The organism is Streptomyces sp. NPDC037100, from assembly GCF_055606225.1.
Window position 1 is genome coordinate 118420 of sequence record NZ_JBVJSX010000006.1, and the last position, 56709, is coordinate 175128.

Annotated in this window: 48 protein-coding genes, 1 tRNA gene and 1 pseudogene (1 of these 50 only partly in view); 28 read left to right on the forward strand and 22 right to left on the reverse strand. The window is 71.5% G+C overall.

All coding sequences use genetic code 11. The features are described from left to right. Window positions 1–46 precede the first annotated feature (46 nt). Both ACZ7EG_RS20835 and ACZ7EG_RS20840 read right to left on the reverse strand, forming a co-directional pair. A pseudogene (locus ACZ7EG_RS20835) lies at window positions 47–138 on the reverse strand. Window positions 139–174: 36 nt separating this feature from the next. Next, window positions 175–266, reverse strand: a tRNA-OTHER gene (locus ACZ7EG_RS20840). 176 nt (window positions 267–442) lie between these two features. On the opposite strand from ACZ7EG_RS20840, the gene ACZ7EG_RS20845 reads away from it, so the two are divergent. The 6 genes from ACZ7EG_RS20845 (at window position 443) to fabI (ending at window position 5930) form a co-directional block, all read left to right on the forward strand. Then, window positions 443–1438: a DUF2156 domain-containing protein gene (locus ACZ7EG_RS20845; protein WP_471080695.1), complete on the forward strand. Its 996-nt coding sequence runs from the start codon at window positions 443–445 to the stop codon at window positions 1436–1438. Window positions 1439–1487: 49 nt separating this feature from the next. Beyond that, entirely contained in the window at window positions 1488–1673 is a 186-nt protein-coding gene (locus tag ACZ7EG_RS20850) for a hypothetical protein (protein ID WP_471080698.1), read from the forward strand. Window positions 1674–1965: 292 nt separating this feature from the next. Beyond that, window positions 1966–3063, forward strand: coding sequence for a fatty acid desaturase family protein (locus ACZ7EG_RS20855; protein ID WP_471080701.1), 1098 nt, complete (start codon window positions 1966–1968; stop codon window positions 3061–3063). Between the two features lie 358 nt (window positions 3064–3421). After that, on the forward strand, window positions 3422–4831 hold the full coding sequence (locus ACZ7EG_RS20860) for an MFS transporter (RefSeq protein WP_471080704.1): 1410 nt from the start codon (window positions 3422–3424) through the stop codon (window positions 4829–4831). Between the two features lie 2 nt (window positions 4832–4833). Further along, window positions 4834–5160: a ferredoxin gene (gene fdxA / locus ACZ7EG_RS20865; protein ID WP_471080707.1), complete on the forward strand. Its 327-nt coding sequence runs from the start codon at window positions 4834–4836 to the stop codon at window positions 5158–5160. Next, window positions 5157–5930: an enoyl-ACP reductase FabI gene (gene fabI / locus ACZ7EG_RS20870; protein WP_471080710.1), complete on the forward strand. Its 774-nt coding sequence runs from the start codon at window positions 5157–5159 to the stop codon at window positions 5928–5930. Before fdxA ends, fabI begins: the two co-directional genes overlap by 4 nt. A gap of 66 nt (window positions 5931–5996) precedes the next feature. Here the strand turns inward: fabI and serS are convergent, their stop codons facing one another. The 11 genes from serS to ACZ7EG_RS20925 all read right to left on the reverse strand — a co-directional run bounded on the left by serS (window position 5997) and on the right by ACZ7EG_RS20925 (window position 16774). After that, window positions 5997–7274, reverse strand: coding sequence for a serine--tRNA ligase (serS, locus tag ACZ7EG_RS20875; RefSeq protein ID WP_471080713.1), 1278 nt, complete (start codon window positions 7272–7274; stop codon window positions 5997–5999). A gap of 229 nt (window positions 7275–7503) precedes the next feature. Beyond that, the gene (locus ACZ7EG_RS20880) at window positions 7504–8724 is read right to left on the reverse strand and encodes a beta-ketoacyl-[acyl-carrier-protein] synthase family protein (protein WP_471080716.1); all 1221 of its coding nucleotides are present in this window, start codon (window positions 8722–8724) and stop codon (window positions 7504–7506) included. Further along, window positions 8724–8954: a phosphopantetheine-binding protein gene (locus ACZ7EG_RS20885; protein WP_031089523.1), complete on the reverse strand. Its 231-nt coding sequence runs from the start codon at window positions 8952–8954 to the stop codon at window positions 8724–8726. Before ACZ7EG_RS20885 ends, ACZ7EG_RS20880 begins: the two co-directional genes overlap by 1 nt. Window positions 8955–9059: 105 nt before the next feature. Beyond that, a complete protein-coding gene (locus ACZ7EG_RS20890; protein ID WP_471080720.1) occupies window positions 9060–10067 on the reverse strand; it encodes a beta-ketoacyl-ACP synthase III in 1008 nt (335 codons plus the stop codon). Further along, complete coding sequence (locus tag ACZ7EG_RS20895; RefSeq protein WP_471080723.1) at window positions 10064–11047, reverse strand: ferritin family protein; 984 nt, start codon at window positions 11045–11047, stop codon at window positions 10064–10066. Before ACZ7EG_RS20895 ends, ACZ7EG_RS20890 begins: the two co-directional genes overlap by 4 nt. After that, window positions 11044–11598: a flavin reductase family protein gene (locus tag ACZ7EG_RS20900; protein ID WP_471080726.1), complete on the reverse strand. Its 555-nt coding sequence runs from the start codon at window positions 11596–11598 to the stop codon at window positions 11044–11046. Before ACZ7EG_RS20900 ends, ACZ7EG_RS20895 begins: the two co-directional genes overlap by 4 nt. Next, window positions 11595–12131: a hypothetical protein gene (locus ACZ7EG_RS20905; RefSeq protein ID WP_471080729.1), complete on the reverse strand. Its 537-nt coding sequence runs from the start codon at window positions 12129–12131 to the stop codon at window positions 11595–11597. Before ACZ7EG_RS20905 ends, ACZ7EG_RS20900 begins: the two co-directional genes overlap by 4 nt. A 21-nt stretch (window positions 12132–12152) precedes the next feature. Continuing rightward, complete coding sequence (locus ACZ7EG_RS20910; RefSeq protein ID WP_471080732.1) at window positions 12153–12635, reverse strand: type II toxin-antitoxin system RatA family toxin; 483 nt, start codon at window positions 12633–12635, stop codon at window positions 12153–12155. Between the two features lie 2 nt (window positions 12636–12637). Then, window positions 12638–13921: an aspartate aminotransferase family protein gene (locus ACZ7EG_RS20915; RefSeq protein WP_471080735.1), complete on the reverse strand. Its 1284-nt coding sequence runs from the start codon at window positions 13919–13921 to the stop codon at window positions 12638–12640. Window positions 13922–13971: 50 nt separating this feature from the next. Then, window positions 13972–15108: an acyl-CoA dehydrogenase family protein gene (locus tag ACZ7EG_RS20920; RefSeq protein WP_471080738.1), complete on the reverse strand. Its 1137-nt coding sequence runs from the start codon at window positions 15106–15108 to the stop codon at window positions 13972–13974. Between the two features lie 34 nt (window positions 15109–15142). Next, on the reverse strand, window positions 15143–16774 hold the full coding sequence (locus ACZ7EG_RS20925; RefSeq protein ID WP_471081844.1) for an aldehyde dehydrogenase family protein: 1632 nt from the start codon (window positions 16772–16774) through the stop codon (window positions 15143–15145). A 210-nt stretch (window positions 16775–16984) separates the two neighbouring features. On the opposite strand from ACZ7EG_RS20925, the gene ACZ7EG_RS20930 reads away from it, so the two are divergent. The 11 genes from ACZ7EG_RS20930 to ACZ7EG_RS20980 all read left to right on the forward strand — a co-directional run bounded on the left by ACZ7EG_RS20930 (window position 16985) and on the right by ACZ7EG_RS20980 (window position 33588). Continuing rightward, complete coding sequence (locus ACZ7EG_RS20930) at window positions 16985–17296, forward strand: acyl carrier protein (protein ID WP_471080741.1); 312 nt, start codon at window positions 16985–16987, stop codon at window positions 17294–17296. 32 nt (window positions 17297–17328) lie between these two features. Further along, entirely contained in the window at window positions 17329–23076 is a 5748-nt protein-coding gene (locus ACZ7EG_RS20935; RefSeq protein ID WP_471080744.1) for a type I polyketide synthase, read from the forward strand. 47 nt (window positions 23077–23123) lie between these two features. Next, window positions 23124–24716: a fatty acid--CoA ligase gene (locus tag ACZ7EG_RS20940; protein WP_471081847.1), complete on the forward strand. Its 1593-nt coding sequence runs from the start codon at window positions 23124–23126 to the stop codon at window positions 24714–24716. Window positions 24717–24756: 40 nt separating this feature from the next. Next, complete coding sequence (locus ACZ7EG_RS20945) at window positions 24757–25857, forward strand: LLM class flavin-dependent oxidoreductase (protein ID WP_471080747.1); 1101 nt, start codon at window positions 24757–24759, stop codon at window positions 25855–25857. Between the two features lie 20 nt (window positions 25858–25877). Further along, complete coding sequence (locus tag ACZ7EG_RS20950) at window positions 25878–26645, forward strand: thioesterase II family protein (protein WP_471081850.1); 768 nt, start codon at window positions 25878–25880, stop codon at window positions 26643–26645. 156 nt (window positions 26646–26801) lie between these two features. Next, window positions 26802–27761 (forward strand): diacylglycerol/lipid kinase family protein, encoded by a 960-nt coding sequence (locus ACZ7EG_RS20955; protein WP_471080750.1) that lies wholly within the window; start codon window positions 26802–26804, stop codon window positions 27759–27761. A gap of 98 nt (window positions 27762–27859) precedes the next feature. Further along, a complete protein-coding gene (locus tag ACZ7EG_RS20960; RefSeq protein ID WP_471080753.1) occupies window positions 27860–28228 on the forward strand; it encodes a nuclear transport factor 2 family protein in 369 nt (122 codons plus the stop codon). A 95-nt stretch (window positions 28229–28323) separates the two neighbouring features. Next, a complete protein-coding gene (locus tag ACZ7EG_RS20965) occupies window positions 28324–29883 on the forward strand; it encodes an MmgE/PrpD family protein (protein WP_471080756.1) in 1560 nt (519 codons plus the stop codon). 110 nt (window positions 29884–29993) lie between these two features. Then, complete coding sequence (locus tag ACZ7EG_RS20970; protein WP_471080759.1) at window positions 29994–31199, forward strand: cytochrome P450; 1206 nt, start codon at window positions 29994–29996, stop codon at window positions 31197–31199. 45 nt (window positions 31200–31244) lie between these two features. Continuing rightward, window positions 31245–32711 carry an MFS transporter gene (locus ACZ7EG_RS20975; RefSeq protein WP_471080761.1) on the forward strand — a complete coding sequence of 489 codons (1467 nt, stop codon included), beginning with the start codon at window positions 31245–31247 and terminating at the stop codon, window positions 32709–32711. Window positions 32712–32757: 46 nt separating this feature from the next. Next, the gene (locus tag ACZ7EG_RS20980; RefSeq protein ID WP_471080764.1) at window positions 32758–33588 is read left to right on the forward strand and encodes an alpha/beta fold hydrolase; all 831 of its coding nucleotides are present in this window, start codon (window positions 32758–32760) and stop codon (window positions 33586–33588) included. Between the two features lie 59 nt (window positions 33589–33647). Here ACZ7EG_RS20980 and ACZ7EG_RS20985 read toward each other — a convergent pair whose 3' ends face one another. Beyond that, a complete protein-coding gene (locus ACZ7EG_RS20985; protein ID WP_471080767.1) occupies window positions 33648–34295 on the reverse strand; it encodes a ScbR family autoregulator-binding transcription factor in 648 nt (215 codons plus the stop codon). A 200-nt stretch (window positions 34296–34495) separates the two neighbouring features. Between ACZ7EG_RS20985 and ACZ7EG_RS20990 the strand changes: the two genes are divergently transcribed. Then, window positions 34496–35518 carry a ScbA/BarX family gamma-butyrolactone biosynthesis protein gene (locus ACZ7EG_RS20990; protein WP_471080770.1) on the forward strand — a complete coding sequence of 341 codons (1023 nt, stop codon included), beginning with the start codon at window positions 34496–34498 and terminating at the stop codon, window positions 35516–35518. Between the two features lie 28 nt (window positions 35519–35546). Here ACZ7EG_RS20990 and ACZ7EG_RS20995 read toward each other — a convergent pair whose 3' ends face one another. Next, window positions 35547–36158 carry a TetR family transcriptional regulator gene (locus ACZ7EG_RS20995; RefSeq protein ID WP_471080773.1) on the reverse strand — a complete coding sequence of 204 codons (612 nt, stop codon included), beginning with the start codon at window positions 36156–36158 and terminating at the stop codon, window positions 35547–35549. 96 nt (window positions 36159–36254) lie between these two features. Here ACZ7EG_RS20995 and ACZ7EG_RS21000 point away from each other — a divergent pair, with 96 nt between their 5' ends. After that, complete coding sequence (locus ACZ7EG_RS21000; protein WP_471080776.1) at window positions 36255–37466, forward strand: acyl-CoA dehydrogenase family protein; 1212 nt, start codon at window positions 36255–36257, stop codon at window positions 37464–37466. Further along, the gene (locus ACZ7EG_RS21005; protein ID WP_471080779.1) at window positions 37463–38152 is read left to right on the forward strand and encodes an HAD family hydrolase; all 690 of its coding nucleotides are present in this window, start codon (window positions 37463–37465) and stop codon (window positions 38150–38152) included. The genes ACZ7EG_RS21000 and ACZ7EG_RS21005 overlap by 4 nt, the downstream gene beginning before the upstream one ends. A 98-nt stretch (window positions 38153–38250) precedes the next feature. Here the strand turns inward: ACZ7EG_RS21005 and ACZ7EG_RS21010 are convergent, their stop codons facing one another. Together ACZ7EG_RS21010 and ACZ7EG_RS21015 are read right to left on the reverse strand one after the other, a co-directional pair. Continuing rightward, on the reverse strand, window positions 38251–38523 hold the full coding sequence (locus ACZ7EG_RS21010; RefSeq protein WP_471080782.1) for a DUF3253 domain-containing protein: 273 nt from the start codon (window positions 38521–38523) through the stop codon (window positions 38251–38253). A gap of 52 nt (window positions 38524–38575) precedes the next feature. Further along, on the reverse strand, window positions 38576–42094 hold the full coding sequence (locus ACZ7EG_RS21015; RefSeq protein ID WP_471080785.1) for an AfsR/SARP family transcriptional regulator: 3519 nt from the start codon (window positions 42092–42094) through the stop codon (window positions 38576–38578). Window positions 42095–42315: 221 nt separating this feature from the next. On the opposite strand from ACZ7EG_RS21015, the gene ACZ7EG_RS21020 reads away from it, so the two are divergent. From ACZ7EG_RS21020 to ACZ7EG_RS21040, 5 genes are all read left to right on the forward strand, one after another. Continuing rightward, complete coding sequence (locus ACZ7EG_RS21020) at window positions 42316–43206, forward strand: NAD(P)-dependent oxidoreductase (RefSeq protein ID WP_471080789.1); 891 nt, start codon at window positions 42316–42318, stop codon at window positions 43204–43206. Window positions 43207–43421: 215 nt separating this feature from the next. Next, window positions 43422–44483, forward strand: coding sequence for a peptidoglycan recognition protein family protein (locus ACZ7EG_RS21025; protein ID WP_471080792.1), 1062 nt, complete (start codon window positions 43422–43424; stop codon window positions 44481–44483). A gap of 440 nt (window positions 44484–44923) precedes the next feature. Next, the gene (locus ACZ7EG_RS21030; protein ID WP_471080795.1) at window positions 44924–46045 is read left to right on the forward strand and encodes an acyltransferase family protein; all 1122 of its coding nucleotides are present in this window, start codon (window positions 44924–44926) and stop codon (window positions 46043–46045) included. A 55-nt stretch (window positions 46046–46100) separates the two neighbouring features. Further along, complete coding sequence (locus ACZ7EG_RS21035) at window positions 46101–46331, forward strand: hypervirulence associated TUDOR domain-containing protein (protein WP_471080798.1); 231 nt, start codon at window positions 46101–46103, stop codon at window positions 46329–46331. A gap of 6 nt (window positions 46332–46337) precedes the next feature. After that, a complete protein-coding gene (locus tag ACZ7EG_RS21040; protein WP_471080801.1) occupies window positions 46338–46673 on the forward strand; it encodes a DUF3140 domain-containing protein in 336 nt (111 codons plus the stop codon). Between the two features lie 57 nt (window positions 46674–46730). Here ACZ7EG_RS21040 and ACZ7EG_RS21045 read toward each other — a convergent pair whose 3' ends face one another. The 5 genes from ACZ7EG_RS21045 to ACZ7EG_RS21065 form a co-directional block, all read right to left on the reverse strand. Continuing rightward, entirely contained in the window at window positions 46731–46886 is a 156-nt protein-coding gene (locus ACZ7EG_RS21045; protein ID WP_167526520.1) for a hypothetical protein, read from the reverse strand. 248 nt (window positions 46887–47134) lie between these two features. Next, window positions 47135–47365, reverse strand: coding sequence for a hypothetical protein (locus ACZ7EG_RS21050; RefSeq protein ID WP_471080804.1), 231 nt, complete (start codon window positions 47363–47365; stop codon window positions 47135–47137). 389 nt (window positions 47366–47754) lie between these two features. After that, complete coding sequence (locus ACZ7EG_RS21055) at window positions 47755–48777, reverse strand: hemolysin family protein (RefSeq protein ID WP_471080807.1); 1023 nt, start codon at window positions 48775–48777, stop codon at window positions 47755–47757. Continuing rightward, window positions 48774–50117, reverse strand: coding sequence for a hemolysin family protein (locus tag ACZ7EG_RS21060; RefSeq protein ID WP_471080810.1), 1344 nt, complete (start codon window positions 50115–50117; stop codon window positions 48774–48776). Before ACZ7EG_RS21060 ends, ACZ7EG_RS21055 begins: the two co-directional genes overlap by 4 nt. Window positions 50118–50552: 435 nt before the next feature. Further along, window positions 50553–54572 carry a molybdopterin-dependent oxidoreductase gene (locus tag ACZ7EG_RS21065; protein ID WP_471080813.1) on the reverse strand — a complete coding sequence of 1340 codons (4020 nt, stop codon included), beginning with the start codon at window positions 54570–54572 and terminating at the stop codon, window positions 50553–50555. Between the two features lie 193 nt (window positions 54573–54765). On the opposite strand from ACZ7EG_RS21065, the gene ACZ7EG_RS21070 reads away from it, so the two are divergent. The 3 genes from ACZ7EG_RS21070 to ACZ7EG_RS21080 form a co-directional block, all read left to right on the forward strand. Then, window positions 54766–55161 (forward strand): cell division protein SepF, encoded by a 396-nt coding sequence (locus ACZ7EG_RS21070; RefSeq protein ID WP_471080816.1) that lies wholly within the window; start codon window positions 54766–54768, stop codon window positions 55159–55161. A gap of 72 nt (window positions 55162–55233) precedes the next feature. Continuing rightward, window positions 55234–56430 carry an AAA family ATPase gene (locus tag ACZ7EG_RS21075; protein WP_471080819.1) on the forward strand — a complete coding sequence of 399 codons (1197 nt, stop codon included), beginning with the start codon at window positions 55234–55236 and terminating at the stop codon, window positions 56428–56430. Then, window positions 56423–56709, forward strand: the 5' portion of a protein-coding gene (locus tag ACZ7EG_RS21080; RefSeq protein ID WP_471080822.1) for a nucleotide pyrophosphohydrolase. The gene runs 73 nt beyond the window's last position; 287 of the gene's 360 nt are visible here — the first part of the coding sequence; the start codon lies at window positions 56423–56425; its stop codon lies off the right edge, out of view. The genes ACZ7EG_RS21075 and ACZ7EG_RS21080 overlap by 8 nt, the downstream gene beginning before the upstream one ends.

Here is a 56709-nt window from a genome sequence, read left to right on the forward strand (position 1 = left end):
GCACCTCTCCTGGTGGTGACGGTGGCCGGGGGTGCCGGCCGTGTCGCGGAGAGGGCAGGATTCGAACCTGCGTGGGTTTTTAGGCCCGACCTCAAGGTGTTCTTGTGGTCCCCGATGAGCCGCTCCGGGCACCTCTCCTGGTGGTGACGGTGGCCGGGGGTGCCGGCCGTGTCGCGGAGAGGGCAGGATTCGAACCTGCGTGGGTTTTTAGGCCCGACCTCAAGATGCTCTTTCGGTCCCCGATAAGCCACTCCGGGCACCTCTCCTCGTTCCCGGCTTCCGGTTTCCCGTGCCGTTCACGAGAACAACATTGGCAGGGGGCTCTGATAAGACGCTGACATCTTCCTGACGTGGTCGCTGAATTACTTTTCGGTCTTCCCCTCGACGCGGCGTCGGTGCTCTACTCGCACCAAAAGAAACACCTTCCGAAAGGGGTACGGGCATGCCCGCAACCACTGCGGACACCTCGGTTCTCGGGGCGATCCGGACACACACGCAGAGCGAGAACCCCAGCGCGTTCCTGGCGCTCAACAGCGGCAACAGCACCTTCACCATCCCCGGCACCGACGGCGTCGTCGTCTACCGCCGCACCGGCGGTTACGCGGTCCAGTTCGGCGGTCCCTTCGCGGCCCCCGACGCCTACGACACCCTCCTCGACGGCTTCCGTCGGTACGTGAAGGAGGAGGGGCTGGAGCTCGTCGGCGTCCAACTCCAGCGTGCCGACGCCGAGCGCTACGCCCGGCACGGCTTCACCGTCAACCAGGTGGGCGCCTCCTGGGCCGTGCGGCTTCCGGAGTTCTCCCTGCGCGGCACCCGCTTCATGCAGCTGCGCAACAAGATCTCCCGAGCGCACCGCAACGGCCTCGTGATCGAGGAGGTCACCGCCGAGGACTGGCAGGGTGCGATAGCGACGATCGACGAGGCCTGGCTCGGCTCCAAGGGCGGGGCTCACCAACTCGAGTTCCTGGTGGGCCAGATCGGCGGCGAGCCGCAGGCGCACCGCCGGCTGTTCGCCGGCACCATCGAGGGCACGCCGGTGGCGTACATCTCGTACTCACCCGTCTACGGCGAGCGGGCCGGCTGGATGCACGACCTGAGCCGGCGTGTGCCCGAGGGTTCCCCGGGGCTGATGGAGGCCATCAACGCGCACGCCATCGAGGTCTTCCGCGCCGAGGGCGTGGAGTGGCTGCACTTCGGTTTCACGCCGTTCACCGGACTCGACGCGAGCCATGAACTCGATGGTCACAGCCCGGCGTTCCAGTGGCTGATGCACGCGCTCTGGGCCGAGGGAGCCGCTCTCTACCCGGCGCAGACCCAGCTCTCGTACAAGCAGAAATGGGCCCCTGACGAACTCATCCCGGAGTACGTCGCCTTCGACCGGCCGACCGCCTCGCTCGCCGGCTTCGCGCACGTCTTCCGGGCCTGCGGGGCCTTCTGACGCACCTGCAGTACACCGCCGCCATCACACGACGAGGAGAGCCGGAACAGTGAGTGACAGCAACGAGACCACGACCCCCGACGCCACGGCCACCGAAGCCCTCCAGCATGCCATGGTCGGGCAGCTCATGGCCATCATCGGAGCCCCCGACGACAAGGACGTGGCCCGTGCCGCGGACGACATCGTCCAGGAGCTCGACGTCAAACTTCGCGCTGCCCAGGCCGCCGCGGCCTGAGCGGAGGAAACAAGGCCCGGGCCCCAGGTCCCCAGGGCATCAACTGCCCTGTGGCCGGGTCCGATCAGCCCAGTATCAGTGACACATCAGCGGCGCACGGAACGCTGGACACACGTTCGCCCGGCGACCCGGTCCGAAGTACCGCGCTGTTGAAGCGGTCCTGGCCGACGGGCGGGCGGCGCCCGCCTTCCGGCACCGCCCACGGAAGCACTGTCGACCCCGGCGCAGCCACGTCCCGCAGGGCAGCGGCGCCGCCGCCCGGTTCGGGCACTTCTCCCAAGGAGAGCAACGCATGCAGCGTCCGCACGTCCAAGAAGCCCAGGTCATCGCCGTTCCTCAGCAGCGCGTCGGCGCTTCGGCCACGTTCGCCGAACTCCTCAAACGCGTCAAGGCAGAGGGTCTCCTCGACCTCGATCCGCGCTACTACATAGGCCGCCTGGCGCTGAACACCACGCTCCTGCTGCTCGGGTTCGCCGCGTTCTTCGCGCTCGGCGACTCGTGGTGGCAGCTGACGGTTGCGCTGTGGATGGGCCTGTGCGGCGGCCAGTCCGCCTTCATGTGGCACGACGCGGGCCACAAGGCCATGTTCCGCAGCAAGAAGGCCGCCTCCGCCATCGGCTACTTCCACGCCAACCTGGTCAACGGGGTCAGCTTCGGATGGTGGGTCAACCACCACAACCGGCACCACAGCAACCCCAACCACCTGGACATGGACCCGGACATCGGCCGGCGCACCGCCATCTTCGACATCAAGCAGTACCCCACCCGGCGCGGCACGCAGAAGTTCGTGGTGCGCTACCAGAGCGTGCTGTTCTTCGCGCTGCTGGTCCTGGAGTCCTTCAAGATGCTGAAGACGGCCGTGCTGTCCATCGCCCAGGGCAAGACCAAGCGCCCCGTGCTGGAGACGTTCCTGCTCGTCGCGCGGACGGCCATCTATCTGACGCTGGTGTTCACCGTCCTCTCGCCCGTCCTCGCGGTCGTCTTCATCCTGGTCCAGCAGGCGGTCCTGGGCTTCTACTTCGGCATGATCTTCGCTCCCAACCACAAGGGCATGGCGATCCGCGACGGCGAGGAGGAGACCCTGGACTGGCTGGAGCGCCAGGTACTCACCTCCCGGAACATCCGCCCGTCCCTGCTGGTCGACTTCCTCTACGGCGGACTCAACTACCAGGTCGAGCACCACCTGTTCCCGGCCATGCCGCAGAAGAACCTGGCACGCGCACGTGAGCTCACCCGGGACTACTGCGCCGAGCGCGGTGTGCCCTACCACGAGGTGGGCTTCTGGGCCTCGTACCGCGAGGTCGCCTCGTTCCTGCACGAGGTCAGCGCACCGGTGCGACGCGGCGACGTCGAGGAGCAGATCCGCCGGAACGCGGACCAGGCCGCCTGACCGGCGCCCGCCCCTCATCCACCGTCTCCCGGCCTCCACCGGTCCTCAGCACCGTCCCGGCGCTCCGGGGTCCCGCGCACCGCACCGCCGTCAGCCGGCGGCGGCCCCCGGGATCAGGGAGTTCTTCAGGAGCGAGTAGAGGCCCTCACGTGTCCGGGGCCGGGGGCCGGGGCCCCGGGCGGCCCTCTACTCCCAGGGCCTCCCGCCCGGATCCTGCCGGGCCCGTGCGGCGGGGCACCCGACCTCGCGGGGCGCCGTCACCCGCCGTGCCCCGCCCCTCCGCCTCGCGTTCCGGGACACCGGGCCGCGCTCCCCGACCCCGGCCCGCCCCACCCGAAGCCCCCTAGGAGCCACGCGCATGTCCCAGACCACCACGGCGGTGAGCACAGTCGTCTCTCCCGCCTCGATCGGGAACCGTCTGGACCGGATGCCGATCACCCCCATGCACCGCAGCCTGACCGCGGTCATCGGGATAGGCCTGCTCTTCGACACCTTCGAGAACAGTCTGTCGGGCACCATCGCCAAGGTGCTCCAGGAAGACTTCGCCTTCGGAGCGACGTCGCTCAAACTGGTCCTGGCCTCCGTCTTCATCGGCCAGTTCATCGGCTCGCTGGTGCTCGGCCGGGTCGCGGACCGGCTCGGCCGACGCCGGGCCTTCCTGATCAACCTCGCGATCTACTCCGGCTTCTCCCTGCTCGGCGCCTTCTCGCCCAACGCGGAGTGGCTGATCGTGACCCGTTTCCTGGCCGGCATCGGCATCGGTGCCGAACAGGCCCTGTCCGACTGCTACCTGGCGGACGTCCTGCCCGCGGCCAAGCGCGGCCGGTTCATCGCCTGGGCCTACACGATCGCCTTCTGCGGGGTGCCCGCGGTCGGCTTCGCGGCCCTGTGGCTGGTACCGCTGACCCCGCTGGGGGTGGACGGCTGGCGCTGGCTGTTCGTGATCGGCGCGCTCGGCTCGGCCGTGGTCTGGGTGCTGCGCCGGCGGCTGATCGAGTCCCCGCGCTGGCTGGCGGCGAACGGCCGTACCGAGGAGGCCGACGTGCTGGTGTCCCGGATGGAGGCCCAGGTCCCGGCCGGCCGGGAGGCCGAGGCGCTCCCGGCCGAGCACGAGACGTCCGTCGCGGGGCGGACCAGGCTGCGGGACATCTTCGCCCGTGGGCTCAGACGCCGCACGGTGATGCTGTGGATCTTCTGCTCGCTCTCCGTGGTCGGCTACTACGGCTTCGGCACCCTGGCCCCGCAGATCCTCGCGGCGAAGGGCTACGACATCGTGGCCGGTCTGGGCTTCACCGCCTTGTCCTTCCTCGGCTACCCCGTCGGCTCCGCACTGGCGCTGCCGATCATCGACCGCATCGAACGCAAGACTCTCGTCGCGCTGTCCGCCGCAGCGATGGTCGCCGCCGGGCTGGGTTTCGCCTTCACCGATTCGACCTTCCTCATCGTCGCGTTCGGCTTCGGATACACGCTGTGCAGCAACGTCTTCTCCAGCGTGTCGCACGTGTACCTCTCCGAGCAGTACCCGACGGCGATCCGGGCCACCGCGTCCGGCATGGCGTACTCGCTGTCCAAACTCAGCGCCGCCGCCCTGCCGTTCGTCCTGCTGCCCGTTCTCGACTCCTACGGACCGGGTGCGCTGTTCGGGGTGATCGCCGCCTCGATGGCGGCACTGGCCGTCACCGTCCTCACGTTGGGCGAGCGCACCACCGGGGTCTCCGTGGACCAGGCCCCCGCCTCGCTCAACAACCCTGCTGTGAAGAGGAGTTAACGATGTCCTACGTCATCGCCCTGCCCTGTGTCGATGTGAAGGACCGTTCCTGTATCGACGAATGCCCCGTGGACTGCATCTACGAGGGCCGGCGCGCCCTCTACATCCATCCCGACGAATGCGTCGACTGCGGGGCCTGCGAACCGGTGTGCCCCGTGGAGGCCATCTACTTCCAGGACGACGTCCCCGCCGAGTGGGGCGATCACCGCGGCTCCAACGCCGACTTCTTCGACACCCTGGGCTCGCCCGGGGGCGCGGGCGGTCTCGGTGTCCTCGACCACGACTCCCCGCTGGTGGGTTCCCTGGCGCCGAAGGCGGTGCGGTCATGAGCGGACTCCTCGCCGGCAAGCGCATCCTGGTGACGGGCGTCGTCACGGAGGCGTCCATCGCCTTCCACGTCGCCCGGCTCGCGCAACAGGAGGGCGCCGAGGTGGTGCTGACCGGCTTCGGCCGGCTCTCCCTCATCGAGCGGATCGCCGCCCGGCTGCCCAAGCCGGTTCCGGTGGTCGAACTGGACGTCACCGACCAGACGCAGCTGGACACGCTCGCGGAACGGATCAGCGCATCCGCCGACGGGTTCGACCGCCTCGACGGCGTCGTGCACTCCATCGCGTACGGGCCCAAGGGCGCCTTCTCCTTCCTCGACGGTGACTGGGCGGACGTCTCGACGGCCGTGCAGGTGTCGGCGTATTCCCTGAAGTCCCTGACCACCGCGTGCCTCCCCCTGATGGAGGGACGCGGCGGCTCGGTGGTCGGGCTCACCTTCGACGCGACGGTCGCCTGGCCGCGGTACGACTGGATGGGTGTCGCCAAGGCCGCCCTCGAGTCGACCAGCCGTTACCTCGCCCGGGACCTGGGTGGCAGGGGCATCCGCTGCAACCTGGTCGCGGCCGGTCCGCTGCGCTCCATGGCCGCCAAGTCGATACCCGGCTTCGGGGAGCTCGCCGAGGTCTGGCAGCACCGGGCCCCGATCGGCTGGGACCTCGTCGACCCGGACCCCGCGGCGCGCGGTGTGGTCGCCCTGCTGTCGGACTTCTTCCCGCGCACGACCGGCGAGATCGTCCACGTCGACGGCGGGGTGCACATGATGGGCGCGTGACGCGCACGCCGAGAGGGCGGGTGATCCGGGGCCGACCGGATCACCCGCCCTCTCGGCGTGCGCGTACTACGCGGTCGTCCCGCCCGGCAGGATCCGGCGGAAACCGGTGTACGGGGCGAGGGCCTCGGGGAGCAGGACGGAGCCGTCCTCCTGCACGCCCTGCTCCAGCAGCGCGGCGACGGTGCGTCCGACGGGCAGGGCCGAACCGTTGAGGGTGGCGGCAGGCCCCTTGCGGCCGTCGGCCCGCCTGTGACGGATGTTCGCACGGCGGCCCTGGAAGGTGCCGCAGTCGGAGACCGAGGAGATCTCGCGGTAGGCGCCGCTGCCCGGCAGCCACACCTCGATGTCGTACGTCATCCGGGCGGAGAAGCCCAGGTCGCCGGCGGGCAGCAGAACCACGCGGTGCGAGAGCCCGAGGCGGCGCAGGCATTCCTCGGCGTGCCCCACCATGAGCTCCAGTTGTGCCGGTGCGTCCTCGGGGGCGCAGACCCGAACCAGCTCCACCTTCTCGAACTGGTGCAGGCGCAGGATTCCCCGGGTGTCACGCCCGTACGCCCCCGCCTCGGCGCGGAAACAGGGAGTGCGCGCGGTGAAGGCGTACGGCAGGTCACGGCCGTCCAGGAGCTGCTGGGCCACCAGGTTGGTGAGCGGCACCTCGGCGGTGGGGATCGCGAACAGTTCCCGGTCGCCCACCCGGGTACGGAACAGGTCGTCCTCGAACTTGGGGAGCTGACCGGTGCCGGTCATGGTCTCCCGGTTCACGAGGTACGGCACGGAGTACTCGGTGTAACCGTGCTCGCGGGTGTGGAGGTCGAGGAGGAAGTCGGTCAGCGCCCGCTCCAGACGGGCACCGGCACCGCGGCCGACGCTGAAGCGGGCGCCCGAGAGCCTGGCCGCCGCCGCGCTGTCCAGTATGCCGAGCGACTCGCCGATGTCGGCGTGGTGGGGGGCGTCGTTGTCGTCCCGCACCGGGCCCCAGCGGCGGACCTCCACCGCCTCCTTCTCGGTGTCGCCGTCCGGCACCCGGTCGAGGGGGACGTTGGGGATGCCGAGCAGCAGTTCGGAGAGGTCGTGTTCTGCGGCCCGGGCCGAGGCCTCCGCCTGCTGCACGTCCGCGCGCAGGGCGCGGGCGGCCTCCTTCTCCTCCTCGGACGGCGGTCCCGAGCGCCCGCGCGTGCGCGAGACGCGGTTCAGCTCGGTACGCGACCGGGTCACGTCGGCCTGGGCCTCGGACCGCCGGCGCATCGCCTTCTCCAGGGCGGCCAGGTCGAGGTCGTAGCGACGACGGGCCAGGCGCCGCACGGCGACCGGCCCGTCTGCGAGCAGTTCACTGGGATCGTGCATGACGGACTCCTCGGGTAGGGGGAGCGGCGGCCGGGGGCGTGCCGGACGCGGTGGAGTGAGTGGCGCCGGGCGGGTGGCGAAGGGCCGGCCGGGCGGTGGTGAGCCGGGCGGTGAGTTGCCCGCACCCGGGCTCCGCAGGGGGAGGGGTACGGCGGCGGGTGCCCGGGACAGCAGGTCGGGGCGGACGGCTGCGAGCCGTCCGCCCCGCACGTGCTGCCGGTGCCGGCCCTCAGGCCGGAGCGATCGCCAGCGCCGTGTTCTGGCCGCCGAACCCGCACGAGTTGCTGATCGCGAGGTCGATCGGCATCGACGTGGCCGACTGTGCGAGCTTGATGTCGATCCGACCGTCGGGGATGCACAGGCCCGCGGTGGGCGGAATGATTTCATGTTCGACGCTCAGCAGCGCGAACGCGGCCTCGACCGCGCCTGCCGCGCCGAGCAGATGTCCGGTGACTCCCTTCGTGGAGGTGACCAGCGGGTCGCCCTGCAGCGTCCGCTGGATCATGCGTGCCTCGGCCAGGTCGTTGAGCGGTGTCGACGTGCCGTGGGCGTTCACGTGCTGCACGTCGTCCGGGTCCGCCCCGGCGTCGGCGAGAGCCGCGCGGACCGCCGCCTCGATGCCGGCGCCGTCCGGGTGCGGCGACGTCATGTGGTGGGCGTCGGCGGTGGCCCCGAAGCCGACGATCCGGCCGTGGACGTGCGCACCGCGGGCCCGGGCGTCCACGACGCGTTCCATGACCAGGATCCCGGCCCCCTCTCCGGCGACGAAGCCGTCCCGGTCGGCGTCGAAGGGACGTGAGGCCGACGCGGGGTCGTCCTCGCGCCGCGACAGCGCGCCCATCTGCGCGAAGCCGGCCATGACCAACGGAGTGATCATCGCCTCGCTGCCGCCTGCCAGTACCACGTCGCAGCGGCCGAGGATGAGCAGGTCCCGGGCCACGCCGATGGCGGTCGCGCCCGAGGCGCAGGCCGTCGCCACCACCAGGTTGGGCCCGGTGGCCCCGAACTCGATGGCCGTCTGACCGGCCAGCATGTTCGGCAGCTGCATGGGCAGCAGCAGCGGGGACACCCGGTCGGCGCCCTGCTCCCGCAGCACATCGTGCTGCTCCTCGACCGTGCCGGGGCCACCGTCCGCGCAGCCCAGCACCACACCGACCCGCGCCCCGTCCCAGGTGGTCGGGTCGAGACGGGCGTCGGCAACGGCCTCATGGGCGGCGACGAGGGCGAATTGCACGAACCTGTCCAGGCGGTGTGCCCGCCGCGCGCTGAGCAAGGATTCCGGATCGAAGCCGGGAACCCGGCAGGAGATGCGTACGGGGTTGTCCGCCAGTTCCGGATCGAGGGCGGCGGCCGGCCTGCCGTCGCAGACCGCCGCCCAGCTGGGCCCGACCCCGATACCACCCGGGGTGACCAGGCCGAGTCCGGTGACGGCGATGTCCATGCCGGCCATCAGACCTTCGCGCTCCGCTCCTCCATGAGCCGGACCATGTCGGCCACGGTCTCGGCCTCGAGGAGGTCGTCGTCGCTGACGTCCAGGTCCAGTTCGGACTTGAGCAGCAGCGACAGCTCCACCACGGCCAGCGAGTCCAGCTCGATGTCCTCCCGGGTGGCGTCCGGGGTGATGGCCTCGGGCGACACCTTGAGCTTGTTGGACAGGATTTCCTTGAGCTGCTCCAGCATGTCGGATCCTTTCGAAGGCGTACGCGATACCGGCGTACGTGAGGAGGTGTACGCATACGCGTACGGAATGGCGTACTGCACAGGAAGTCCGGCCGGCCGGGACCGTCAGACCGATTGGACCTCGGGCCAGGTCAGGGTCGTCGCACCCCAGGAGAGGCCTCCGCCGAACGCGGTCAGCAGCACCCGGTGTCCGGCGGTGAGACGGCCGTCCGCGGCGGCCTGCGACAGCAGCAGCGGGATCGAGGCGGCACCCGTGTTGCCGACCTGGGCGATGTTGGTCAACTGCCGTTCGGCCGGCACCCCGAGGCGTTCCGAGACCGAGTCGAGGATCCGGGCGTTGGCCTGGTGGGCCGCGAACCGGTCGACGTCCTCGATGTTCCAGCCGGCCAGCTGGGCCGCCTGCTGGGAAGCGCCGGTCATCCGCTCCACCGCGTGCCGGTAGGTGTCCCGGCCGAGCATCCGGAAGTACTGGTCCTCCGGGTCGGTCACGGGGCCCGACGAGCGCTGGCGTGAGCCGCCCGCCGGCACTTCGATGAGGTGGCTGAGCTCGCCGTCGCTGCCGAGGACCAGGGGGCCGACGGCGCCTGGTTCGTCGACGGAGCCCGCGCGCAGCACCACTGCGCCCGCACCGTCCGCGAAGATGACGGCCGTGGTGCGGTCCTCCGGGTTGACGATCGTGGTGAACGCGTCGGCGGCGATCAGCAGCACGCTGTCGGCGACGCCCGCCGCGAGGAGCCCGGACGCGGTGGCGAGACCGTACAGGAAACCGGCGCAGACGGCGGCCACGTCGAACGCCGGCACCTGCCCGAGCCCCAGCCGGGCGGCCACCTGCGGGGCGGTCGCCGGGCACGGCTGGTCGGGTGTGGTGGTGGCCAGGACGACCGCCCCCACGTGCTCGGCTCCCGCGGACTTGAGGGCGCGCAGTCCGGCCTGGACGGCCAGGTCGGAGGTCGCGGTGCCCGGCGCGACCACATACCGCTCGGCGATCCCGGTGCGTGAGCGGATCCACGCGTCGGAGGTGTCGAGCCGCTGTGCCAGGTCGTTGTTGGTGACCAGACCGGGAGGTGTGTACGCCCCGATCCCGGCCACCACCGCCGCTCGTCGTCCGTTCATGTGCCGGCCCGCGGACTGCTGAGGGCCTCCAGAGGCAGCCCCATGTACGCCATCCGCGACTCGGCCATCTCGTCGGTCCAGCGCTCGGCCATGTCGTAGCGCTGCTCCGGCGTGGTGTCGAGCATCCGGACGCCCGGCCAGATCTCGTAGTCGCCGATCCTGTCCGCGTGCTGGGCCATGCCCTCCTGGAAGAGCTCCTCGCGGTGGATGACGAACTCGCGGTCGGGGATCTCGTCCCAGAGCTGCACACCGGACCGCAGGATCTCCAGCAGGCGCGGGCGGTACTCGGGGTGCGCGGCCACGTGATCACGCAGGATCGTGCTGGCCACCGTCAGATGCCTGATCTCGTCGATGGCGGTGCCGCGTGAGATCTCGCCGGTGGCCGGCGACAGCGGGGTCCACTTGCGCTCGCTCAGCTCCGCCGCCGGGGCGAGCACCCCCTCGATGACGATGGCGAACACGGCGACGCCGCCGGCGAAGTCCGCCTGGTCGCGGACGATGTCGAGGGTGAAGTCCACGACCGGGTCCAGGACCCGCTTGCGGTAGTCCGCGGCCATCTCGTCGATGTCCTTCAGGAGCGTCTTCTGCGGGACCCCCAGCTCCACCAGGTGGTTGCGGAAGACCCGGGCGTGACGCGCCTCGTCGATCAACTGGGTTGCGTAGAACTCCAGTTCGGGGACGCCGGGGGCGATGGCGACATAGTGGCCGAGCAGCCGCGTCGCAATCTCCTCCGACAGCCCGCGGAACCCGAACTCCAGCACCAGGGCGTCGCGCAGGGGCCCGGGCTCCTTCAGGAAGCCGGGCACGACGGCGTCCACGTGGTGCCCCGTCTCGCCGCGGTCGCGCAGGGTGCCCTGCGCCACCGAGGTGAACCAGTAGGCGAGGTCACACTCCTCGGGTCCGAGAGTGAGTTCCTTCGCGCCGTCGAGCAGACCGGGAGCCTTGTCCCAGTCGGCCTCGGGTGCCACAGAACCGGTCATGACGCGGCCGCCTCCTTCGCGGGGTGCAGGGAGCCGGCGAACAGCTCTCCGGCGTAGCTGAACAGGGGTTGTTCCTCACCGGCGTTGGCCCGGACGACATGGCCGAGCAGCAACTCGCTGTCACCGGCCGGGTGAGCGGAGTGGAACCGGCAGGTGTAATGGGCGAGCGCCCCGGCCAGGAGCGGTGCCTTCGCGTACGAGTCCGCCGTCCAGGCGAGCCCCGCGAACTGCGCGCTGCCCTCGGGGCGGTCGCTGTTCGCGAAGTGGCCGGCCACATCGGCCTGCCCGCTGCTGAGGACGTTGATCGCGAACCGGCCCTCGGCGGCCGCGAGCCGTGCGAAGGACGAACCCGCCCGCAGCACGACCCCCACCAGCAGGGGCTCTCGCGACACCAGCGTCACGGTGCTCGCCGTGGTGCCGTGCAGCCGCTCCCGGGAGCCGACCGTCAGCACCGACACCGGGGAGGCCAGGTGGTACAGCGCTCGCCGCCGCTCGGCCGGGTCCTGGCGTACGGGGCGCCGCAAGGTACGCACGTCGGTGGCGGCGGTCATCGCACGGCCTCCTGTCGCTGCCGGCGGACCGGCTGCGCCGGGACGTGGCCCACCGGGGTGGGTTCCGTGGCGTGGCCGACCGGCTTGGGGTGGGTCAGCCCCAGGTCGTCCAGGAGCCGCAGGTAGCCGGGCTGGCGCACCGGCTCGAAGGGCAGCGCGAACGATTTCATGAAGTTGCCGAACAGGCCGCGGTCCCCGAAGAGGTGGAACGGCAGTACCAGCAGCGCCCACTCCGGCTCCACCAGCCAGCACCACAGCGCCGCGACCGCGGCCTGGGTGATCAGACTGTGCATGACGTTGTAGAGGACGTAGTAGGTCTTGGCGATCGGCCGCCCGCCGCTGCGTTTGAAGGCGATGGCCCCCGGGATGTAGCCGATCAGGTCGATGTACAGGAACAGGGCGATCGCGACCCACCAGCGGATCTCACCGAAGTGGGCGATGATCAGGCCGGTGGTGACGGCGAGGCCCACCAGGTACTCGGCGCGGTGCAGCGAGTAGGTTCTCGGTGTCTCGAAAGGATTTGCCTGGTCCATGGTCAGCTCCTGCGGGCGGTGCTAGGCGCCGATGGCGGCGGGCTCGGTGAGGTCGACGCCGCCCGAGAGGCGGACGGCGGGAAAGAGGCCGGTCAGGGCCCAGGCGACGGTCTCCTTGATGACCCGCTCGGCGATCGGGTCGAGGATCCCCTCGAGGCTGGGGATGCCGAAGTCGAAGTCGGCATCGAAGCGGACCGCCACGTCGTCACCCTGCTGCGTCATGGCCCAGGTGCCCGCGAAGGAGTCGAAGTCGCCGTCGGACTGCCGGAAACGGATCTCGCCCAGCTCCGGCAGGAAGGTGTCGTCCTCGGTCCAGCTCAGCAGACCGCTGCGGAAGTGCAGTTCCCAGCTGGAACTGGAGTCCTCGGCCGGGTAGGTGGCGTGCACGGTGGTCGCCTTCACGTGGGGCGCCAGGTCGGGGTACCGCTCCCAGCGCCGTACGGAGTCGAAGACCGTCATGGCCTGCTCCGAGGGGATCAGTGCTTCGAGCTCTACGTGACGCATGATCAGTTGCCGCCTTCCGGCATCTTGGCCGCGCCCCGGACGAGGTCGCGTGTGGCCAGGTCGAAGGAGTTCAGGAGGAACTCCACATCGGTGTCGCTCATCACGGCGGGCGGGGTGAACCGCACCACCGAGCTGCCGTTCATCGAGTGGTTGGCGACCACGCCGTGGTTGAACAGCTCGATGAGCAGCTCGCCGGCCAGCCCGGCCTCGACGAGCTCGACACCGATGAGCAGCCCACGGCCGCGTACGCCCACGACGAGTTCGGGGATGTTGCGGTACGCGATCTCCGAGATCCTCGGCAGCAGCTGCGCACCCAGGTCCATGGCCCGGGTGACCAGGCGCTCCTCCTTCACGGCCCGGATCGCACCCTGTACCGCGGCCATCAGGACCGGCTGGCCGGAGAAGGTGGCGGTGTGGACGTAGGGGTCCTTGTCGAAGGGGCGGAACGCCTTGCGGGTCGCCACGGCCGCGGAGACCGGCAGCACGCCGCCGCCGAGAGCCTTGCCGGTGAGGAGCACGTCGGGCACCACGCCCTCGATGTCGGCGCCCCACCACTCGCCGAGCCGGCCGAAACCGGACTGCACCTCGTCGAGGATCAGGAACCCGTCGTGCGCGCGGACGAGTTCCTCGACCTGCTTGAGGTAGCCCGCGGGTGGGATGATCACGCCGCCCTCGCCCTGGACGGGCTCGAGAATGACGCAGACCTCGCCCGGATGGGCCGCGAGTTCCGCCTCCAGCGCGTCGGTCTCACCGAAGGGGATGTGCACGACGTCCGGGATCAGCGGGCGGAAAGGCGCCTGGTAGACGTCCTTCGCGGTCGCGGACAGCGCGCCCAGCGTCTTGCCGTGGTAGCCGCCGCGCATCGAGACGGTCCGCTTGCGGCCGCCGGCCCGTGCGAGCTTGAGGCCCGTCTCCACCGCCTCGGCCCCCGACAGGGCGAAGTGCACGCGGTCCAGGCCCTCCGGCATCACGGAGACGAGCGCCTCGGCGGCGCGGGCCACGGTGGGCTCCAGCAGGATGCGCGTCGCGGTGGGGTGGGTCCGCAGCTGGCGCTCCACCTCCTCCATCACGATCGGGTGGCGTGCGCCCATGATGAAGACGCCGTACCCGCCCGCGTTGAGGAAGCGCTCACCGTCGCTGGTGGTGAGCCAGGCGCCCTCGGACGCCGTTTCCATGTGGCTGCCGAACAGCTCGGCGAGAGTGGCCCGGCCCTTGCTGAGATGGGCCCGGTACAGGCCGAGGATCTCCGCCTCGCTCTCGACCGGTGCTTCCTGGATAACGGTCACTGATCTCTCACTCCAAGTGTGGTGGGGGCCGCTGCCCGCGGCGCGGCGACTCAGCTCAGGACCAGCGGGCCGCCGTCGAAGTAGCGCAGCAGCGGCTCGGCGGCGGCGCCGCGGCCCGGTGGGTGGAAGGCGAGGGCGTGCACGGCGGCGGCAGCCCGGCCGTGGGTGGAGCCGAGGATGAAGTCCAGACCACCGAGCAGCTCCAGCGCCTGCCCGGCGATTCTCGGCAGTGCCTTCTGGACGGAGTAGCGGGCGACGAGGACCCGGGCGACCGACTCCTCGTCCGTCTCGGGGCCGATCGCCCGCGCGACGCCTTCCAGGAGCGCCAGGGCGGAGTCCATCTCGACGGCGAGGGCGGCCCGTTCCTGGACGCTGCCGCGCTCACGCTCCAGCACCTGTTCGACGAGCGCGGCGGCCCCGCCCGCGTACCCGGCGGAGATCAGCATCTCGAACCAGACGAACCCGGCCGTCTGCAGGTCGTCGAGCCGGTGCGGGTCGTCCGCCCCGGCACGTACGACCATGTCCGCCGGCACGAACACGTCCGTCAGCCGCACCTCCTCGCTCTCCGCGCCGGCGAGCAGATCGTTGCCCCAGAACGGGTGGACGGACAGACCGGGAGCGTCGGCCGGCACCAGGGCGAGTGCCAGCTCGGCCGTGCCGTCCTCGTGATGGATGGCGATGCTCGCGGTGAGCAGACTCATAGAACGGGAGAGACTGCACGGCTTCTTCGCGCCGGAGAGCAGGTATCCGCCGTCGACGGGCCGGGCCGTGACGGCCGGGGTGAGGATGTTCTGCTCGGTGCGGCCCTCGGCCCAGCCGGAGGCCATCACCTGCTGGTCGGGCACGATCCGCCGCAGCAACCCGGTCTGAGCCGAGGTGAGCCGGCCCTCCTTGCCGGCGAGGGAGTAGAGCATCGCCACGGTGAAGTGGTGCATGGAGACGGCCGCGACGAGCGAGGGGGACACGGCGCCCAGCGCCAGCTGGACGCGCAGCGCGTCCAGCGGGGCAGCTCCGTGCCCCCCGTACTCCTCGGGTACCAGCAGGCCGACCCCGCCGTGGATGCGGAACAGGTCGATGACGGGGCCGCCGGGCTGCTCCCGGACGGCGTAGGGGATCTGCTCGATTTCCTTGAGCAGACCTGGGTGGAATTGCTCGCAGACGGCCCGAGCAGTGTCGAGGGAACGCACGGGGGTACCTCCGGAAGGCGGACGGGTCGGGCGTTCAGGCGCCGAAGACCGCGTCGTAGGGGCTGATGTCGCGGGCGATGCTGACCCCTTGGACGTGCGAGGTCTTGAGCATCGGGTAGTTGGCCTCACCGAAGGCTCCGCCGGTGCGGCCGGTGCCGCCGTGGCTGGGCAGGTAGGGCAGGAAGCCGATGTGGGAGTCGTTGACCTTCAGCAGTCCGCCGTTGACGACACGCCGGACGAAGGTGTCGATGACGTGGTCGGAGCGCGACCAGAGGGAGTTGCGCAGCCCGTAGGAGTTGGAGTTGACGAAGCGGAGGAAGGACTCCAGGAGCGCGTCGTCGTTGTCGCGTTCGGCCACCACGATCGGGATGAGCGGGAAGAACGTCTCCTCGCGCACCACGTCGAAGGTGCCGGCCCGGTCCAGGCCGTCGACCCGGAGCACGGTGGGCTGCAGGAAGACGCCCGTCTCCGACGGTGTGCCGTCGAGCTCGGTGCGATGGCCGCCGGTGACCAGGGAGGCGCCGTTGTCCAGGGCCTGCCGCAGCAGCCGGAAGAAGCGCTCGCTGCGGCGGACCGGTGACAGCAGGACGTCCTCCTCCTCCGGGAAGCCCGGCCGGATGCCCTTGACCTGCTCGCGCACCTCGGCGATCAGCGCCTCGGCGATGTCGGGGTGCGCCAGCACGTAGTTGGGCACCATGCAGATCTGTCCGGAGCCGAAGAACGACTCGGTGATGGCTTCGGCGGCCCATTTGATGTCGGCGTCCTTCCACACCACGATGCCGTCGTTGCCGGCCAGCTCGAGGATCGGCTTCTTCCCGTGGGCCACGCACCGCTGTTCGAAGCGCAGGCCCTCCTGGCTGCCGCCGATGTAGAAGATGTCGTTGATCAGAGGGTCGGCGATCCAGCGGTCCATCGTCTGCTTGGGGTTGCTGCACACCGCGTTGAGCACGCCGGGAGGCGCGTCGAGCTCCTCGAGCAGCGGGGCCACGATGTCGCGCAGCAGCCACATGGTGCTCAGCGCGATGCTGCGCGGCGCCCTGACCACCACGCTGTTGCCGGCCATCAGGGCCAGCACGCACAGGGCGGCGCTGGGCAGCGGGGCGTTCTGCGGCGGGTTGAAGGCGACCACGCCGTCCGGCTGGCGCTGCAGGATCAGCTTGCGGCCCGCGTACTCCTTCTCGACCCGCATCTGCTTCCGGTACCAGCGCAGGCTGCCGGGGGCGTAGATCTGCAGGAGGCAGCTCAGCTCCCACCGGGCCAGCTTCACCGGGTGCGATTCGGCGACGAGCATCTCGAGGAACTCGTCCTGGTGCTTGATCAGTTCCTCGCGGAAGCGGGTACCGAGCCGCATCCGCCGCTCCAGCGGGACGGCCGCCCAGTCCGAGGCGGCGGCCGCGGCGGCCTGCGTGGCGAGGTCGATGGCGTCGTCGTCGGCGATCGCGCAGCGGCCCACGACGTAGGGGTGCTGGGCGGCCTCGGAGTCCGGGTCCTGCTCCAGGGAGCGCTTGAGACTCACACTGGTGAAGACGTCTTCCAGCAGGGACCGCCCGCTGACGGTGTATACCCATCCGTCCCCGGAGACGTCCTTGCCGGCGATGTAGAGGTCGTAGCTCTTCAATCCGGAAGGTGCCGGAGCACTCTCCTCCTGCGCAGCTTCGCGAAGCATCATCAGCCTTTCCGAATATCGGAACGTGTCTGCTTTTCGATCTTCCGGTGCGGGTCGTTCCGTGAATGGGCGAGTGATTTCGAGGAATTGGTGTTCGAAGCAAACCGATCGTGGCAGCCGAATCTGACTCGGCGCTGACACCGGACTGATCCAGCCACCGGCCGACGGGCCGTCAGTGCGGCGTCAGCCGCCGCTGCTTGCATGGCCGCCATGCCACCTGCCGAGACAACCGTGCCCCAGCGGCTGCGCGAACTGCCGCGGACCGAGCTCGCCGACGAGATAGAGACACTCGTCGTACGGAAGTTCAAGGCCGTTCTCCTCATGGACGAGTCGGAGGACCTCCCCGTCGACATCAGCTATTTCGACCTCGGTCTCACCTCGCTGCGGCTGACCGAGATACGACAGAGCCTCGAGCAACTCCTCGATCTGTCCATCAACGTGAACGTGCTGTTCAACGAGCCGACGGTCAACCACCTCGTGGATCACCTGGCCGACGCCCTGTCCGCCCCGCCCACCCGCTGACCGATCAGGCCAAGGACCCAAGGAGTCGTTCCATGCCGCGTACGGAATCCGACACGGAAGAGACGAACCGGGCGCCGGCGCAGGCGCCCGAGCCGATCGCGATCGTCGGAATCGGTCTGCGATTCCCCGGCGGCAGCAACTCGCCCGACGAGTTCGACGCCTTCCTGCGTGAAGGACGCAGCGGAATAGGGCCCATACCGGGCGACCGGTGGGACGTGGCCGCGTTCACGCCCGAGTCGCCGGAGGACAAGGGAAAGATCCACACCTCGGCCGGCGGCTTCCTCGACCGCATCGACCAGTTCGACGCCTCCTTCTTCAACATCTCGCCCAAGGAGGCCCAGTACATGGACCCCCAGCAGCGGATGCTGCTGGAGACGGCCTGGCAGGCCCTGGAGCACGCCAACATCGACCCGACACCGCTGCGCCGCGGCAACGGCGGCGTCTACATAGGCGCCAGCTCCATCGACTACTCGATGGAGCTGGACTCACTGCCGTACCAGGAGCTGGAAGGCAACCTCGCCTCCGGCATCACCATGTTCCCGCTGTCAGGCCGGCTGTCGTACTTCCTGGGCTGGCGCGGCCCGAGCATGAGCATCGACACGGCGTGCTCCTCCTCGCTGGTCGCCCTCCACCTCGCCGTGCAGGGCCTGCGTGCGGGAGAGACCGACATCGCGCTGTGCGGCGGTGTCAACGCCCTGCACCACCCGCGCACCTCGGTGATGTTCTCCAACGCGCAGATGCTGTCCCCCGACGGGCAGTGCAAGACCTTCGACGAGGCCGCCGACGGCTACGCCCGCGCCGAGGGCTGCGGCGTGGTCGTACTCAAGCGCCTCAGCGACGCCACCCGGGACGGCGACACCGTCCTCGCACTGGTGCGAGGCACCGCTGTCGGCCAGGACGGCGACAGCGCGGGCCTGACCGTGCCCAACGGCCCCGCCCAGGAGAAGGTCATCCGCGCCGCCCTCGCCGCCGGACACCTGACCCCCGGGGACATCCAGTACGTCGAGGCGCACGGCACCGGCACCCCGCTCGGCGACCCCATCGAGTTCGGCGCCATCGGCGACGCCTTCGCCGACTCGCACACCAGCGGCGAACCGCTGCTGGTCGGCTCGGTGAAGACCAACCTGGGCCACATGGAGCCGGCGGCCGGCATCGTGGGCGTCATCAAGACGGTGCTCCAGATGCGGGCCGGGACCATTTACCCGCACCTCAACCTGGAGACGCCGTCCGGGCGCATCCCCTGGGACCTCTACCCGGTGCGCGTGCCCACCGCGTGCGAACCCTGGGAGGCCGAGGTCCGGCGCGCGGTCGTCAACAGCTTCGGCTTCGCGGGCACGATCGGGGCGGCGGTCCTGGAACAGGCGCCGGCCCCGGCCGCGCAGGAGCCCGTGGAGCCCGCGGAGCCGGCCCCGTCCGGGGTTCCCGTGTTCACCCTTTCCGCCAAGAGCGCCGCCGCCCTGAGCGCCCAGGTCGGCAACTACCGCAAGCTGCTGGACGAGCGGCCCGACGTGGGGCTGGACGAGCTCTGCTACACCGCCAACGTCTCCCGCACCCACCACCCCTACCGCATCGCGGGCCCGGTCGCCGACCGCACGGCGCTCGCGAACCTGCTGGACACGGCCGCCGAGGAGAAGCACGGGGGACCCTCCGGCATCCGCAGGACCGCATTCATGTTCAGCGGCCAGGGCTCGCAGTACGCGGGCATGGGAGCCGCGCTCTACGAGCGTTTCCCGGTCTTCCGCGAGCACGTCGACCTGTGCGACGAGCTGTTCGCCCCGCATCTGGGCCGCTCCGTGGCCGAACTGGTGCTCGGTACCACCGCCGACCCGGAGGCGATCGACCGCACCGAGTACACCCAGCCCGCCCTGTTCACCCTGGAATACGCGCTCGCCAAGCTGTGGATGTCCTGGGGTGTGCGCCCCAACGTGCTCATCGGGCACAGCATCGGGGAGGTCGTGGCCGCCGCCGTGGCCGGCCTGTTCGACCTGCCGGACGCAGTGACCCTGGTCGCCGCCCGTGCGCGGCTGATGCAGGCGGTGAGCACACCGGGCGGCATGGCCGCCGTGTCCGCGTCCGCCGAGGACGTCGAGCCCCTCCTCGCCGGCCACCCGGACCTGGCCCTCGCGGCGGTGAACGCCCCGGACCAGTGCGTGGTCTCCGGCGGCACCGCCGCCCTCGACGAGATCATCACCCTCCTCCAGGAGCGGGGCACCCGCGTCGACCGGCTGGCCGTCTCGCACGCCTTCCACTCACCCCTGATGACCGAGGTCTACGACGACTTCCGGGCCGCCCTCGACGGCATCACCTTCCACGAGCCGGCCATCAGCCTGATCTCCAACGTCACCGGCCGGCCGGCCCGCCTCCGCGAGATCGGCACCGCCGACTACTGGGTGCGGCACATCGGCGAACCCGTGCGCTTCCTGGCCGGCATCCGGGCGGTGGCCCAGCGTGGCCGCCATGCCCTGATCGAGATCGGACCGCAGGCCGCCCTGACAGCCCTCGCCCGGCGCTGCCTGACCGCCGAGGACCACGTGTGGCTGGCCAGCCTGCGCCGCCGCGACGGCTCCACCGGCACCACCCTGGCCGCGCTCGCCGGGTACTACGCCGCGGGTCTGACGGTCTCCTGGGCCGACTACCACGCGGACCGCCCCACCCCCGCGAAGACCTCCCTGCCCACCTACGCCTTCCAGCGCAAGCGGTACTGGCTGCCCTCCACCAGCGCCCGGCGCACGGGCACCGCCGGCGGCAGGGCCCGCCACCTGCTGCTCGGCACGGAGGAACGGTTCGCCAGCGGGGTACGGGAGTTCACGGCCGAGTTCACCTCCGAGGACCTCGGCGCGCTGACCGACCTCGGTGACGGAGAACGCACGACACTTCCCGCCGGCGCGTACATCGATCTGCTCCTCGCGCTCCAGGACGCGGTCGGGGGACACACCCGAGCCGCCATCCGCGAGTTGAAGCTGCACGCGCCACTGCACACGACCGCCGAGACCGTAACGGCCCTGACGTCCCGGTGGCGTCCGCGCGCCGGCGGCGGCGCCGACGTGCAGGTCTTCACCCTCGTCGGAGGCGAGGAGCACATCCACGCCAGCGCGACGATCGCCGCCGAACGCGAACCGGTCGTGCCGGTCTCCGAGCTGGCCGAGCTGGACGCCGGGCTGACGCCCGCCGGACAGCACATCGACGACGAGGACATCTACACCGACCTCGCCTCCGTCGGCCGCCCGCACGGCCCGCGCATGCGCCTGCTGCTGCGCGCCGCCCGGCACCGGGACGGACTGGTCACAGGCGAGCTCACCGGCCGCGACGCCACCGCGGTCGAGCACGTGCCCGCCGAACTCCTGGAGGCGGCGGTGCAGGCCGCTGTCGTCCTGGATCCCGAGGGCCCGGTGTTCGAGCCGCGCGAGATCGCCTCCGTACGGCACTTCCGCAAGCCCCGCGGGGAGCGGCTCCGCGTCCTCGCCCGCGTCCACGGCGACCAGGACCGCCGGGTCGCCGACATCCTCCTCCTGGAGAACGGCGACCCGGTCACCGAACTTCTCGGAGTCCGCCTGGCCCGCCCCGAGGGCCGCACCGGCCGCCGCCAGTTCCTGCACCGGCCCGAGTGGGTGCGCAGGGCCCTCCCGGCGCAGACCGCCCCCGCCGGCGACCGCCACCTGCTGCTGCTCGACCAGGCCCCCGGCCGGGCCGCCGCACCGGCCGGGCAGTCCGGCCTGCGGGTGACGACGCTGTCCGACACCACCGACCTCAAGGCGGCCCTCGACGACCCCACCGTCACCGACGTCTGCCGGGTCTGGCGGCAGCGGCCGGGAGCCATGTCCGCCGAGCGGATGCGGGCCGAGTGCGAGGACAACTACCGCGAACTGCTGGCCCTGGTCACCGCGATGGACGCGGCCGGACAGCCCCGGCCGCCCCGGCTCTGGCTGGTGACCGAGGGTGCCCAGGCGCTCCCCGGCGACCCGGCGGGCGACGGCGGGCACCTCGCCGCCGCGACCCTGTGGGGGTTCGGACGGGTGCTGCTCACCGAGTACCCGCAGTACCGCGCCACCCTCGTCGACCTCGCCCCGGGCAGTGACCTCGAGCCGCTGCTCACGGAGTGGACGGCCGAGACCCCGGGCGAGTACCAGGTCGCCCACCGGCCGGGCAGGCGCTACGTCCGGCGGCTGCTCGCCGGCGACGCGACGCTCACCTGGAGCGGCGGCTTCGAGCTGCGCGCCCCGGACTCCGGTGACCTCTCCGACCTGGCGCTGGTGCCCGCCGCGGACCGCGCGCCGGACGCCGACGAGGTCCAGATCGAGGTTCGCGCCGTCGCCCTCACCGATCAGGACGCCCGGACCGCGCTGGACACCGGCCGTGCCGAACGGGAGGAGGAGGAGCCCCCGCCCGTGCTGGGCAGCCAGGCCACCGGCATCGTGCGCGCGGCGGGTGAGGGCGCCGGGTTCACCGAGGGGGACGAGGTCCTCGTTCGCCATGAGGGGACCCTGCGCTCCACGCTCACCGTCCCGTCCGCGTCGGTCGTGCTCGCGCCGCGCCCCGGCCCGCACGACGGGAGCCGGCACTTCCGTCTGGACGAGACGGGCGAGGCCCTGCGTACCGCCCTCACCGACCCGGCCGCCGAGGTGTGGCTGGACCTGCCGGGCACGCACGCCGAGGAGGCCGGGCCCCCGGCGGACGCCGAGGAGGCCACCGACGCCGCCGTCCGCCCCGACCGTACCTACATCGTCACGGGCGGACTCGGGGGGCTCGGTCTCGTCACGGCCCGCAAGCTCGTGGCCCTGGGAGCCCGGCACCTGACCTTGGTCAGCCGCAGCGGCAAGCCCACCGAGGAGGCCGCACCGGTCCTGGCGGAGCTCGCCGAGAGCGCCGAACTCGCCCTCGTACGAGCCGACGTGAGCCTCCCCGAGGACGTGCGCACGCTGGTGGACGAGGTGGCGGCCGGACCGTACCCGGTCGGGGGCGTGGTCCACGCGGCCGGTTCCTACGACAAGAAGCTGATCGCCGAACTGACCTGGGAGTCCATCGACGCCCAGCTCGCCGCGAAGGCCTACGGCGGCTGGCTGCTGCACGAGGCCGCGCAGAGCTCCTTCCCGGAGCTGGAGTTCTTCGTGACGTACTCGTCGATCGCCTCGGTCCTCGGCGGCGCCACCCAGGGGCACTACGCGGCGGCCAGCGCCGGGCTCGACAGTCTCGCCGAGTGGCGCACCCGCCGGGGCCTGCCCGGGCTCTCCGTGAACTGGGGTGCCTGGGCCAGGGTCGGCATGTCCGCCCGCCTGGAGGAGCACCTCAGCCGCGAGATCGAACGCAGCGGCGTCCGCTTCTTCTCGCCCACCCGGGCCCTGGACACCCTGGCCAGACTGTGGGGCGGCCGCCCGCGCACCCAGCGGGTGGTGGGCGAGTTCGACTGGGACCGCTACGTGGCCGGCAGCGCCACCGGCGACCAGTTCTACGACCGCCTCGCGCGGCACGACGCCGCCGCCGACGACGGCTTCGACGCCGCCTCGCTCGGTGCCCTGCCCGCACCGGAGCGCAGGGCCCTGATCACCAAGGTGGTCCGGGAAAAGGTCGTCGCCGTCCTGCAGATGGAGGCCGACGACGAGTTGGACGAGTCCGCCGAGTTCGTCGCGCTCGGCCTGGACTCACTGATGGCCCAGAACGTCAAGTCCGGTCTGGAGCAGGCGTTCCGGCTGCCGCTGGCCGCCTCGATCACCTTCGACCACCCGACGGTGCGGCAGCTCGCCGACTTCCTCGACGGGCAACTGTGCCCGGTCCCCGCGGCATGACCCCGCACGACTCGTCCCGGACGAACGGGGAGGACCCCATGACAACCATGACCACCGCGGACAACATGAGTTGGACGCTCAACCACACCTCCCGCGCCCACGCCGGCAGCCGACCGCACCATGCGGCGATCATCTGCGAGGGCCGGATCACCACCTATGCCAAGCTGCACCGTGAGAGCAACCGCGCCGCCCACGCCCTGCGCGCCAGCGGCGTACGGCCCGGCGACCGGGTCGCCTATCTGGGGCGCGAGTCGGAGAACTACTACCTGGTGATCCTCGCCTGCGCCAAGGCCGGCGCGGTCCTGGTCCCGGTCAACTGGCGACTCACCCCGGACGAGGTCGACCACATCCTGCGCGACTCGGGTGCCGTCCTGGTCTTCGTCGACGACGAGTTCTGGGACACCGCCGCGAAGGTCCGCCCGCACCTGCCCGAGTTCCACACGGTGATCCGTATCGACGGAACCGACACCGACGGGGAACCGGCCCGCGGTGCCGGGCTGCCCGCCTGGTACGCGAGCCGGCCGGACACCGATCTGGAGTCCGGTGCCGGACCCGACGACCCGGTCGTGCAGATCTACACCAGCGGTACCACCGGGCTGCCCAAGGGGGCCGTCCTCGCCCACCGCAGCTTCTTCACTCTGCCGCGGGCGATGCGCGAACACGGTGCCGCCTGGATCGACTGGCTGCCCGAGGACGTCGCTCTGATCTCTCTGCCGGGCTTCGGCATCGCGGGCATCGGCTGGTTCATGCACACGTTCAACGCCGGTGGCACCAGCGTGGTCATGCCCCAGTTCGACCCTCAGGAGGCGGTGCGGCTGATCCGCACCCACCGGGTCACCACCACCTTCGCCGCGCCGGCCATGCTCCAGATGATGGCGGGCGAACGGACCGCGGGGCCGGACGCGTTCGTTTCCCTGCGCAAGGTCTGCTACGGAGCCGCCCCGATGTCCGAGACGCTGCTGAAGCAGTGCCTGGAGACGTTCGACTGCGAGTTCGCCCAGATCTACGCCAGCACCGAGACCGGCAGCGTGGCGGTGTGCCTGCCTCCCGAGGACCACTACCCGGGCAGCGCGGTCCTGGAGTCCGTCGGCAGGCCCTGCCCCGGCAACGAGGTGAAGGTGGTCGGCCCGGACGGCGCCGAACTGCCGCCCGGCACCATCGGCCAGATCTGCGTCCGGGCGCCCTCCCGGATGCTCGGTTACTGGAACCTTCCGGAAGCCACCGGCCGCACCCTGGTGGGGGAGTGGCTGCACATGGGGGACGCCGGCTACCTCGACGAGGACGGCTATCTCTACCTCTGCGACCGCATGAACGACACCATCATCGTCGCCGGGCAGAACATCTACCCGGCCGAGGTCGAGAAGGCGCTCGCCGCGCACCCCGCCGTCGCGGACTCCGCTGTCGTCGGGCTGCCCGATCCCAGCTGGGGCGAGGCGGTGCACGCCGCCGTGGTCCTGCGCCCCGGCAGCACCGCAACCCCCCGAGAGCTCCTGCTGTCCCTGCGGGGCCGCCTCGCCGACTACAAGATCCCCGGTACCTACCACATCGTCGACAGTCTGCCCCGCAACCCGTCGGGCAAGATCCTGCGCCGCGCCGTTCGGCAGCAGCTCTCGGCCCCGGCACGCGACCCGCTGATCTGAACCGGCAGTGACGGCAGAACGAAGAGAGGAAACGGCACCCATGGACGCCGAACGGCCCGGCCCCGCCCCGGAAGGGGCGCGGACACCCGCGCGCCAAGCAATCGACGAGGCGCTCTCCCCCCACCGCCCGCAGCCCCCCGGCGGATCCCTGCGCATCGGAATCCTGCTCCCGACCAGGGAGCAGGCCATCATCGGCAGCTACGCGGCGGCCCCACTCCTGGACTTCGCCCGCCAGGCCGAGAGCCTCGGCTTCGATTCCCTGTGGGCCGGTGACTCGCTGACGGCCCGCCCGCGCCTCGACCCCCTCGTCGTGCTCTCCGCCGCGGCGGCAGCCACCGAGCGGATCACCGTCGGCACCGCCGCCCTCACCCCGGCCCTGCGGCACCCGCTGATCGGCGCCAACATGGTGGCGAGCCTCGGCCATGTCGCGCGTGACCGCCTGGTCCTCGGCCTCGGTTCCGGGTTCCCGATGCCCGAGACGGAGGAGGAGTTCGCCTCGGTCGGAGCCTCCTTCACCGGGCGGGTCGGTCGCCTCGACGAGATCGCCGACCTCTGGCGCACCGCCTGGTCCGCGGGCGAACCGGGCCGGCCCACCGGCTTCCAGGGAAAGTACTGGCAGGCCGACCGGCTGGACCGGCTGCCCAGCCCCGCCGCGCCCGGCGGCCCGCCGCTCTGGCTTGCGGGCAGCGACACCCCGAAGGTGCTCGCCCGCGCGGCCACCCGCTACGACGGCTGGCTGCCCTTCCTGCCGGACGCCGACGCCTACGGACGGGCCTGCCGTCGGATCGCCGAACTCGCCGGCGAAGCGGGCCGCGACCCCGGCGCCGTGACCCCCGCGCTCTACGCGACGGTCACCGTCAACAGCGACGCCACCGCCGCCAAGGCCGAGCTGGAGCACTACATCAGCCACTACTACGGGCGCTCCCTGGCTCAGATGTCGGCCATCCAGGCCTACGGCTGGGGCAGTGCCGAGCAATGTGCCGAATGGCTCGGCGGCTACGTCCGCGCCGGCGCCCGGCACCTCGTCCTGCGGGTCGGATCGCTCGAACCGGAGACGCAGCTGAAGGAAGTCGCCGAGGTGCTGCTCCCCGCAGTGCGTGAGATCGACCGGACCCTCACCGATGGAGGAACGAAATCGTGACCAGTGCCATAGGCATGGACATGTCCCGTACAGGCCAGTGGTTCCACCCCGTCGAGCCGTCCCCGGACGCGTCCGTACGGCTCTTCCTGCTGCCGCACGCGGGCAGCGGCGCCATCATCTACCGCGACTGGGAGAAACTGCTCCCGGCCGACATCGCCGCCCAGGCGGTGACCCTGCCCGGCCGCCACAACCGCCGTGACGAGATCACGTACGAGGACTGGGACCCGCTGCTCGACGCCCTCCACCAAGCAGTGCTCGACGACCTCGACGACCGGCCCTTCGCCTTCTTCGGACACTGCCTCGGCGCCCAGCTCGCCTTCCGGCTGACCATCCGGATGGAGGAGGAGGGCGGCCCTTCCCCCGTCATGATCGGTATGTCCGGCTGGTCGCCGGAGGGCTGGTACGCGCCCACCGAGGAGCAGAGCCGGATGCCGGAGCCCGAACTGGTCGAGTGGATCAAACGTCTGGGGTCCTTCCCCGCCGAGATCTACGACAACCCGGCGATGCTCGCCCTGGTGGTCCCGGCTCTGCGTGCCGACCTCAGGGTCGCCGCCCAGTACGTGGACGACAAGGCGGGGGTCCGCTGCGCGCTGGCCTCCTACGGGGGCCGCTCCGACCCGCTCCAGGAGGACCCGCAGGCCATGAAGCACTGGGCGGAGCGCAGCCCGGCCTACCTCGGCCACAGCGAGTACCCGGGCGGTCACTTCTACATCGACGCCAACGCGCAGGGCGTCACGATGCACTTCGCCCAGCGGCTGCAGCGGGTCGTCGCCTCGGCCGCGCGCTGAGCCTCCCCAGCCCGCGGGCGGCCGGGTCCCGGGCGTCAGCAGCACGTCAGAACCGTGTCAGCACCTCTTGGCACAGTTTGTGGAGGCCGTGCCCGACAACCGTCCGGGCCGGCCCCGCCACCGCCGGTGCCACCACGATCCCGAGGAGTACGCCCGATGGCAGACACCGCCACAGCCCAGGGCCCGACCCGGGCCCTGGTCCTGGCCAACCCCGCCTCCGGCAGTCACAGCCCCCAACTGGTGCGTGACGTAGCCGAGTTGTGCGCCGGCAGCCTGGAGCACGTCGACATCCACCCCACCACGGCACCGGGGGACGCCACCGTCGCCGTGCGCCGTGCCCTGGAAGAGCCGGGCCGTGCACCCGACCTGGTGGTCGTCATCGGAGGGGACGGCACCGTCCGTGAGGTCGTGCAGGGTCTGGCCTTCGCATCCGGACACACCGCGCTCGCCGTGGTGCCCGGCGGCACGGGGAACTCCGGTTACAAGATGCTGTGGGGCGAGCGCCCCTGGACCGAGTCCCTCAAAGCGGTCCTCACCGACTCGGGCGCCGGCGGCAGCGCCCGGCTGCGGCGTCTCGACCTGGCCCGCCTGGACGAGACCCGGCAGTGCGTCTACCTGGGCGCCTGCTCCGGTGTGATCGCCGACGCCTTGATCCGGGCACGGGACATCCCCTTGACGGGCAGGGACCTGTACACCAAGGCGTTCGCCGACACCGCGGCCGGGTACGTCCCGTACCCGGGCCGTGTAACCGTCGACGGCCGCGTGGTGCACGAGGGCCCGACCGTCCTCGCCAACGTCGGCGGCGGCCGCTACCGGGGCGGGCGCTATCTCGTCCTGCCCGATTCGCTCCTCGACGACGGACTGCTCGACGTCTGCGTCATCGGGGACGGCGTGCCCCCCGCCGACATCCCCGAACTCACCAGGACAGCGGCCCATATGGGGCTGCCGGACACCGTCTACGCCCGCGGCCGCACCATCACCGTGGAACGCACCGACGGTCGACGGCTGCCACTGGAGCACGACGGCGAGTACCAGCACGGCATCGGCCCGACCGCGACCTTCGAGGTCATGCCCGGTGCCCTGGCCGTGTGGGCCCCCGCCACCGGACAGCCCTGACCTTTCCCGGGCCTCCCGGGACCTCATGACCCACCCGCCGAGCCGGCGCACCCGGCGGCCCGGCAGTCGCCGCAATCACAGAGAAAAAGGAGACCGCCATGAGCGACCTCACCAACACCGTCACCCAGTACCTCGCGCTGTGGAACGAGACGGACGCCGACAAGCGTGCGGCGGGGATCGCCGAGCTCTTCGCGCCGGACGCCCCGTACATCGACCCGCTCGCCGCCGTCGAGGGGCACGAGAATTTCGGGGCGGTGATCGCCGGTGCCCAGGAGCAGTTCAAGGGACTCTCCTTCGAGCTGCACGGAGCGGTGGACACCCACCACAACATCGCCCGCTTCCAGTGGGGCCTGGTGACCGAGCCGGGCGCCGAGCCCGTCGCGATCGGCTTCGACGTGGTCGTCACCGGTGACGACGGCCGCATCAAGGGCGTCTACGGGTTCCTGGACAAGGTCCCCGGCGCCTGATCCCGCACGCGTGGCGGGCGGGGGCGCCGGGAGGACCGGCGCCCCCGCCCGTCGTGTCCCATCCGCGTCCTCCCGTAGAGAAGGTATGTCGCGCCATGACGGCTGCTGTACTCAGCGAAAGCGTGGCCAGGGCCCTGTGCGAGCAGTGGGAGGTCCAGGCGCGGCCGACCCGCTCCCGCCCGCCGGCGGACACACCGCTGCGCGAACTGTCCCACTGGGCCGCGAACCTGCGTCCCGAGCACATCCCCTGCCGTGTCCTCAAGCTCGCGGCCAGCCAGGTGCTGTCCCAGATCGCCTCGATCCGGGCCGGTCTCGCACACCCGTTGGGACGCCGCCTGGTGGCCGCCTTCGGCCACCCCATGCAGCGCGACCCGCGCACCGCGGCGAGTGTCTTCGCCGCCCTCGGCTCATGGCTCAACCTCGACGACACCGCCTACGCCGGCCACCTGTCCAACTCCACCGTCGCCGTGCCCCTGGCCTTCGCCTATGCCCGCCAGCTCGACGGGCTCTCCCTGCTGACCGCGGTCGTCGCGGCCAACGAGTGCGCGGCCCGCATCACCGCCTCGGCCACCCTCGGCCCCTTGCGCGGACAGAGCGCCGTGCACACCCACCTGGCCGGCGCGGTGGCCGGACGGATGCACAGCGACCGGGCCACGGCGGACCAGTGGGAGAACGCCTTCGGGCTCGCGTTCGCCATGCCCAACTGGCCCCTGATGCGCGCCTTCCTGGCCAGCGACGCACGCCTGTTCAACACCTTCACGCCCGTACGGACCGCGATGGACGCGTGTGACGCGGCCGTCGCCGGACTGCGTGGCGCTCCCGACATCATCGAGCATCAGGACGGCTTCCTGGCCCGGTTCGCGACGGTTCCGCTGCCCCAGGCGGTGGCGAAGGGGCTCGGCCGCCGCTGGCACACCGAGACCCTCTCCTTCAAGATGCACCCCGGCGGTCCCGGCATCGACGCGGCCGTGGACTGCGCCGCCGAGATCCACCGCGAACTCGGCCCGCTGCGCCCGGAGGACGTGCGGGAGATCGTGGTGGAGGCGTCCCTGTACACACTGTTCGCCGGGGAGCGCGCGGCCCGGTACGTCGACGGCCCCCGCTCTCCGCTGGGCGCGCTCGTCCTCGACGTTCCCTACCCGGTCGCCACCACCCTGCTGACCGGTGAGTTCTCCGTGGAGGACTTCTCCGCGCCGCAGTTGGACGATCCCGTGCGTTGGTCGCTGGCCCGCCGGGTGCGGCTGGAGCACGACACGACCATGACCCGTGAACTCTTCCTGTCCGATGCGCCGTTCGGTGAGGCGGTGCGTGAGGCGGGACCGCTGGCCACCCCGTGGCTGCGTGGCTTCGGCGGTGACGAGCTCGTCGACCTCGTGGGCAGCCCGGAGGCCGACGGCCGGGACTTCTCCCGCTCCACCAAGGCCACCGGCGCCCGGGTCACCGTACGGCTGGCGGACGGTCGGACCGTCTCCCGCTCCCGTCTGATCCCGGTCGGTGCCGCGGGCCCTGACACCCGCTCCCGGCACTCCGAGATGGTCCAGGAGAAGTTCCTGTCCGTGGGAGGGCCGCGCCGGGTGGCCGACGCCGTGGGGCGTTTGCACCGCATGCGCAAGGGCGGCGTGCGCCGTTGGATAGAGGCTGCCTTCCTCGACTGAACCGGAGGACGCACAGGGGCCGGAGGAAGTCATTCCGGAGTCAGGTACACGTCAGAGCGTCAAGGGAGAGTAGGTGAGCAATGCATCCGACTCGCAAAGGGGTTCCACTGATGTCGCTCGCCGCTCAGACCCGTGTGCTGGACTGGCCGTTCGCCCGGACCGAGAACGGTGAGCCCCCGCCGATCCTGGACGAGCTGCGCAAGGCGCCGCCCTGCGCCGTACGTATTCCGGAGGGCGCGGCCGAGTCGCGGCTGGCCTGGCTGGTGACCCGGTACGCCGACGTGCGCCAGGCCCTGTCCGACCCCCGGCTCAGTGCCGACGAGCGGCTGCCCGGTGCGCCGGTGCGCATCCAGTTACCGCCGGGCAGCAACCCGAGCTCGTTCCTGCGTCTGGACGACCCTGAACACGCCCGGCTGCGCGGGCTGATCCAGACCGAGTTCACCATGCGCAGGGTGCGCGGGCTCAAGGAGCCGGTGCAGCGGCTCGTCGACGAGCTCCTCGACCGGTTCGAGGACCTCGAGAAGCCGGCGGACCTGCACGCGGCGTTCTCTCGGACCCTGCCGACGCTCGTCATCGCCCGGCTGCTGGGCGTCCCGGACGACGACTCACCGTTCTTCATCGAGAAGACCCAGGTCACCATCTCCCAGGAGGACCCGGCGGCGGCGTACGCGGCGTTCGTGGAGATGTCCGACTACCTCGCCGAGCTGGCCCGCCGCAAGACCCGGCGGCCCGAGGACGATCTGATCAGCCGGCTGGCCGTGCACCACGCGAGCGGCACGATCACCCTGGACGAACTCGTCGGCATCGCCCGGCTGGTGCTGGTGGCAGGCCACGAGACGACCACGAACCAGATAGCCCTCAACGTCCTGGGGCTGCTGCGGGACGACAGCCTGTTCGCCAAGGTGGCCGCCGACGACGGCGCCCTCGTCCCGCAGTACGTCGAGGAGTCGATGCGCTACTGGTCGATCTCGCAGGACGCGATGGTCCGCCAGGCCCTAGAGGATTTCGATCTCGGCGGGGTGCGGGTCGCCAAGGGGGACGCGGTCGTCATCTCCGTTCCCGCGGGCAACCACGACGAGTCGGTCTTCGCATGCCCCCGCACCATCGACCTGGACCGGGACACCGGTGGCCACCTCCAGTGGGGCTACGGCCCGCACTACTGCCAGGGCGCTCCGCTCGCGCGGATGGAGATGGAACTCTCCCTGCGCACCCTGCTGCGGCGCTTCCCCACCCTCCGGCTGGCGGCCGAGCCGAGCACGGTCTTCCGCCGAGGCACCGTCTTCCACGGGGTGACCCATCTCCCCGTGACCTGGTGACCGAGAAACACGAAACACCGAAAACAACACAGGAGAGCAGTCGGAATGACCTCTGGAGCAAGCCCGGACCTCACTGTCGAGGAGCGTGGACGGCCCACCACGGAACCGTCGGCCGCCCCCTCGGCCGGTGCCCTCGTAGTGGTGCTGGTGGGCACCTTCATCACCGTTCTCGACTTCTTCGTCGCGAATGTGGCGGTTCCGGCCATCAGGTCGGACCTGCAAGCCACTGCCGCCCAAGCCCAGCTGATCGTCGTCGGTTACGGGGTCGCCTTCACGGCGGGCCTCATCACCGGCGGCCGACTCGGTGACATGTACGGCCGTCGGAAGATGTTCTTCCTCGGCATGACGCTCTTCATGATCGCCTCGGCGGCCTGCGCCTTCGCACCGACGATCACCGTCCTGGTGGTCGCGCGCATCGCTCAGGGCGCGAGCGCCGCGCTGATGGTCCCCCAGGTCCTCGGCATCATCGGCACGGTCTACACCGGTGCCGCCCGCGACCGGGCCTTCACCACCTACGGCCTGATCATCGGGCTGGCGGGCGTCTTCGGCCAGTTCATCGGCGGTGCCCTGATCAGCGTCGACGTGGCGGGCCTGAGCTGGCGGACCATCTTCCTGATCAACGTCCCGCTGTGCCTGGTCTCGCTGGCCTTCGTCAAGCGCACGATTCCCGAGTCGCGCGGCGCCGGCGGTACCCGGCTCGACCTGACCGGCGCGCTGCTGGTCACCGGATCCCTGGCGCTCGTCGTGTTCGCGCTCCTGGAGGGGCAGGAGCGGGACTGGCCGGCGTGGGTCTGGGGCTGCCTGGCCGGGGCCGCCGTCCTGGTCACGGTGACCGTCCGGCATCTGCGTCGGCGGGCCGCGGCCAACGCCGGGCCGCTGATCGAACCCGCGCTGTTCCGGGTCCGGCTCTTCACGGTGGGACTGGCCGCCACGGTCGTGTACTTCCTCGCCATGGGCTCGTTCTTCTTCATCCTCGCCCTCTACCTCCAGCAGGGCATGGGCCTGTCACCCCTGGAGTCCGGCCTCGTCTTCCTCGCGGTGGGCGCCGGCTACTTCGGTGCCTCGCTGGTGTCGGCGCGGTTCACCGGCAAGCTGTCCGCCCGGACGGTGGCCTGCGGTCCGCTGACCCTCGCGGCCGGCTACACCGCCATCGCCTTCACGGCGAACGGGCTCGGTCCGCAGGGGAACGTGCTCTGGCTGCTGCCGATGCTGCTCGTCGCCGGACTGGGCATGGGTCTGACCACCGGACCGCTGACCAACCTGGTGCTGGGTGCTGCCGTACCCGAGCACGCCGGCTCCGCGTCGGGGCTGCTGAACACCGCCCAGGAGGGCGGGGCGGCACTCGGTGTGGCGGTCGCCGGATCCGTCTTCTTCCCGGCGCTCGCCCGGGCGGGACGCTCCGCCGACGCCTATCCGGACGCGTTCGCGATCACGCTCGTCCCGCTCGTCGCCCTCGGCCTCGCCGCCGCGGCCCTGGTGCTGTTCGCCCCTGGGCGCGCCGCGCGCAGCTGACGCGTCCCACCCGCCACCAGAGACTCACCAGAGGAAGGGAAGGCCCATGCCGTACGTCACGACCAGGGACGATACCCGGCTTCACTACAAGGACTGGGGTACCGGGCGCCCTGTCGTCCTGCTGGGCACCGCCATGATGGACTCCCGCATGTGGGAGTTCCAGGCGTCCTTCCTCGCCGAGCGGGGACTGCGCTGCATCACCTACGACCGGCGTGGCTGCGGACGTTCGGACGCCCCTTGGGACGGTTACGACTACGACACCCTCGCAGCCGACCTCGCCGAGGTCATCGACCATCTCGACCTGCGGGACGCGGTGTTGGTGGGGTACGCGGTCGGCGGCGGCGAGGCCGTGCGGTACCTGTCCCGGTACGGCGCCGGCCGGGTGGCGAAGCTGGCACTGGTCGCCTCCACGACGCCGTTCCTGCTGCGGACCGAGGACAACCCGGACGGGCTCGACATCGCCCTCTTCGACGAGATGGCCGAGGCCATCCGGCGGGACAGGGCAAAGTGGCTGAGCGACTGTACCGTCCCGTTCTTCGGCGGCCCGAACGCGGATCCGGCCGGTCTGCCGGTCTCGTCCGAACTCGCGCGGTGGCTGGTGGGCACGGGCCTGGAGGCATCGCCGCGGGCAGGTACCGAGATCTACCGGACCCTGTTCACCACCGACCAGCGCGCGGAGACCGCCGCGGTCACCGTGCCCACGCTCGTCATCCACGGAACGGAGGACCTCGCGGCGCCCTACGCCCTCTGCGGAGCGCGGACGGCTGAACTCATCGACGGCAGCCGGTTCATACCGTACGAGGGTGCTCCGCACGGCCTGTTCGCCACCCATGCCGAGCGGCTCAACGAGGATCTGCTGGCCTTCATCAAGGAGTGACGGCCGCGCCCGTCCTGCGCCGGACTGCCCGGACCCCCAGGGTCCGGGCAGTCCGGCGTTCAGTGCAACGGCACGAAGGCATCGATGATCTCCTCCACGCGCTCCACGAGGTCCTCGCGGTTGTTGAGCACCCAGGACATGTGCTGGGCACCGAACACGGCGGCGCCGAGCGTCCGGGCCATGGCCTCGGGATTGGTGTCCTCGGGAAGCCGGCCCGCCTCGCGGCACTTGTTCAGCAGATCGGTCAGCACACTCAGCGTTCCCACGTACGGCACCGGCAGTTCGGCCTTGATGTAGGGCCGCTCGATCTGCAGACGGGCCCCGGCGTGGATGAAGACGTCCTCGCGGAAGGCCCGGGCGAGACGCCTCAGCACGTCCACGAAGGTCGAGGGTGATGCCGGATCACCGTCTTCCACAGCGCCGTTGACGGTCTCCTGCATGCGCCGGTAGAACTCCTCCAGCACTGCGACGGCGAGCGCCTCCTTGTTGGGGAAGTGGAAGTAGACGGCTCCCTTGGTCATGCCTGCACCGTCGGCGATGTCCTTGATGGTGACCTGGGGAAAGCCCTCGGTGGCGAACGCCGCTGCGGCGGCGTTGAGGATCGTCGCGCGGGTGCGGATCGCGCGTTCCTGCTTGAGGTGCGAAGTGTCGTCGTAGGAGGTGCCCGCGGTGAGGCGGGCCCTTGGCTCATTGCGCTCGTTACTCATGACGTCCATATCGTGCTGCGCCGGTTGCTGCCTTCTGAGCGTCCCAACCTCCTTGCTGTTACGAGCAGTTGGCTAATGGAAGCCCACCGCGGCGAGGCTTGCAATATACCTTCGCGCAGGTATATTACTGATGCGCAGAGAGAAGCTTCGCACGTCTGTTCGCTCGCAGGGTGACTCCAGCCGAGAGGCGAGGTATTCAGATGTCTGTCGTACTCGATGATTCTAGGATCACGCAGGCGCCGTCCATAGGTGCCGAGGTCGAAGTACTCAGTTTCCTTCAGCCCGTCACACGCGAACTGGTGCACCGCAGTTCTATCGCCGAGGTGTTCGTCACCGACGGTGTCCGTACCGGCACGAACACGTTCTCGGTGGGGGCCCAGTGGCCGCGCGACCACGCGCTGTACCACCCGGACGAGAACGGACTGAATGATCCGCTGCTGTTCGCGGAAACGTTGCGCCAGGCCTACTTCTACGGGGCCCACACGTACTTCGGTGTGCCGCTCGGATCCCGCTTCATCGGTCAGGACCTGAGCTTCGACATCACGGACCCGGCCGCGCTCCGCGTCGGGGGCGCACCACTGGCTGTGGTCCTGCACGGGACGTGGACCGAGGAGCGGGACCGGCGGGGACGAGTCGCCGGGGCGCGCCTGGATGTGACGCTCACGGTCGACGGCCACCCCTGCGGGCGCGGTCACACCCGGGGGCTCATGCTGGACGACCGGCGCTACGGTCTCTTACGGGGGCGTCCAGCCGCGTGCGACGAGGTGGTCCCTCCTCGTCCCGCGCTGGACGCCAGAATCGCACGGCCGAGCCGGGTGGGCCGGCTGCGGTGGAAGGACTGTGTACTGGAACGGGACCGGCCCGACCAGCGGTGGGGGCTGCGGGTCGACCGTGATCACGCGGTCCTGTTCGATCACCCCACCGATCACGTACCGCTGATGGTCATGCTGGAGGGCTTCCGGCAGTTCGGCCATCTCACCGTTCATGAGACGTTCCGCTCGACGTGCGCCGGGCAGGCCTTCGCCCTGGCCGGCCTCTCCCTGGACTGCGCCGCCTTCGGCGAGCTGGGGGAAGAGATACTCCTGGACCTCGAAGAGGGGCCGTCCGACGAGTTCACCCTGCGCGTGGCGGCCCGGCAGGGGGAGAAACTGCTGGCCCGTGCCGACATGACCTGGAAGTGCGTGGGCAGCCGAGCTCCCTGGTCGCGGTTCGCCTCCTGGTGACCTGCCGGCAGCGCTGCCATGGCCTGCCTCAGCGCGCGGGGGTGTCGTCGAGCGCCTGAGAGAGGGCCTCCCACATCGCGTCGACGGCATCGGCATCCTCAGGGCCCGCCCGCCCCTGGCCGGTGTCGAATCCGGTATCCGTCAGGAACGCACCGAAGAGCGCGGCCACGATGAGGTCCGCCAGGGGGATGGTGGGGATCGCGGCGTTCCAGCGGCCCGCTTTCTGTGTCTCGCGCACCAACTGCAGGACGAGGCCGTGCGTCTCCGTCAGGAGAGGAATCGGCTGGGCGGCCGAGCGGGCGGTCTCCGCGGCCAGGCGCAACGCGGCGAGGGCCCGCGCATCCTTGCCGAAGAGCTGTCCGAGGCCGAGGAAGAGTGACCGCAGGCGGCACAGCGCCGGGTGGGGCGAGATCCTGACTTCGGCGAGCAGCTTCCCCAGTGCATCGGACAAGTGCTTGTCCAGCGCGACGGCCAGGTCCTCCTTGGTCGCGAAGTGACCGTACAGTGCGCCCTTCGTCAGTCTGATGCGGTCCGCGATGTTCTGCAGGTTCGCGTTCGCGTACCCGTACCGCGCGAACTCGTAGGCAGCCGCGTCGAGTACGCGGTCGTACGTCCGCAGGGCACGTGCCTGTTTGGGCATGACGCTCCCCTTCTGTGCCGGCTCCGTAGCGGGACCGAAGTGCAAAAGATACGTTCGGGAACGAATTCTATTCATCGAATGAGGTGCTCGCCAGAGATGCAGCGTCACAATCCGGTGGACGACCACGTCGACGAGATCTCGCCGGTGCTTCCGGTGTCCGTCCTCGCCGCGGCAGAGAGCGCGGCCACCCACGCCATGGTCGCCGACGATGCCCGCAGGCTGGGGGACGAGACCGTCGCACTCCTCACTCATGCCGGCTTCGCACGCCACTTCGTGCCCCGTGCCTGGGGCGGTACGGAAGGAACGTTCAGGAGCCTGGTCACGGCGGCCACCGCCGTGGGGGAGGGATGCGCCTCAGCGGCATGGTGCGCGGTCCTGTGGGCGGCCCACAGCCGATTCGCGGCATACCTGCCGCACGAAGGCCAGCGAGACCTGTGGTCGGCCGGCCCGGACGCCCGGATCTGCGCCTCGGTCAAGCCGTCCGGCGAGGTGAGCCGGCTGCCGTCCGGCCGGCTGCTGAGCGGAGAGTGGGAATGCGTCAGCGGGGTGGACTTCGCGGACTGGCTCCTGGTGTGCGCACCTGAGCCCGACGCGGAAGGCGCGGCAGGTCTGCGCATGTTCGCGGTGCCGAAGGGCGATTTCCGCGTGCGCGACTCCTGGAACAGCAGCGGGATGCGCGGCACCGGCAGCCACACCGCGGTGCTGGAGGCCGTCTTCGTACCGGACCACCGCAGCTTCCCCATGGAGGACCTGCTGGCGGGGACACCCGGCCCGGGACGCTCCCGGTGCCACACCGTGCCCGCCCACCTCGCCGGCGGCCTCCTCTTCTGCGCCCCGGCTCTCGGTGCGGCCCGCGGCGCGCTGGCCGCGTGGTCGGTCTGGGCGGCCCGGGCCCAGGCCCGGGGACTTCCGCAGCACGACGGCAGCCGCCTGCACCACGCCCTGGCCCGTTCGGCCGACGACATCGAGACCGCGGAGCTCCTCCTCCTCGACGCGGCCAGATGCGCCGACACGGGCACCCGCGCCGAGGCCGACGTCCTCAGGAACCGACGAAGATCCGCCGCCGCCGTCGATCTGCTCGTGGACGGCGTCGAACGGCTCTTCCGGACCGCGGGCGTGAGCGCCTGCGGCGGACCGGGCCCGATCGAACGCAGCTGGCGGGACATCCACACGGTCGCCGCCCACCAGATGCTCCGCAGGGAGACGGCCGCCATGGTCTACGCGGCGTCCGTGTTCTCCGCACTCACCGACCACGGCTCCCTGGCGGCTGCCAGGCCCACGGCACTGCAGGAGGCGTCCGCGCCATGAGTATCGAACCCCTGTCGCCGCAGGACGACACCCCGCCCGCCTACCTGGTGTTCTGCGACATCGACGACACTCTCATCCGCTGCAGGAGCGGGGTGGAGTTCCTCCGCCACTACGCCGGGTTCCGGCACGGCGCCGAGGGCGTGCGGGCCGCCGACGAGCTCCTGGCGGACCTCTACGCGCGGATGGCCGGTGGCATGCCACGGGAGGAGGCCAACCGCGAGTACCACCGGGCCTGGAGACGCAGTCCGGTCGACGAGGTCGAGGAGCAGGCCGGCCGGTGGTACGAGCAACGCAGCAGGGCCGCGGACTTCTACATCACCGAGACGGTCGACGCCCTGCGCCGGCACCGGGCCGCGGGCGCGGCCGTGGCGCTGGTCTCCGGTTCGTTCCCACCGCTGATGCCCCACGTCGCGAAGGCCGTCGGGGCACAGTACGTGCTGGGGGCCAGGCTGGAGCGGTGCGGCCGTGTCCTGACCGGTGAGCTGACGGGCCGGCCCGCCATCGGTGAGGGCAAGTGCGTCCTTGTACGCGAACTGCTCGGCCTCCATCCCCACATCGACCCCGAGGACTGTCACGCGTACGGCGACCACCCCTCCGACCTGCCCATGCTGCACATGGTCGGGCACGCCACCCTGGTGACCCCTGACGGGTCGCACGCGCCCGTGAATCCGGCGGTCACGGTCTGACACGCCCGGTACCCGCCGTGCCGTCGGACCGCCCCGCCCGGCTCCGGCCTCGCGACGTGTGCCCCGGGGCCGGAACGTGCCCGGGGCCACACGTCCTTTCAATCCGGGCGACGGATGCGGAGTGGGCCGCGGGCCTCGGTCTCCGTGACGCGCCGGCCGGCCCGGGTCACCTCGACCTTGCCGGCCGCCACCAGACGCCAGGCCGCTCGGCGGGCCGGTTCCATCAAAGCCCGCCAGCCCTCGTCGTCACCTTCGTAGGCCTCGCGTGCGGCGTCGGACGGGCAGATCGAAGCAGTGGCTGCACGTCGCTCCAGCAGGTTCACGATGACCTGCTCCAGCCGCTGAGCGAGCTGCCGGTCCGTCTCCGCCACACAATCCAGTGTGGCACCGTTCGAGGCGGGGGACAGGTGGCCCGCTGCCCGCTCACGGTGTCTGCGGGTGGGTCTCCGCGAGGGCTTCCGTCTCGTGAGTGCGTCGGGTGCCGGCGGTGAACTCACTCGTGTACGTCTCCTCGTCCATCATGGCGCGCAGGCGGGACGCGATGCGCTCCACGTCTCCCCGCTCCGCCGGGGGGTGGGGAGCGCCCGCCCGTTCCCGGGTCGCTGCCGCCGTGCCGAGGAGGCGCGTCGCCCGCTCCGGGGCGCCGGCCAGGGAGTAGGCGCCTGCCAGCCCTTCGAGGGCCAGGGCGACCGAGCGGGGGTCCTTGGTCGACGCGGCGGCCGCGAGGCCGTCTCGGTGGTGGGCCAGGGCCCGGTCGGCGTCGCCGCGTTGTTCGGCCAGGAAGCCCAGTTCGGCGAGGACCAGCGCGAGGCCCGGGCCGTCGCCGCGGCGGCGGTTCCAGGCGAGCCACGGGCGCAGCCACTCCTCGGCGGCGTCGAGACGGCCCTGACGGCGGGCGCTCAGGGCGAGGCCGAGCGCGGCGAACTGCTCGGCCGGCTGGTTGCCCTGCTCGGCCGCGATCCGCACGGCGCGCTCGTGCAGGTCGTCGGCCTCCTCGTAGCGCCGGGTGAGCAGGGCGATCCTGCCGAGACCGGACAGCTTCGCGGACATCTCGGGCCATGTCTCCAGGGCCTGGGCGATCCGCAGGCTCTCCCGGTGCAGCCGGGCCGCCGACTCGTAGTCGCCGTTGATCTCGGCGAGTCTGCCGAGCACGTCCGCCGTCTTCAACCGCCCCCACAGATCGCCCAGTTCCCCGAAATGGGCGCGGGCCTCCTCGGCGTTGTCGCGCAGCGACTCCAGGTCCCCGCGGGCCAGGGCGAAGCACGCGCGGGTGGTCAGCGCGGCGGCGGTGCCCCAGGCGTCGCGCAGAGTGCGGAAGCGGGCCAGGACACGCTCGACCCGCTGCTCGCCCTCGACCAGCGCCCCCACCGTCCACTGCGCGTGCGCCAGGAACCACTGGGCCCTGGTCGACTCCGGGGTGGAGCCGGGCGGGTCGTCCTCCAAAACCTCGCACTGCGGGTCGTGCTCGCCGAGCAGCAGGCGGATGCCCGTGTGCCAGAACACCGCCTCCACGCGTTCCTCGGGCGCCGCCTCGCCCGCCGTGTCCAGGGCGGTCGCCAGCGCCCTGCGGGCCTCGCCCAGCCGGCCGCGAACGTACCAGTACCAGGTCAGCGAGTTGACCAGGCGCAGCGCTTCTCGTGCGGTCCCGGACCGGTCGGCCTCGGCCAGCGCGCGCTGCACGTTCGCCGCCTCCAGGTCCAGGTACGAGAACCAGCGGGACTGCTCCCGCCCGTGCAGGTGCGGCCGGGACCGCTCGGCGAGGTGCAGGAAGTGGTGCAGGTGCCGGGCGGCGGTCTCGGCGTGCTCGCCGGACTCGGTGAGCCTGTCACGTGCGTAGACCGCGACGGACTCCAGCAGCCGGTAGCGCGGGCCCTGGGGTCCCTCGGCGCGGACCACCAGGGAGCGGTCCACGAGCAGGATCAGCGCGTCGAGGACGTCGGCGGAGGTCACGCCGCCACCGGAGCACACGTCCTCGGCGGCCCGCAGGGAGCACCCCTCGCCGAACACCGACAGCCTGCGCAGCACGGTCCGCTCGCGGTCGTCGAGCAGGCCCCAGCTCCAGTCCAGCGTGGCGCGCAGCGTCCGGTGACGTGAAGGGGCGTCCCGGTAACCGCTGTTGAGCACCTTGAAGCGGTCGTCGAGCCGGTCGTGCAGCTCCCTGATGCCGAGCGCCCTCACGCGGGTCGCGGCCAGTTCCAGGGCGAGCGGGATGCCGTCGAGGCGTCGGCACACCTCGGCGACGAGAGGGGCGGTGGCGGCGTCGAGCGCGAACCCCGGGTCCGTCGCCCTGGTTCTGTCCACGAACAGGCGTACGGCGCCCGCGTTCGTCACCGTGTCGAGGCCGGGACGGCCCTCAGGGGGCAGCGACAGGGGCGCCACCGGATACACCGTCTCGTCGCGGGTGCGCAGGGGTTCCTGACTGGTCGCCAGGATGTGCAGGTGCGGGGCCCGGCCCAGCAGCAGGCCGGCGAGTCGGGCTACGGCCTCCACGGCGTGTTCGCAGTTGTCCAGCACGAGCAGCAGCCGCCGGCCGGACAGCGCGTTCGCCAGGCGCTCCGTCGGCCCCCCGGCGCGGTCGTCCGTCGTGTTCTCCCGGATGCCCAGCGTCGCCATCACCCGCTCGGTCGGCGCATCCGCCCCGGCGATCCGCTCCAGGCCTCCGGCGTGGTCGTCCGCGGTGTTCTCCCGGTTGCCCAGCGTCGCCATCACCCGCTCGGTCGGCGCATCCGCCCCGGCGATCCGCTCCGGGCCTCCGGCGTGGTCGTCCGTCGTGTTCTCCCGGTTGCCCAGCGTCGCCATCACCCGCTCGGCCGGCGCATCCGCCCCGGCGATCCGCTCCGGGCCTCCGGCGTGGTCGTCCGCGGTGTTCTCCCGGATGCCCAGCGTCGCCATCACCCGCTCGGCCAGCGCATCCGCCCCGGCGAACCGCTCCGGGGCGCCGGCGTCCGCGAGCTCCACCAGCCGGGTGCCGTCGTCGAACGCGCCCGCCACACTCTGCGAAGTGGCCTGGGCCAGGCGGGTCTTGCCGACCCCTCCCGGGCCGGTGAGCGTCACCAGGCGGTGCCGTAAGACAAGGGTCCGCACCGCGCGGACGTCCTGTTCGCGGCCCACCAAGGGCGAGGCCGAGCCGGTCGGTTCGGGCCTCGTCCGCACCTTGGGGGAGGGCGGCGCCGCGGACGGTTCCGGCCGGGCCAGGGCCGGGTCGTGGCGCAGGATGGCCTGCTGCAGCGCCTCCAGGGACGGACCGGGCGTCAGTCCCAGCTCCTCGTCGAGCCGGCGCCGCAGATCGTTGAAGCAGTCGAGCGCGTCGGAGGAGCGCCCCGCCCGGTACAGCGCCCGCATCAGGGCGTCCCGCAGTCCCTCGCGCAGCGGATGCTGCTCCACCAGCTGCGTCAGCTCGCCCACCAGCAGGCCGTACTCGCCCAACTCCAGTCGCAGCCCGGCGTGTTCCTCCAACGCCGTCAGGCGCTCCTCCTCCAGGCCCGCTGCCGTCGGCCGCACGGACTGCCGGTCCGCGAACTCGGCGAAGGCGGGGCCGCGCCACAGCCCCAGTGCCTCGGTGTACAGCGCCGCCCGAGTCACCTGGTCCCCGCCGGAACGAGCCCGGGTGACCAGGTCGCGGAAACGGCCCGCGTCGAGCGCCCGGACCGGGACGTCCAGGACGTATCCGGGCGGCCGGTACGCGATCAGGTCGCGGCCGCCCGTCTCCGCGTCCTCCAACGCGCGCCGCAGTTGGGAGACTTTGGCCTGGAGCGACGCCGTCGGCCGTGCCGTGAACGCCGAGCCGCCCCAGAGAGCCTCGACGAGCCTCCCCGCCGGGACGACCTGCCCGTGGTGGGCGAGCAGATGGACGAGGAGCAGGCGCACTTTGACTTCGGGTACCCGCACGACACGACCCTCGTCCGTGCGCACCTCCAGCGGCCCCAGCACCCCGAACTCCATGATCTCAGCGTAACCGGACGATGAGCGGTGCGACCTGCGGTCGAGAGCGCCCGGCCACCGGGCCCGAAGGGCGTCCCCGAGGCGTTTGCGAAGTGGTCCGAAGCGCATCCGAAGGGGCGTTTGCCAGGGTTCCCCGAGGAGGGCGTGGACCGCCTTCTCGCCGGTGCGCGCCCCTGTGCGCCGGCGGCACAGCGCACCACTGCGTATGGAGGAACAGATTCATGGGTGACAACCACACCTCGGTGTCGGTGCTCGGCCTCGGCCTGATGGGGCAGGCCCTGGCCGCCGCCTTCCTGAGGGCTGGCCACGCCACCACCGTGTGGAACCGCTCGGCGGACAAGGCCGACGGTCTCGTCGCGGACGGCGCGGTCCTCGCCGCGCACCCCGCCGACGCCGTCGCGGCGAGTGACCTCGTGGTCGTGTGCGTGTCGACGTACGACGTGGTGCACGACGTCATCGGCCCGCTCGGCGAACTCCTGCGCGGCAGGACGGTCGTCAACCTGACCAGCGGCTCCTCCGAGCAGGCCCGCCGGGCCGCCGAGTGGGCGGAGAAGAACGGGGTGCGGTACCTCGACGGCGCCATCATGATCACGCCGCCCGGCATCGGCGCCCTGACCTCCGTCCTCTTCTACGCCGGTGAGCAGGCCGTCTTCGACGCCCACGAGCCCGTGCTGAAGCTCCTCGGCGGCGGCACCACCTACCTCGGCGCCGACCACGGCAAGCCCGCCCTGTTCGACGTGTCGCTGCTCGGCCTGATGTGGGGCGCCCTGAACAGCTTCCTGCACGGGGTCGCCATCGTGGAGACCGGTGGCGTCAAGGCCCAGGAGTTCCTGCCCTGGGCACACATGTGGCTCGACGCCATCAAGATGTTCACCGCCGACTACGCCGCGCAGATCGACGCGGGCGACGAGAGGTTCCCGGCCAACGACGCCACCCTGGAGACGCATCTGGGTGCGCTCAAGCACCTCGTCGAGGAGAGCGAGGCGCTCGGCGTCGACACCGAACTGCCCAAGTATTCCCAGGCGTTGATGGAGGGCGTCATCGCACAGGGCCACGCGGAGAACAGCTACGCCAGTGTCGTGAAGGCGTACCGCCGGGCCGCAGCGTCGTAATCGCGCCGTTTTCGGTACGTGGCGTACGGCGAGGTGAGCGATGGGTCGAGCGGCGCGAGAATGGTGAGGGCCTGACAGCGGCACTGCGGGATCAGGCACGCTGCGAGATTCGGCATGCCCCGAGATCAGGCACGCTTCCGATATCAGGCCGCTCCCCACATGTGATCGGACCGTCTTCAGACCGGCACGCACGCGCCGGAACGGAGGACTGACCCATGGCCACCCCGCTCACCGCCGCCCGGCTCGTCGCCGCGTTGAAAGCCGAGGGCTGCGCCGTCCACGAAGTGGCCGGCTGGCGCACCAACAACCGCAACCACAAGGGGCCTTGGGGGCCCGTGCACGGCGTGGTGATCCATCACACCGTCACCGGCCCCGGCACGGACGTCGTCGGGCTGATCTTCCACGGCCACAGTGCCCTGCCGGGCCCGCTCGCCGCCGGATGCATCACCAAGGACGGCGTCGTCCACCTCACCGGCAACGGCCGGGCCAACCATGCCGGCGGCGGGGACGGTGACGTCCTCAACGCCGTCATCGGCGAGTCGTACGGCACGTATCCACCCCCTACGCACGAGCACGACGGCTCGGCCGGCGCGGTCGACGGCAACGCCCGGTTCTACGGCTGGGAGTGCGAGAACAAGGGCGACGGCAGGGACCCGTGGCCGCCCGCCCAGTACCTCGCGATGGTCAAGGCCACCGCCGCGGTCTGCCGCGCGCACGGCTGGGGCCCCAAGAGTGCCATCGGCCACCTGGAATGGAGCGACTGGAAAGTCGACCCGCGCGGATTCGACATGGCCGGCTTCCGCCGTGACGTCGCCGATGCCCTGGCCCTCCCGGCGGGCCGGTGGGAAGGAGAGGACCCCATGCCCCAGTACGTCAACCTCGGCGTCGCCGAGCAGTACGACCTCGCGCCCGGCGCGTGGAACTCGGTCGAGTTCACCGCGGAGTGGACCGACGAGACCGGCGACCACGCCACCGGCGGAAGCGTCTTCGCCCGCGGTCCGGCCCGCTTCAGCGGAACCCTCAGCCTGCACATCGACCAACTGCCGGCGGGCGCCGTCGTCCAGGCGCGCATGACGGAGTACGAGGACGACGAGCAGCGCGTGGACCACCCGATCCACGAGATCGTCGGGACGGGCGGCGGCACCTTCGTGGTCCTGCCCCTGGCGAAGCGGGTCCCGTCGGGCCGGAGCATGCGGGTGCGGCTGCTGAACCAGGCCGCCGTACCGGTCACCGTCGTGAGCGCCGTACTGACCGTGCTGGTGTGGAAGGAGACCTGAGCGCCGGGGCTCACGTGGCCGCGGGCAGGCCGGGGCCCGTGCACCTCACGTCCCCGGCCGGCACCGCGCAGTCGACCGGACAGGCCGTCACGGCGTCGGCCGCGCACGTGTAGTCGCGGCTCGCGAACACGCCGCAGGGCCCGAGACCGGACAGGCCGTCACGGCGTCGGCCGTGCACGTGTAGTCGCGGCTCGTGAACACGCAGCAGGGCCCGGCGGGTTCTGACCGAGCCGCGGCACCCCCTCGCCACGGCCCTGCGGGAGACGATCGCCCGTCCCGGCACGTATACGCGGGCATGAACCGAAGCGAGCCATGTCCGTTACGAGTTGAACGAACGCACGGCCCTGTGATTAGGGTGCGGGCGATGTTCTGCGCACACTCCCTCCCTTTACTCCCGGCCGGAAGAGGCGCCCACGCCTCGAGTCGCTTCGGGAGGGCCCGTGAGTGACACGACGACCGCGATCCGCCCGGGCGCGGAAACGACCCCGGTGGCGCGCACCGAAGAGCGCGGCGCGGCAACCCGCCCGGTCCGGCAGCGGGACGCGTTCTTCGACAACGCCAAGTACCTCGCGATCGTGCTCGTGGCCGTGGGGCACGCCTGGGAGCCACTGCGCCAGGGCAGCAGGACCGTCACCGCCCTCTACACCCTCGTCTACGCCTTCCACATGCCGGCGTTCATCATCATCTCCGGCTACTTCTCGCGCACCTTCGACGGCAGCCCGGCCCGGCTCAAGCGCCTGGTCACCGGCGTCGTCGTCCCGTACGTGGTGTTCGAGACGGCGTACACCCTGTTCACCCGCTGGTCCAGCCAGGATCCCGACCGCCCGGTCAGCCTGCTGGACCCGCTGTACCTCACCTGGTTCCTCGCGGCGCTGTTCGTCTGGCGGCTGACCACACCGCTGTGGCGGCTGGTGCGGTGGCCGCTCCCGCTCGCCCTGGTCATCGCGATGGCGGCGACGACCGCGCCGTCCATCGCACACGACCTCGATCTGCAGCGCACCCTTCAGTTCCTGCCGTACTTCGTGTGCGGTCTGCTGCTGCGGCCGGAGCACTTCCGGCTGATGCGACGGCGCGCCGCGCGGATCCTGGCCGTGCCGGTGGCCGTCTGCGCCCTGGGCCTGGCGTACTGGGCGGTTCCGCGGATGGACTACGCCTGGTTCTTCCACGCGGACAGCGCCCCGGAACTGGGCGTCCCCCTCTGGTACGGGCCCGTGATGACCCTGGCCGTCTTCGGCTGCTCCCTCGTCCTGGTCGGCTGCTTCCTCGCCTGGGTGCCCGGTCGGCGGACCCGGTTCACGATGCTGGGCGCCGGCACCCTGTCCGGCTATCTGCTGCACGGTTTCGTCGCGCAGGCCGCGAAACACTGGGGCTGGTACGAGCCGGCCTGGGTCCGCGGGCCGGCCGGCGTGATCGCCGCCACCCTGGTCGCGGCCGTGGTCGTCACCGCGCTGTGCACACCGCCCGTACGGCGGGCCTTCCGCTGGGTGACGGAGCCCCGGATGGCGTGGGCCTTCGCCGGCACGGCCACCGGTCGGGCCGGCGTCCGCCGGGCTGCGCCCTGACCGCCCAGCCCGCACGCTGGAAGGACATCACACGTCTCGGCGAGGGAGTACCGGCATGGCGAAGGGCCGCGGTGAGGGCGGGAAACCGAAGAAGGGCGACAAGGTCACCTGGAGCAGTCACGGCAGCCGCACCGAGGGCGAGGTGGAGCGGGAGATCACCGAACGGACGGAGGCATCCGGCCGCACGGTCGACGCCTCGCCGGACGACCCGCAGTACGAGGTGCGCAGCGACAAGTCCGGCAGGACCGCGGTGCACAAGCCGTCCGCGCTCAAGAAGAAGAAGTGAGACGGAGTGGACGGCGGGGAACGCGAGGAGACCTGGAACGACTTCCGTGAGCTGGTGAACATGACACCGGCCGGTCTGGAGAAATGGCTGGAGTCCGACGACTCGCAGAGCGCCGGGCAGCACCAGGACGGGGGCGAGTCCACCGGACACGCCTCCGGCCGTCGGATCGTGGCGATCCTGCGGGCCGAGAAGGGCGACCTCACGGACGACGACTACCGGCACATGCGCAAGGTCGTCGGCTACGTCCGCCGTCACCTGGCCCAGCGGCCCTCCGGGGACGTGCGGGACTCGCGGTGGCGGCACTCCCTGATGAACTGGGGCCACGACCCGCTCGGCGGGTGACGGCCCGGCGGGGGAGCGCCCGCACGGATCCCCGGGAGGCGCGATGCCCCCCGGGGGTCAGGCCGCGCCGGTCTCCTGCGGGGCCACCGCGACCCCGTTCAGCGCCTGGCTCATCTGGTGCTGGGTCTCTTCGGCGACCACACGGGCCTCCTCCACGACGTCACCGCGTTCGCGTATGAGGCTCTCGTAGATCGGCAGTTCTCCGGTCGACATCGAGTCAGGTTTCACAGTGCTGTTCCTCTCGCTTTGCAGACGGGATCCGATGGGTCCGAGTAAGTCTGCGTCACGCCCTCTCACCGCGTTACTCACCCCCGACGTGTCCAGATTTCCGTCACGTGTTTCGCAAATTCCTCACGTTTGCGGCCGTGGTCCTGGGGGATATCCGCCGCCGTGGTCCCCGCGCCGCCCGCATACGAAAGGGCCCCGGGAATCGCTTCCCGGGGCCCTTTGCGCGGATGTCGTCAGAGCGACGTCGTGTGGATGCCCGCGTGCCCGCCCGCGGTCGCGCCCTGCGGGGAGACGGCCGCGTGCAGGGCGGCGCAGGCCTCGCCGGCCAGGGGGCCGACCAGGTCGGCGGAGAGGCCGCCCACGAGGCCCGCGGAGGCATCGACGCCGCCCGCGTTGCCGCCGGCGACGGCGTCCAGGTCGGCGTCGGTGAGCTCGGCGGTGTCGACCCGAGAGGTGAGGTTCATGGGGGTGTTTCCCTTCGCGTGAATGTCTCGCAGTGGCGGTGAGCGCGGGTGCTCGCTGGAATCCGGAGACCGGGATTCCGCCCCGGCCGCTCCCGCCGTGCGCAGGATCAAAGCACTCCCCGGAGAAGAGATCCAACCGCCTGCCGGCGCAGCACGCCTCCTCGTGGCCACCGCCTTCACCGCTGTGACCTCCGGGTCACAGAATGCGCCCACTCCTTCACACAGCCCGTCGCCCGGCCGGGCACGGGACTCTTGCGCCCCGATTCGCGAAGCGGGCACTTCACCGCCAAATCCTCAGGCACCGGCCGGGTCTTGGCTGCGGGCCGGGCGCCGCGCGGCATCCCCGCCCGGGGTGTGCAGATGTGCTGGATGTTCGGACCCGGTCTCTGTCAGGCCACCGAGGCCGGCTGCATGAGCCGGGCCAGCAGGTCGTCCAGGGTGACCAGGCCCGAGAGCCGGCCGGAGTCGTCGCGGACGACGGCCAGGGACGACCGGCGGCGGCGCAGCACCTCGATGGCGTCGGCCACCGTGGCGGTCTCCGCCAGCTCGGGCACCGGCCGGGCGAGGTCCCGGGCGGTCGTCGCGCGGCCCCGGGCCCGGGCCACCAACGCGTCCCGGGCGTGCACCGAGCCGAGGACGGTGCCGTTCTCCCGGACCAGCAGCCGGGTGCGGTCGTGCTCGGCGGCGAAGCGCAGCAGCGCGTCGAGGTCAGCTCCGCCCTCGACCCAGGTGATCTCGGCGGCCGGGATCCGCAGTGCGGCGACCGGAGTCTCCGGCTCGGTCAGCGAGCGGGTCAGCAGCTCCGAGTCGGCCGTGCTGATCAGACCCAGCCGTTCCGACTCCTCCACCAGGTGGGTGAGCTGCTCCCGGTTGTGCACCGAGGCCAGTTCGTCGCGCGGGGCCACCCGGCACAGCCGTACCAGGGCGTTGCTCACCCGGTTGAGCAGCCGGATCAGCGGACGTACGGCCCGCACCACCGCCCGGAAGGGCGGCGACAGCAGCATCGCCGAACGCTCGGGATGGGCGATCGCCCACGACTTGGGCGCCATCTCGCCGACCACCATGTGCAGGAACACCACCACGACCATCGCCACGGCGAAGGCCACGCCGTAGCTCACGGCGCCGGGCAGGCCCAGGGTCTGCAGCAGCGGGTCGAGTTCGTGCGAGATCGCCGGCTTGGACACGGACCCCAGGCCCAGGGTGCACACGGTGATGCCCAGCTGGGCGCCGGCCAGCATCAGCGACAGCTCGCGCATCCCGGCCAGGGCCGCCCCGGCGCCGCGCCGCCCCTCGGCGGCCGCCTTCTCCATCCGGTGCCGTTTGGCGGCGACGAGGGCGAACTCGGCCGCGACGAAGAACCCGCTGCCGATCAGCAGCAGCACGGTCACGAAGACCGCCATCGGGAAACTCACGCGATCTCCTCGGCTTCCACGGCCTGCGCCGGCAGACCGATCCGGACGCGGTCGGCCACATGCCGGTCCAGCGTGCGGACGTCGATCACGGCCCGGCCGCCCTCCGGCAGCTCGACCGTGACCCGGTCGCCGACCGTCGGGAAGCGGCCGAGCCGGTCCACGACCAGGCCGGCCACGGTGTCGTAGTCGTCGTCCTCCGGCAGCCGGACACCGGTCGCCTCGGCCACCTCGTCCACCCGGCGGCCGGCGTCCACCAGCCAGCCGTCGCCGTCCGCGACGGCGAGCAGGGTGACGGTGTCGGACTCGTCGGCGATGTCACCGACGAGTTCCTCGGCGATGTCCTCGTACGTGACGACGCCCGCCACGCCGCCGTGCTCGTCCAGGACGACCGCGAACTCGTCGTCGTGCTCCCGCATCTGTGTCACCGCGTCGGGCAGCGCGAGCGTGTCCGGCAGCAGCAGCGGTCGCCGGGCCACCTCACCGGCACGCGCCACGGCCAGACGGGCGGCGGGCAGCGCCATCAGCTCGCGCACGCCCAGCACGCCCACGACGTCGTCCGGGTGGTCGCCGAGCACCGGGTAGTTGGAGTGGCCGTGCCGGGCGATCAGACCGATCGCCTCCTCGGCGCGGGCGTCCTTGCGGACGAACACGGCGTCGGCGCGCGGCACCATCACCTCGTCGAGGGCGCGCTCGGAGAACTCCAGCGCGTGGTCCAGCAGCGCGGCGGTGTCCTCGGGCAGCTCTCCCTGTTCGTGGGACTCGCCGATCAGATGGCCGAGCTCCTCCAGCGTGGCGCCGTGGTGCAGTTCCTCGACGGGCTCGATCCCCGCCTTGCGCAGCAGCCGGTCCGCCGCGCTGTCGAAGATCCGTACGACGGGGCCGACCACCCTCAGATAGGCCAGGGTGGAGGGGGCCAGCGCCTTCGCCAGCCGCTCGGGCACGGCGATCGCGAGGTTCTTCGGGGCGAGTTCGCCGAGGACCATCTGCACGACCGTGGCCAGTACGAAGGCGAGCACGACGGCGACGGTGCCGACGGCCGCGTCGGGCAGGCCGAGGCCCGACATGGCCGGCCTGAGCAACGCGGACACCGACGGCTCGGCGATGAAGCCCACCACCAGGCCGGTGACGGTGATGCCCAGTTGCGCGCCGGACAGCATGAACGACAGCCGCTCCAGCACCCTGAGGGCATGGGCGGCCCTGCGGTCCCCGGCCTCGGCCTCACGCGCGAGGGCGAGCCGGTCGGCGGAGACGTAGGCGAACTCCTGGGCGACGAAATAGCCGGTGCCGGCGGTCAGCACGAACACGGCGAGCAGGCCCAGCAGGGCCTCGGCGGCACTCATCGGCGCATCAATTGCGAGGGGGCACCCCGCCGTGTGCCGCGATCACCGGTGCCGTGGCGGGAGGGTCGGGGACTGTGCCCCGGAAGGTCCGTCGATCTGGCGGACAAGAACGTGCTCCTCAGGCGTGTGGTGTGTCATCCGGTACAACGCTCGTCGTCGCGCCGGTGTTCCCGGATTCTACGGCCGCGTAGATGAAGCGGCCCGGGGCGCGGGCCCGTGCGCCCGGCTCACTGCTCGCCGGAGTCCCCGGCGAGGTCCGGTACCAGCCCCCGCATCGCCGTACACTGGTCGGCCCCATGAAGCGGGCCGGGGATTCACCAGCCGGGCATGACCCGCGGCCGGACGACTGTCACCGCCACCCTCCGCTTCCTGCACAGCCCAGTGCACGTCACGCGGCTCAGTACACGTCACGCGGCTCAGTACAGGTCACACGGCTCAGTACACGTCCCGCATGTACCGCTTGTCCGCCGCGAGCTGCTTCACGTACGCGGCGGCCTCGGCCTCGCCCAGCCCGCCGTGCGCCACCGCGATGTCCCGCAGCGCCCGGTCCACGTCCTTCGCCATCCGGGAGGCGTCACCGCAGACGTAGAAGCGGGCCCCGTCGCGCAGCCAGTGCCACAGCTCCGGCCCGTGCTCGCGCATCCGGTCCTGCACGTACACCTTGTTGCGCTGGTCCCGGGAGAAGGCGGTGTCCAGCCGCGTGAGGCTGCCCTCCTCCAGCAGCGCCGTCAGTTCGTCCTCGTAGTAGAAGTCCGTCGCCCGGTGCTGCTCCCCGAAGAACAGCCAGGAGGGGGCCCGGTGGCCGAGCGCCCGCCGCTCCTGGAGGAAGCCCACGAAGGGCGCCACCCCGGTGCCCGGGCCGACCATGATCATCGGCGTCGAGGCGTCGGCCGGGGGCCGGAAGTGCGGTGAGCGCTGCACGAACACCGGTACCTCGGTGTCCGGTTCGGCGTCCGCGAGGTACGGCGAGCAGACCCCGCCGCGCGCCCGGCCGTGCAGGTTCTCGTACCGCACCACGGACACCGTCAGCGACACCCGGTGGGGGTCGGCCAGCGGGCTGGACGATATGGAGTACAGCCGCGGCTGGAGCCTGCGCAGCACCCCGGCCCACTCCTCGGCGCTCGCCCGCACCGCGTACTCGGCGAGCACGTCCACGGCCTGCCGCCCCCAGCTCCACTGCGCCAGCCCGTCCTTGTTGTCCGGCCGCAGCAGCCTGCGCAACTCGTGCTTGTCCCGGGCGCGTTCGGCGACGAAGCGGAGCAGATCGGGGGTGATCCGGGTGATGTCGAGATGCCGGTGCAGCGCCTCACCGAACGGCACCTCGCCGACACCGTCGACCGTCACGGCCGCCCCGGCGTCCACCCCGGTCACCGCCAGCCACTCCTGAACCAGCGAGGGCGCGTTGACCGGCCGTACACCGAGCGCGTCCCCGGCCTCGTACGCCAGATCCGTCCCGCTCGTGTCGAAGGTGAACCGCCGGACCTCCTTGCCCGCCCCGGGCCGGCTGAGCAGCCGGTTGCCGACGAGCCGGGCCGCGGTGACCGGCTTGGACGTGGCCCCGGGCTTCGCGACCGGGGCCGAAGACTTCTCACCCAGCGCCGAGAGCACCTGGTCGAGCCACTGCCCGGCGGACGGCTCGAAATCCGGCTCGCAGTCCGTGCGCGGGGCCAGCCGCACCCCGCCCAGCTCGTCGAGCCGCGCGTCCAGCCGCCGCCCGTGGCCGCAGAAGTCGTCGTACGAGGAGTCGCCGAAGGCCAGCACGGCGTACCGCACCCCGTCCAGCCGCGGGGCCAGCTCACCGGAGAGGGCGTCCCAGAAGCCGGAGCCGTTGTCGGGCGCGTCGCCGTCCCCGAAGGTGCTGGTGATGAACAGCAGGTCGGCCGTGCGGGCGAGCGCGCCGACGTCGGCGTCGTCCATGCCGACGAGGGTCGTGCGATGCCCCGTCGAGGTCAGCCGCTCGGCGGTGGCCGTGGCGAACTCCTCCGCGTTCCCGGTCTGTGAGGCCCACAGCACGACGACCTCACGGCCGGGCCGCTCCGGCGCCTCGGCCGCCCCCGTCCGTGAATACATCCCGGCCAGTACCCCGTTGACCCACAGCGCGTGCTCGGGCGAGAAGGGCGCGTCGGGCGGCAGCACCGGCACGCCGGGGGCGCCCGAGCCGAGCCCGGCGAGGAAACCGGTGAGGTACTGCCGCTCCTGGGCGGAGAGCACCGGGGGAGGGGAGGGGGCCAGACCGAAGGGGTTCGCGGTGCCCGGCGTCACGGCCGTGGGCGTCAGGGCCGGTGCCTGCGGTGCGGGCGCCGCCACCTTCGCCAGCGACACCGCGCACGCCTTGAACTCCGGCTGGAGCGACAGCGGATCCACCGCGTCGCTCGTCACCGCGTTGACGCTCAGGTACTCGCCGAACAGGTCATTCCAGTGGAACGGCGCGAAGCAGCACCCCGGCCGCACCCGGTCCGTCACCACGGCGGGCAGCACGGCCCGCCCGCGCCGGGAGGCCACCTCGACGAGGTCGTCCTCGTCGACCCCGAGCGCCGCGGCGTCCTCGGGATGCAGCTCCACGAACGGGCCGGGATTCAGCTTGTTGAGCTTGGCGACCTTCCCGGTCTTGGTGAGGGTGTGCCACTGGTGCTGAACCCGCCCGGTGTTGAGCACGAACGGATAGTCGTCGTCCGGCAGTTCGGCGGCGGGCAGATGCGGCCGTGCGAAGAACACGGCCCGCCCCGAAGCCGTGGGGAAGCGCAGCCCCTCGTCACCCACGTACCGGATCGGATTGCGCTCCGGCCCGTCCTCCCGCGCGGCCGGCCACTGCACGGGCGTCTGACGCAGCCGCTCGTAGGAGACCCCGCGCAGGTCCCAGCCGGTCTTCGGGTTCCAGAACCGCCGGATCTCCTCGAAGACCTGCTCGGCGCTGTCGTACGAGAAGCCCTTCTCGTACCCCATCGCGCATGCCACCTCGGCGATGATCCGCCAGTCGGCCATGGCCTCCCCGGGCGGGTCCGCCGCCTGCTGGGTCAGCGTGAGGTTGCGCTCGCTGTTGACGAACACCCCCTCGGCCTCGGTCCACATCGCGCCGGGCAGGACGACATCGGCGTACGCGTTCGTCTCGGTGTCCGCGAACACGTCCTGCGTGACGACGAACTCGGCGGCTTCCAGACCCTCGATGACCGTACGGCGGTTGGCGACCGAGGCGACCGGGTTGGTGCAGATGATCCAGCAGGCCTTGATCTCCCCGTCGGTCATCTTCCGGAACATCTCGACCGTGCCGTGCCCGGCCCCGTCGGCGCGCAGCGTGCCCGGCGGCAGCTTCCACACCTCCTCGGTGAACGCCCGCTCCTCGTCGACGAGCACCGACCGCTGCCCCGGCAGCCCCGGCCCCATGTAGCCCATCTCGCGCCCGCCCATGGCGTTGGGCTGCCCGGTCAGGGAGAACGGCCCGGCGCCCGGACGGCAGATCGCCCCCGTCGCCAGATGCAGGTTGACCAGGGCGTTGGTGTTCCAGGTGCCGTGCGTGGACTGGTTCAGCCCCATGGTCCAGCAGCTCATCCACCGCTTGCCCGCCGCACCGATGATCCGGGCCGCCTCACGCAGGTCGTCCTCGTCCGTGCCGGTGATCCCGGCGACGGCGGCGGGGTGATAGTCGGCGAGAAAATCGGGCAGGGCCTCCCAGCCCTCGGTGTGGGCCGCGACGAACTCCGGGTCGGTGTGCCCTCCCTCATGCAGCAGATGCAGCAGGCCGTTCAGCAACGCGAGGTCGGTCCCCGGCCTGACCTGCAGGAACAGATCCGCCTTGGCGGCGGTCGCGGTCCGCCGGGGGTCGACGACGATCAGCCTGGCGCCCGCCTTGACCCGCTCCATCATCCGCAGGAAGAGGATCGGATGGCAGTCGGCCATGTTCGACCCGATGACGAGAAAGGCGTCCGCCCGGTCGAAGTCCTCGTACGACCCGGGCGGCCCGTCCGCGCCCAGCGACAGCTTGTAGCCGGTGCCCGCGCTCGCCATGCACAGCCGTGAGTTCGACTCGATCAGGTTCGTGCCCACGAACCCCTTGGCCAGCTTGTTCGCCAGATACTGCGCCTCCAGGCTCAGCTGCCCGGACACGTAGAAGGCGACCGCGTCCGGCCCGTGCTCGTCGACGATCGCCCGAAGCCGCGCCGCCGTCCCGGCGATCGCGTCGGCGACGGGCGCCGGAACCGCCTCCTCGCCCCGGACGTCCCTCACCAGCGCGCTGGTCAGCCGCCCGGGCGCGGCGAGCAGGTCGGCCGTGGTCGCGCCCTTGGTGCACAGCCGCCCCGCGTTCGCCGGATGCGCCTTGTCGCCGGACGCCTTCAGCACCGTGCGCCGCCCGTCCGGGCCCGCCCCCACATCGAGCACGAGACCGCAGCCGACACCGCAGTACGAGCAGACGGTGCGCACCTGCCGCGTGTCCGGCCGGTCCGAGGGGGTCGTGGTCATGCCTCCGACGGTACGAATCGCCCGTTACGCCTCTGTCACACGGCTTGATCATCGGGAGTTACGCCCGTCACACAGCCGCCTTCCGGCCGTTGTGAGGTGCATTGAGGTCGCGGAGCGTGTCGCATTGGGCCGAACGGGTGACTCTGCGCAAGAATTGCCCGATGCAGACTGTGAGCGCGAGCCAGGACGGAGCATGCCGGTGAACAGCCACGATGTCACCGACGAACAGTGGGAGGGGCTCGCCCAGGTCGTGCCGCTGCGGGGCCGGGACGCCTGGCCGTCCGCCGTCGGCCACCGGTCCATACCGGAGGCCGAGACGGAGGCCCGCCGCCGTTTCGTCGTCCTGCGTGTGAACGTCTTCGCCGACGCCCGGGACGTCGCCGAGCGGCTGATGGCGGGCGTCCCCGTCCTCCTCGACCTCACCGGCGCGGAGACGGAGGTCGCCAAGCGGGTCCTCGACTTCAGCACGGGCGTGGTCTTCGGCCTGGCGAGCGGGATGCACCGGGTGGACCGCAACGTGTTCCTGCTGACGCCGGCGGGGACCGAGGTGACGGGATTGATGGAAGGGGCGGGGCTTCCCGGGGCGTGACGGTAGCTCGTTCGTAGGAAGCCCTCGAAGACGGAACGGTTCGTCCCACCGGCGCAGCCCTACCGTCCGGACATGACCCAGCCCGCCCTCCCCGACCGGCCGGCTCTCCGCGACCGGCCCGCCGCCCCCGTCCCACCCGCTCTCCTCGTCCACCCCGATCGTCCCCGCGTCACCGAACTGCGCCTGGCCGCCTTCGCCATCCACCGCCGCGCCGCGTTCCCGCTCGGGCCCCTCACGCTGCTCGCCGGTCGAAGCGGCTGCGGCAAGACCAGCGCGCTGCGGGCGTACGAGGCCCTCGCCCGGCTCGGGGGCGGCGCCGAGCTCGGTGAGGCGTTCCCCGACCCGGTCGCCTGTGTGCCGGAGCGGGCCCGGCCCGACGCGCAGCGCCGCCGCGGCTTCCGCATCGGCTGCACGGCCGACGGCCCCGCCGGCCCGGTCCGTCTCGACGTGGCCGTACAGGCCGAGCCCGAACTGCGCGTCGTGGGCGAGCGGTTGACGTCCGACGGACTGGTCCTGCTGGAGACCGCCCTGCGCGATCCGGGCAAGCGCGCCGTGCAGGCCGCCTGGCACACGGCCGGGCCGACGCCCGTGACCCGCGGCCCGCTCCCGGACGACCGGCTCGGCACCGCCCTGCTGCCCCTGCGCGTCGCCGGCAAGACACCGGGGCAGCGCAGGGTGCTGGCGGCGGCCGAGCAGATGGTCGTCGCCTTGCGCTCCGCCTTCGCCTGCGACCCCGAACCCTCCCGAATGCGCGGCCCCGTGGCGGCCGGCTCCGGCCGTCTCCGGGGCGGCTGCGGCAACCTCGCGGACGTGCTGTGGCGCACCCGGGCCGAGTGCGGGCGGCGGCACGCGCAGCTCGTGGCGGCGGTGCGGGCCGGATACAGCGGGCCGGTGGCGGACGTACTGGCCCGGCTGGACGGCGACGGGACGGTCACCGCCGCCGTCGACCGGGGCGACGGCTTCCACACGGACCTGGGCCGGCTGGGCCACGGAGAACTGCGCTACCTCGCTTTCGCGTTGGTCCTCCTCACCGGACCCGGAGTGCTGGAGGTCGACCCGGCCGGCGAGGTGCCCGCCGCCCTGCAGTCGCTCACGATCCTCGCCGACGGTTTCGACCGGGGCCTGGACCCACGGCAGCGACGGGAATTGCTGGGCCTCGCGGCCCGGATGTGCGAGCGGGGGCACATCCGGCTCGTCGGCGCGGTCGGCGACGCTTCGTGGGCCGCCGGGACGGAGGGGGCCACGGTGGTACACCTGGATCGTGACTGATCCACTGGACGCATCGCAGCCCGGCCCCCATGGTGAACCCCTCGACGTGGCGACACTGCAACGCCGGCTGGCCGAGTTCGCCGCCGCGCGGAACTGGCAGCCGTACCACACCCCCAAGAACCTGGCCGCGGCACTCAGCGTCGAGGCGTCCGAACTCGTCGAGATCTTCCAGTGGTTGACGCCCGAGGAGTCGGCCCGGGTCATGGCCGACCCGGACACCGCGCACCGTGTCACCGACGAGGTCGCCGACGTGCTCGCGTATCTGCTCCAGCTGTGCGA

Excerpts from the sequence above, each read along its gene's own strand:
- ACZ7EG_RS20930 (WP_471080741.1), top strand. The coding sequence starts at position 16,985 with ATGCCACCTGCCGAGACAACCGTGCCCCAGCGGCTGCGCGAACTGCCG.
- ACZ7EG_RS20855 (WP_471080701.1), top strand. The coding sequence starts at position 1,966 with ATGCAGCGTCCGCACGTCCAAGAAGCCCAGGTCATCGCCGTTCCTCAG.
- ACZ7EG_RS20945 (WP_471080747.1), top strand. The coding sequence starts at position 24,757 with ATGGACGCCGAACGGCCCGGCCCCGCCCCGGAAGGGGCGCGGACACCC.
- ACZ7EG_RS20845 (WP_471080695.1), top strand. The coding sequence starts at position 443 with ATGCCCGCAACCACTGCGGACACCTCGGTTCTCGGGGCGATCCGGACA.
- ACZ7EG_RS20960 (WP_471080753.1), top strand. The coding sequence starts at position 27,860 with ATGAGCGACCTCACCAACACCGTCACCCAGTACCTCGCGCTGTGGAAC.
- ACZ7EG_RS21025 (WP_471080792.1), top strand. The coding sequence starts at position 43,422 with ATGGCCACCCCGCTCACCGCCGCCCGGCTCGTCGCCGCGTTGAAAGCC.
- ACZ7EG_RS21015 (WP_471080785.1), bottom strand. The coding sequence starts at position 42,094 with ATGGAGTTCGGGGTGCTGGGGCCGCTGGAGGTGCGCACGGACGAGGGT.
- ACZ7EG_RS20885 (WP_031089523.1), bottom strand. The coding sequence starts at position 8,954 with ATGCTGGAGCAGCTCAAGGAAATCCTGTCCAACAAGCTCAAGGTGTCG.
- fdxA (WP_471080707.1), top strand. The coding sequence starts at position 4,834 with ATGTCCTACGTCATCGCCCTGCCCTGTGTCGATGTGAAGGACCGTTCC.
- ACZ7EG_RS21065 (WP_471080813.1), bottom strand. The coding sequence starts at position 54,572 with ATGACCACGACCCCCTCGGACCGGCCGGACACGCGGCAGGTGCGCACC.
- ACZ7EG_RS20955 (WP_471080750.1), top strand. The coding sequence starts at position 26,802 with ATGGCAGACACCGCCACAGCCCAGGGCCCGACCCGGGCCCTGGTCCTG.
- ACZ7EG_RS21075 (WP_471080819.1), top strand. The coding sequence starts at position 55,234 with ATGACCCAGCCCGCCCTCCCCGACCGGCCGGCTCTCCGCGACCGGCCC.
- ACZ7EG_RS21045 (WP_167526520.1), bottom strand. The coding sequence starts at position 46,886 with ATGTCGACCGGAGAACTGCCGATCTACGAGAGCCTCATACGCGAACGC.
- ACZ7EG_RS20895 (WP_471080723.1), bottom strand. The coding sequence starts at position 11,047 with ATGACCGGTTCTGTGGCACCCGAGGCCGACTGGGACAAGGCTCCCGGT.
- ACZ7EG_RS20910 (WP_471080732.1), bottom strand. The coding sequence starts at position 12,635 with ATGCGTCACGTAGAGCTCGAAGCACTGATCCCCTCGGAGCAGGCCATG.
- ACZ7EG_RS20980 (WP_471080764.1), top strand. The coding sequence starts at position 32,758 with ATGCCGTACGTCACGACCAGGGACGATACCCGGCTTCACTACAAGGAC.
- ACZ7EG_RS20890 (WP_471080720.1), bottom strand. The coding sequence starts at position 10,067 with ATGAACGGACGACGAGCGGCGGTGGTGGCCGGGATCGGGGCGTACACA.
- ACZ7EG_RS21070 (WP_471080816.1), top strand. The coding sequence starts at position 54,766 with ATGCCGGTGAACAGCCACGATGTCACCGACGAACAGTGGGAGGGGCTC.
- ACZ7EG_RS21035 (WP_471080798.1), top strand. The coding sequence starts at position 46,101 with ATGGCGAAGGGCCGCGGTGAGGGCGGGAAACCGAAGAAGGGCGACAAG.
- ACZ7EG_RS20975 (WP_471080761.1), top strand. The coding sequence starts at position 31,245 with ATGACCTCTGGAGCAAGCCCGGACCTCACTGTCGAGGAGCGTGGACGG.
- ACZ7EG_RS20990 (WP_471080770.1), top strand. The coding sequence starts at position 34,496 with ATGTCTGTCGTACTCGATGATTCTAGGATCACGCAGGCGCCGTCCATA.
- ACZ7EG_RS20925 (WP_471081844.1), bottom strand. The coding sequence starts at position 16,774 with ATGCTTCGCGAAGCTGCGCAGGAGGAGAGTGCTCCGGCACCTTCCGGA.
- ACZ7EG_RS20995 (WP_471080773.1), bottom strand. The coding sequence starts at position 36,158 with ATGCCCAAACAGGCACGTGCCCTGCGGACGTACGACCGCGTACTCGAC.
- ACZ7EG_RS21000 (WP_471080776.1), top strand. The coding sequence starts at position 36,255 with ATGCAGCGTCACAATCCGGTGGACGACCACGTCGACGAGATCTCGCCG.
- ACZ7EG_RS20905 (WP_471080729.1), bottom strand. The coding sequence starts at position 12,131 with ATGGACCAGGCAAATCCTTTCGAGACACCGAGAACCTACTCGCTGCAC.
- ACZ7EG_RS20970 (WP_471080759.1), top strand. The coding sequence starts at position 29,994 with ATGTCGCTCGCCGCTCAGACCCGTGTGCTGGACTGGCCGTTCGCCCGG.
- ACZ7EG_RS20965 (WP_471080756.1), top strand. The coding sequence starts at position 28,324 with ATGACGGCTGCTGTACTCAGCGAAAGCGTGGCCAGGGCCCTGTGCGAG.
- fabI (WP_471080710.1), top strand. The coding sequence starts at position 5,157 with ATGAGCGGACTCCTCGCCGGCAAGCGCATCCTGGTGACGGGCGTCGTC.
- ACZ7EG_RS20880 (WP_471080716.1), bottom strand. The coding sequence starts at position 8,724 with ATGGCCGGCATGGACATCGCCGTCACCGGACTCGGCCTGGTCACCCCG.
- ACZ7EG_RS21005 (WP_471080779.1), top strand. The coding sequence starts at position 37,463 with ATGAGTATCGAACCCCTGTCGCCGCAGGACGACACCCCGCCCGCCTAC.
- ACZ7EG_RS20935 (WP_471080744.1), top strand. The coding sequence starts at position 17,329 with ATGCCGCGTACGGAATCCGACACGGAAGAGACGAACCGGGCGCCGGCG.
- ACZ7EG_RS20940 (WP_471081847.1), top strand. The coding sequence starts at position 23,124 with ATGACCACCGCGGACAACATGAGTTGGACGCTCAACCACACCTCCCGC.
- serS (WP_471080713.1), bottom strand. The coding sequence starts at position 7,274 with ATGCACGATCCCAGTGAACTGCTCGCAGACGGGCCGGTCGCCGTGCGG.
- ACZ7EG_RS20950 (WP_471081850.1), top strand. The coding sequence starts at position 25,878 with ATGTCCCGTACAGGCCAGTGGTTCCACCCCGTCGAGCCGTCCCCGGAC.
- ACZ7EG_RS21020 (WP_471080789.1), top strand. The coding sequence starts at position 42,316 with ATGGGTGACAACCACACCTCGGTGTCGGTGCTCGGCCTCGGCCTGATG.
- ACZ7EG_RS20985 (WP_471080767.1), bottom strand. The coding sequence starts at position 34,295 with ATGAGTAACGAGCGCAATGAGCCAAGGGCCCGCCTCACCGCGGGCACC.
- ACZ7EG_RS20860 (WP_471080704.1), top strand. The coding sequence starts at position 3,422 with ATGTCCCAGACCACCACGGCGGTGAGCACAGTCGTCTCTCCCGCCTCG.
- ACZ7EG_RS21060 (WP_471080810.1), bottom strand. The coding sequence starts at position 50,117 with ATGAGTGCCGCCGAGGCCCTGCTGGGCCTGCTCGCCGTGTTCGTGCTG.
- ACZ7EG_RS21050 (WP_471080804.1), bottom strand. The coding sequence starts at position 47,365 with ATGAACCTCACCTCTCGGGTCGACACCGCCGAGCTCACCGACGCCGAC.
- ACZ7EG_RS20900 (WP_471080726.1), bottom strand. The coding sequence starts at position 11,598 with ATGACCGCCGCCACCGACGTGCGTACCTTGCGGCGCCCCGTACGCCAG.